Origin of the sequence: Pseudomarimonas salicorniae, from assembly GCF_023156535.1 — a bacterium.
In the GTDB taxonomy this organism is placed as follows: domain Bacteria; phylum Pseudomonadota; class Gammaproteobacteria; order Xanthomonadales; family Xanthomonadaceae; genus Pseudomarimonas; species Pseudomarimonas salicorniae.
In genome coordinates this window covers 403,701-459,953 of the sequence record NZ_JALNMH010000002.1, presented here as the reverse complement: position 1 = coordinate 459,953, position 56,253 = coordinate 403,701, and the positions used below count along the sequence as shown (strand labels likewise).

Annotated in this window: 53 protein-coding genes (2 of these 53 running past the window's edge); 27 read left to right on the top strand and 26 right to left on the bottom strand. The window is 69.0% G+C overall.

Going from position 1 to position 56,253, the window contains the following annotated elements:
- Positions 1-1,053 carry the 3' portion of a dihydrolipoyl dehydrogenase gene (gene lpdA / locus M0G41_RS04410; protein ID WP_248205552.1) on the top strand. 741 nt of this gene lie to the left of the window's left edge, so 1,053 of the gene's 1,794 nt are visible here — the last part of the coding sequence; its start codon lies off the left edge, out of view; the stop codon is at positions 1,051-1,053.
- 405 nt (positions 1,054-1,458) lie between these two features.
- Positions 1,459-2,082 carry a DUF4126 domain-containing protein gene (locus M0G41_RS04405; RefSeq protein ID WP_248205548.1) on the top strand — a complete coding sequence of 208 codons (624 nt, stop codon included), beginning with the start codon at positions 1,459-1,461 and terminating at the stop codon, positions 2,080-2,082.
- On the opposite strand, the gene M0G41_RS04400 is transcribed toward M0G41_RS04405, so the two are convergent.
- Together M0G41_RS04400 and M0G41_RS04395 are read right to left on the bottom strand one after the other, a co-directional pair.
- Positions 2,079-2,381, bottom strand: a complete 303-nt coding sequence (locus M0G41_RS04400; protein WP_282452646.1) for a VanZ family protein — start codon at positions 2,379-2,381, stop codon at positions 2,079-2,081. The genes M0G41_RS04405 and M0G41_RS04400 overlap by 4 nt on opposite strands.
- Before the next feature lie 218 nt (positions 2,382-2,599).
- Positions 2,600-2,833 carry a hypothetical protein gene (locus M0G41_RS04395; protein WP_248205541.1) on the bottom strand — a complete coding sequence of 78 codons (234 nt, stop codon included), beginning with the start codon at positions 2,831-2,833 and terminating at the stop codon, positions 2,600-2,602.
- 200 nt (positions 2,834-3,033) lie between these two features.
- Here M0G41_RS04395 and M0G41_RS04390 point away from each other — a divergent pair, with 200 nt between their 5' ends.
- Positions 3,034-3,267: a hypothetical protein gene (locus M0G41_RS04390; RefSeq protein ID WP_248205538.1), complete on the top strand. Its 234-nt coding sequence runs from the start codon at positions 3,034-3,036 to the stop codon at positions 3,265-3,267.
- Between the two features lie 91 nt (positions 3,268-3,358).
- Here the strand turns inward: M0G41_RS04390 and ggt are convergent, their stop codons facing one another.
- The 3 genes from ggt to M0G41_RS04375 form a co-directional block, all read right to left on the bottom strand.
- Entirely contained in the window at positions 3,359-5,086 is a 1,728-nt protein-coding gene (gene ggt, locus M0G41_RS04385; RefSeq protein WP_248205535.1) for a gamma-glutamyltransferase, read from the bottom strand.
- 115 nt (positions 5,087-5,201) lie between these two features.
- Positions 5,202-6,110, bottom strand: coding sequence for an AEC family transporter (locus M0G41_RS04380; protein ID WP_248205532.1), 909 nt, complete (start codon positions 6,108-6,110; stop codon positions 5,202-5,204).
- A 240-nt stretch (positions 6,111-6,350) separates the two neighbouring features.
- Positions 6,351-7,640, bottom strand: coding sequence for a DEAD/DEAH box helicase (locus tag M0G41_RS04375; RefSeq protein ID WP_248205529.1), 1,290 nt, complete (start codon positions 7,638-7,640; stop codon positions 6,351-6,353).
- Between the two features lie 314 nt (positions 7,641-7,954).
- Between M0G41_RS04375 and M0G41_RS04370 the strand changes: the two genes are divergently transcribed.
- Positions 7,955-8,494 (top strand): hypothetical protein, encoded by a 540-nt coding sequence (locus M0G41_RS04370; RefSeq protein ID WP_248205526.1) that lies wholly within the window; start codon positions 7,955-7,957, stop codon positions 8,492-8,494.
- Here M0G41_RS04370 and M0G41_RS04365 read toward each other — a convergent pair.
- The 3 genes from M0G41_RS04365 to M0G41_RS04355 all read right to left on the bottom strand — a co-directional run bounded on the left by M0G41_RS04365 (position 8,491) and on the right by M0G41_RS04355 (position 11,606).
- A complete protein-coding gene (locus M0G41_RS04365; RefSeq protein WP_248205522.1) occupies positions 8,491-9,174 on the bottom strand; it encodes a helix-turn-helix transcriptional regulator in 684 nt (227 codons plus the stop codon). The genes M0G41_RS04370 and M0G41_RS04365 overlap by 4 nt on opposite strands.
- Positions 9,171-9,941 (bottom strand): VOC family protein, encoded by a 771-nt coding sequence (locus tag M0G41_RS04360; protein WP_248205519.1) that lies wholly within the window; start codon positions 9,939-9,941, stop codon positions 9,171-9,173. The genes M0G41_RS04365 and M0G41_RS04360 overlap by 4 nt, the downstream gene beginning before the upstream one ends.
- 804 nt (positions 9,942-10,745) lie before the next feature.
- On the bottom strand, positions 10,746-11,606 hold the full coding sequence (locus tag M0G41_RS04355; protein WP_248205517.1) for a helix-turn-helix domain-containing protein: 861 nt from the start codon (positions 11,604-11,606) through the stop codon (positions 10,746-10,748).
- Positions 11,607-11,724: 118 nt separating this feature from the next.
- Here M0G41_RS04355 and M0G41_RS04350 point away from each other — a divergent pair, with 118 nt between their 5' ends.
- A complete protein-coding gene (locus M0G41_RS04350; protein WP_248205513.1) occupies positions 11,725-12,180 on the top strand; it encodes a DUF6265 family protein in 456 nt (151 codons plus the stop codon).
- Here the strand turns inward: M0G41_RS04350 and M0G41_RS04345 are convergent.
- Positions 12,177-13,070: a chorismate transformation FkbO/Hyg5 family protein gene (locus M0G41_RS04345; protein ID WP_248205510.1), complete on the bottom strand. Its 894-nt coding sequence runs from the start codon at positions 13,068-13,070 to the stop codon at positions 12,177-12,179. The two genes, M0G41_RS04350 and M0G41_RS04345, sit on opposite strands and share 4 nt — an antisense overlap.
- 197 nt (positions 13,071-13,267) lie before the next feature.
- On the opposite strand from M0G41_RS04345, the gene M0G41_RS04340 reads away from it, so the two are divergent.
- From M0G41_RS04340 to M0G41_RS04300, 9 genes are all read left to right on the top strand, one after another.
- Positions 13,268-13,897, top strand: coding sequence for a YdcF family protein (locus M0G41_RS04340; RefSeq protein WP_248205508.1), 630 nt, complete (start codon positions 13,268-13,270; stop codon positions 13,895-13,897).
- On the top strand, positions 13,894-14,823 hold the full coding sequence (gene hemF, locus M0G41_RS04335; RefSeq protein WP_248205505.1) for an oxygen-dependent coproporphyrinogen oxidase: 930 nt from the start codon (positions 13,894-13,896) through the stop codon (positions 14,821-14,823). Before M0G41_RS04340 ends, hemF begins: the two co-directional genes overlap by 4 nt.
- A 200-nt stretch (positions 14,824-15,023) precedes the next feature.
- Positions 15,024-16,214, top strand: a complete 1,191-nt coding sequence (locus M0G41_RS04330) for a hypothetical protein (protein ID WP_248205502.1) — start codon at positions 15,024-15,026, stop codon at positions 16,212-16,214.
- Positions 16,211-17,374: a hypothetical protein gene (locus M0G41_RS04325; RefSeq protein WP_248205499.1), complete on the top strand. Its 1,164-nt coding sequence runs from the start codon at positions 16,211-16,213 to the stop codon at positions 17,372-17,374. Before M0G41_RS04330 ends, M0G41_RS04325 begins: the two co-directional genes overlap by 4 nt.
- 79 nt (positions 17,375-17,453) lie before the next feature.
- Positions 17,454-18,446: a metal-dependent hydrolase gene (locus M0G41_RS04320; protein WP_248205496.1), complete on the top strand. Its 993-nt coding sequence runs from the start codon at positions 17,454-17,456 to the stop codon at positions 18,444-18,446.
- A gap of 76 nt (positions 18,447-18,522) precedes the next feature.
- Complete coding sequence (locus M0G41_RS04315) at positions 18,523-19,635, top strand: S-(hydroxymethyl)glutathione dehydrogenase/class III alcohol dehydrogenase (protein ID WP_248205491.1); 1,113 nt, start codon at positions 18,523-18,525, stop codon at positions 19,633-19,635.
- 10 nt (positions 19,636-19,645) lie between these two features.
- Complete coding sequence (gene fghA / locus M0G41_RS04310; protein ID WP_248205488.1) at positions 19,646-20,518, top strand: S-formylglutathione hydrolase; 873 nt, start codon at positions 19,646-19,648, stop codon at positions 20,516-20,518.
- A 180-nt stretch (positions 20,519-20,698) separates the two neighbouring features.
- A complete protein-coding gene (locus tag M0G41_RS04305; RefSeq protein WP_248205485.1) occupies positions 20,699-20,947 on the top strand; it encodes a transposase in 249 nt (82 codons plus the stop codon).
- A gap of 486 nt (positions 20,948-21,433) precedes the next feature.
- Positions 21,434-22,717, top strand: a complete 1,284-nt coding sequence (locus tag M0G41_RS04300; RefSeq protein WP_248205482.1) for a zinc metalloprotease — start codon at positions 21,434-21,436, stop codon at positions 22,715-22,717.
- A 423-nt stretch (positions 22,718-23,140) separates the two neighbouring features.
- Here M0G41_RS04300 and M0G41_RS04295 read toward each other — a convergent pair whose 3' ends face one another.
- The 8 genes from M0G41_RS04295 to M0G41_RS04260 form a co-directional block, all read right to left on the bottom strand.
- Positions 23,141-24,529 (bottom strand): hypothetical protein, encoded by a 1,389-nt coding sequence (locus M0G41_RS04295; protein ID WP_248205479.1) that lies wholly within the window; start codon positions 24,527-24,529, stop codon positions 23,141-23,143.
- Positions 24,530-24,591: 62 nt separating this feature from the next.
- Positions 24,592-25,434 carry an ion transporter gene (locus M0G41_RS04290; RefSeq protein ID WP_248205476.1) on the bottom strand — a complete coding sequence of 281 codons (843 nt, stop codon included), beginning with the start codon at positions 25,432-25,434 and terminating at the stop codon, positions 24,592-24,594.
- Positions 25,435-25,533: 99 nt separating this feature from the next.
- On the bottom strand, positions 25,534-27,345 hold the full coding sequence (locus M0G41_RS04285; RefSeq protein WP_248205475.1) for an HTTM domain-containing protein: 1,812 nt from the start codon (positions 27,343-27,345) through the stop codon (positions 25,534-25,536).
- Between the two features lie 64 nt (positions 27,346-27,409).
- Complete coding sequence (locus M0G41_RS04280) at positions 27,410-28,642, bottom strand: O-antigen ligase family protein (RefSeq protein ID WP_248205472.1); 1,233 nt, start codon at positions 28,640-28,642, stop codon at positions 27,410-27,412.
- Positions 28,635-29,771, bottom strand: coding sequence for a glycosyltransferase (locus M0G41_RS04275; protein WP_248205469.1), 1,137 nt, complete (start codon positions 29,769-29,771; stop codon positions 28,635-28,637). The genes M0G41_RS04280 and M0G41_RS04275 overlap by 8 nt, the downstream gene beginning before the upstream one ends.
- Before the next feature lie 7 nt (positions 29,772-29,778).
- A complete protein-coding gene (locus M0G41_RS04270) occupies positions 29,779-29,970 on the bottom strand; it encodes a zinc-finger domain-containing protein (protein ID WP_248205464.1) in 192 nt (63 codons plus the stop codon).
- 113 nt (positions 29,971-30,083) lie between these two features.
- The gene (locus M0G41_RS04265; RefSeq protein ID WP_248205459.1) at positions 30,084-30,659 is read right to left on the bottom strand and encodes a YceI family protein; all 576 of its coding nucleotides are present in this window, start codon (positions 30,657-30,659) and stop codon (positions 30,084-30,086) included.
- A gap of 76 nt (positions 30,660-30,735) precedes the next feature.
- Positions 30,736-31,341 carry a malonic semialdehyde reductase gene (locus M0G41_RS04260; protein WP_248205457.1) on the bottom strand — a complete coding sequence of 202 codons (606 nt, stop codon included), beginning with the start codon at positions 31,339-31,341 and terminating at the stop codon, positions 30,736-30,738.
- Between the two features lie 136 nt (positions 31,342-31,477).
- Here M0G41_RS04260 and M0G41_RS04255 point away from each other — a divergent pair, with 136 nt between their 5' ends.
- Complete coding sequence (locus M0G41_RS04255; protein ID WP_248205455.1) at positions 31,478-32,458, top strand: mitochondrial fission ELM1 family protein; 981 nt, start codon at positions 31,478-31,480, stop codon at positions 32,456-32,458.
- 545 nt (positions 32,459-33,003) lie between these two features.
- On the opposite strand, the gene M0G41_RS04250 is transcribed toward M0G41_RS04255, so the two are convergent.
- Complete coding sequence (locus tag M0G41_RS04250; RefSeq protein ID WP_248205453.1) at positions 33,004-34,218, bottom strand: methionine gamma-lyase; 1,215 nt, start codon at positions 34,216-34,218, stop codon at positions 33,004-33,006.
- Between the two features lie 128 nt (positions 34,219-34,346).
- Between M0G41_RS04250 and M0G41_RS04245 the strand changes: the two genes are divergently transcribed.
- Positions 34,347-34,820, top strand: coding sequence for an Lrp/AsnC family transcriptional regulator (locus M0G41_RS04245; protein WP_248205448.1), 474 nt, complete (start codon positions 34,347-34,349; stop codon positions 34,818-34,820).
- A gap of 26 nt (positions 34,821-34,846) precedes the next feature.
- Positions 34,847-36,511 carry an amidohydrolase gene (locus M0G41_RS04240; RefSeq protein ID WP_248205445.1) on the top strand — a complete coding sequence of 555 codons (1,665 nt, stop codon included), beginning with the start codon at positions 34,847-34,849 and terminating at the stop codon, positions 36,509-36,511.
- 128 nt (positions 36,512-36,639) lie between these two features.
- On the opposite strand, the gene M0G41_RS04235 is transcribed toward M0G41_RS04240, so the two are convergent.
- A complete protein-coding gene (locus M0G41_RS04235; RefSeq protein ID WP_248205443.1) occupies positions 36,640-37,161 on the bottom strand; it encodes a gamma-glutamylcyclotransferase in 522 nt (173 codons plus the stop codon).
- A gap of 87 nt (positions 37,162-37,248) precedes the next feature.
- Positions 37,249-38,418: a hypothetical protein gene (locus tag M0G41_RS04230; RefSeq protein WP_248205440.1), complete on the bottom strand. Its 1,170-nt coding sequence runs from the start codon at positions 38,416-38,418 to the stop codon at positions 37,249-37,251.
- A 606-nt stretch (positions 38,419-39,024) separates the two neighbouring features.
- On the opposite strand from M0G41_RS04230, the gene M0G41_RS04225 reads away from it, so the two are divergent.
- A complete protein-coding gene (locus M0G41_RS04225) occupies positions 39,025-39,237 on the top strand; it encodes a DUF2061 domain-containing protein (protein ID WP_248205439.1) in 213 nt (70 codons plus the stop codon).
- Between the two features lie 224 nt (positions 39,238-39,461).
- On the opposite strand, the gene M0G41_RS04220 is transcribed toward M0G41_RS04225, so the two are convergent.
- Both M0G41_RS04220 and M0G41_RS04215 read right to left on the bottom strand, forming a co-directional pair.
- Entirely contained in the window at positions 39,462-42,278 is a 2,817-nt protein-coding gene (locus M0G41_RS04220) for a TonB-dependent receptor plug domain-containing protein (RefSeq protein ID WP_248205612.1), read from the bottom strand.
- A gap of 215 nt (positions 42,279-42,493) precedes the next feature.
- Positions 42,494-43,342 (bottom strand): hypothetical protein, encoded by an 849-nt coding sequence (locus tag M0G41_RS04215; RefSeq protein WP_248205437.1) that lies wholly within the window; start codon positions 43,340-43,342, stop codon positions 42,494-42,496.
- Positions 43,343-43,509: 167 nt separating this feature from the next.
- On the opposite strand from M0G41_RS04215, the gene M0G41_RS04210 reads away from it, so the two are divergent.
- From M0G41_RS04210 to M0G41_RS04200, 3 genes are all read left to right on the top strand, one after another.
- Positions 43,510-45,960, top strand: coding sequence for a TonB-dependent receptor (locus M0G41_RS04210; protein ID WP_248205432.1), 2,451 nt, complete (start codon positions 43,510-43,512; stop codon positions 45,958-45,960).
- Positions 45,950-47,551: a tetratricopeptide repeat-containing sulfotransferase family protein gene (locus M0G41_RS04205; RefSeq protein ID WP_248205427.1), complete on the top strand. Its 1,602-nt coding sequence runs from the start codon at positions 45,950-45,952 to the stop codon at positions 47,549-47,551. The genes M0G41_RS04210 and M0G41_RS04205 overlap by 11 nt, the downstream gene beginning before the upstream one ends.
- A 75-nt stretch (positions 47,552-47,626) precedes the next feature.
- Complete coding sequence (locus tag M0G41_RS04200) at positions 47,627-48,127, top strand: peptidylprolyl isomerase (protein ID WP_248205423.1); 501 nt, start codon at positions 47,627-47,629, stop codon at positions 48,125-48,127.
- Positions 48,128-48,214: 87 nt separating this feature from the next.
- On the opposite strand, the gene M0G41_RS04195 is transcribed toward M0G41_RS04200, so the two are convergent.
- From M0G41_RS04195 to M0G41_RS04180, 4 genes are all read right to left on the bottom strand, one after another.
- On the bottom strand, positions 48,215-49,156 hold the full coding sequence (locus tag M0G41_RS04195) for an acyl-CoA thioester hydrolase/BAAT C-terminal domain-containing protein (RefSeq protein ID WP_248205420.1): 942 nt from the start codon (positions 49,154-49,156) through the stop codon (positions 48,215-48,217).
- Between the two features lie 81 nt (positions 49,157-49,237).
- A complete protein-coding gene (locus tag M0G41_RS04190; RefSeq protein WP_248205417.1) occupies positions 49,238-49,468 on the bottom strand; it encodes a helix-turn-helix transcriptional regulator in 231 nt (76 codons plus the stop codon).
- Entirely contained in the window at positions 49,465-50,076 is a 612-nt protein-coding gene (locus M0G41_RS04185) for a hypothetical protein (RefSeq protein ID WP_248205415.1), read from the bottom strand. Before M0G41_RS04185 ends, M0G41_RS04190 begins: the two co-directional genes overlap by 4 nt.
- 76 nt (positions 50,077-50,152) lie before the next feature.
- A complete protein-coding gene (locus M0G41_RS04180) occupies positions 50,153-50,596 on the bottom strand; it encodes a M48 family metalloprotease (protein WP_248205410.1) in 444 nt (147 codons plus the stop codon).
- Positions 50,597-50,754: 158 nt separating this feature from the next.
- On the opposite strand from M0G41_RS04180, the gene M0G41_RS04175 reads away from it, so the two are divergent.
- The 6 genes from M0G41_RS04175 to M0G41_RS04150 all read left to right on the top strand — a co-directional run.
- Entirely contained in the window at positions 50,755-51,957 is a 1,203-nt protein-coding gene (locus tag M0G41_RS04175; RefSeq protein ID WP_248205408.1) for an aminotransferase class I/II-fold pyridoxal phosphate-dependent enzyme, read from the top strand.
- 112 nt (positions 51,958-52,069) lie between these two features.
- Positions 52,070-53,053, top strand: a complete 984-nt coding sequence (locus tag M0G41_RS04170) for a malate dehydrogenase (protein WP_248205403.1) — start codon at positions 52,070-52,072, stop codon at positions 53,051-53,053.
- Between the two features lie 175 nt (positions 53,054-53,228).
- A complete protein-coding gene (gene prpB / locus M0G41_RS04165) occupies positions 53,229-54,122 on the top strand; it encodes a methylisocitrate lyase (RefSeq protein WP_248205398.1) in 894 nt (297 codons plus the stop codon).
- 31 nt (positions 54,123-54,153) lie between these two features.
- Positions 54,154-54,705: a GNAT family N-acetyltransferase gene (locus tag M0G41_RS04160; protein WP_248205395.1), complete on the top strand. Its 552-nt coding sequence runs from the start codon at positions 54,154-54,156 to the stop codon at positions 54,703-54,705.
- Positions 54,699-55,928, top strand: coding sequence for a nucleoside recognition domain-containing protein (locus tag M0G41_RS04155; RefSeq protein WP_248205392.1), 1,230 nt, complete (start codon positions 54,699-54,701; stop codon positions 55,926-55,928). The genes M0G41_RS04160 and M0G41_RS04155 overlap by 7 nt, the downstream gene beginning before the upstream one ends.
- A gap of 95 nt (positions 55,929-56,023) precedes the next feature.
- A protein-coding gene (locus M0G41_RS04150; RefSeq protein ID WP_248205389.1) for a hypothetical protein crosses the window boundary here: on the top strand, positions 56,024-56,253 show its start. It continues 277 nt past the right edge of the window; the window shows 230 of its 507 coding nt (coding positions 1-230); the start codon lies at positions 56,024-56,026; its stop codon lies off the right edge, out of view.

Genomic DNA, 56,253 nt, shown 5'->3' with positions numbered 1-56,253 from the left:
AACGAGGTCGAGGTGGAGGGCGAGTCGGGCAAGCAGGTGATCCGCTTCGAGCAGTGCATCATCGCCGCCGGCAGCCAGCCGGTGAAGCTGCCCGGCTTCCCCTGGGATGACCCTCGGGTGATGGACTCGACCGACGCGCTGATGCTCGCCGACATCCCGAAGAAGCTGCTGGTGGTCGGCGGCGGCATCATCGGCCTTGAGATGGCGACGGTCTATCGCGCGCTTGGCAGCGAGGTCACCGTGGTGGAACTGCTGGATCAGCTGATGCCGGGCGCCGACAAGGACCTGGTCAAGCCGCTGGCCGACCGCCTGAAGAAGCTCGACGTGTCAACGCATCTGAAGGTGAAGGCGGCTTCGGTCAAGGCCGAGAAGAAGGGCATCAAGGTCGAGTTCGAGGGCGACAACCTGCCCAAGGACAGCCTGTTCGACCGCGTCCTGGTCTCGGTCGGTCGCGCCCCCAACGGCGGCAGGCTGGATGCGGACAAGGCCGGCGTCAGCGTCACCGAGCGCGGCTTCATCCCGGTCGACCGGCAGATGCGCACCAATGTGTCGCACATCTTCGCCATCGGCGACCTGGTCGGCCAGCCGATGCTGGCGCACAAGGCCACCCATGAGGGCAAGCTGGCTGCCGAGGTCGCCGCCGGCGAGAAGAAGGAGTGGGTGGCGCGGGTGATTCCGTCCGTGGCCTACACCGACCCGGAAGTCGCCTGGGTCGGCGTCACCGAAACCGAGGCCAAGGAGAAGGGCCTCAAGGTCGGCGTTGGCAAGTTTCCCTGGGCGGCCTCGGGCCGCGCCATCGGCATCGGCCGCACCGAAGGCTTCACCAAGCTGATCTTCGACGAGGCGACGCATCGGATCATCGGCGCGGGCATGGTCGGCCCGCACGCCGGCGACCTGATCGCCGAGGCCGGCCTGGCCATCGAGATGGGCTGCGAGGCCGCGGACATCGGCCACACCATCCATCCGCACCCGACCCTCAGCGAATCGGTCGGCATGGCAGCCGAGGTCTATGAGGGAACGATCACCGACCTGTACATCCCGAAGAAAAAATAGCGCGCAGGGTCTGCAACCGCTTGGCCATCGGGTGCGGCTTGACCGCACCGATCACGACGCCCGAAGGACCGTTCCGGCGTAAAAAGGCGAACAAGGGGGCGCGAACCGGACATTCGCCACCGACCCCGATCGGGCGGGCTTTTCGTAGGACCGGACATGGCCGCGACCGCGGAGGTTTGCTCTGGCCGCGGTCTGTGGAGAACACGTCACGCCGCGGTCGCGCCCAGGTGCGCTCCACAGTCGGGCTTCGTTGGGCGTCGGCGAAGCCCCATAGGGTGTGCCTTGGCACAGCGATACGGGCGTTCGGACGGTACGCCCGGTGCGGCCAGCCGCACCCTATGAATGTCTGCCTTGCGCCGCAATCCGTCATTGGCCCTTCCGCCACCCACCCGCTAAGCTCGAAGCATGGACACCCTGACTGAATTGAGCGTCGCGGCGGCCCTTGCGTGGGGGAGCGGGCTGCGGCTGTACGCGGTGGTGTTCCTGGCCGGGGCGGTGCAGCGGATGGGCTGGGTGGCGCTGCCGGGGGATCTCGCCCTGCTGGCCGGGGATCCGTTCCTGATCGCCGCGGGAGTGCTCCTGCTCGGCGAGTTCATCGCTGACAAGGTGCCGGCCTTCGATTCGCTCTGGGACGGGCTGCAGACGTTCGCGCGGATCCCTGGCGGCATGGCGCTGGCCTGGGCGGCGCTCGGCGAGCATGGAGCCTCGGCCCAGCTGGCCGCCGCCCTGCTGGGCGGCAGCATCGCCGGCATGACCCATCTCGGAAAGAGCGGGGCGCGGGCGGCCATCAATCATTCACCGGAGCCGTTCTCCAACTGGACAGCCAGTTTCGCCGAGGATGGTCTTGTCATCTTCGGGCTGTGGCTGGCCTGGCAGCATCCCTGGATCTTCCTGATCCTCCTGGCCCTGTTCCTGCTCGTACTCGCCTGGTTGCTGCCCAAGCTCTGGCGACTGTTGCGGGCGACGATGCGCCGACTGAGGCAGTTTCTCGCCCGGCAGCAGGACGGCGCCGGGGCCCGTCTCGGCTAGTCACGGCGCTCCAGGCGAGCCAGGCGAGCCAGGCGGACTTCCAGCGCGGCCCAGGCCGCCGGCAGCGCGGTAAACGCCAGCAGGGTGCCAAGCGTGGTGCCCAGGGCATTGGCCAGCAGATCTCCAATTTCGGCGCTACGCCAGGGCAGCAACGCCTGCGTGGCCTCGACCAGGGCGCCGAAGCAGAGCAGCCAGAGAACGGCCAGCGCACGAGCGCGTGGGCGACGGAACACGGCGACTGCGAAGGCGGCAAGCCCCAGATGTGCGAGTACATGGCCCCACTTGTCCCAGTGCGGCATTGGAGCAGGGGCTTCGGGCAGGGGTAGCAGCGAAGCGCCAAGAACGCCCAGCTGTGCCGCTGCGAACAGCCATCGGCCAAGAGATGGAGGGCTAGGGCGTTCGTCGGCAGTCAATGCGGGTGAAGTCGCTGGGGCGGGGCGCCATCATGCCTGCCTCGCGTGGAATGCGAGGCGGTCAAGATTCACGCTGCAGCGAATGGCGGGATGCAGGCGTGCGCTCAGGCCGCCAGCCGGGTGACCTCAAGCGCCTGGAAATCCTTGGCCAGGGCCTTCAGTTCATCGGTCTGGCTGTCCTTCAGCGGAGCATCGCCGACGGCCATGACCCGGACCTCCCGGTCCCTGCGGTCACAGGCCATGACGGGCGTCTGGCGGGCGCTGATCTCGTCGACCTTGTGGACGAACTCCTCGGCCTGATATTCGCTGGCGAACTTGGCGAGTACACCGGAAGCCATCTTCGCACCTCTGCTTTTGCCACCCCGACTCTCGGCGGGACGGCCTGCTTGGATTCACCTTGATGCTAACGCCGGGCGGTGGCCGCAGCCTGAATCTCCGGCAAAGCCCGGCCCCGGGTGCTTGGCCCGGGTGCGTCCTGCGTCCGCGCCGGTGCTAGTCTTGAAGATCCTCCCGTAACGCTCTTTCGCTGGAGGTCGCCATGGCTCATCTCTACACGTATGAACTGCCCGACGGGCAGGCCGTGATCCGCTCGTTGGCCGAGCACGACTGGGGGGTCGCCTTCGAGGGCAATCCTTTCATCGGCCACTTCCCATCGCCTCAGGCCGCCCTCAACGCGGTGCGCAACGGCGAGGCGAAGTGGAGCGGCCCTCCGGGCACCTCCCCGGCTGATCGACTGCCCGCCCTGCTGGGGCAGTGGAGCGCCCCGCAGTAGCAGCCTCGCGGATCGCCTCAGGCCCGGCAGGCGGCCGTTGTCAGGCTGCCCGCAAGGCGCGCTGGGTGGCGGGACATGGATCGGCGCCTCGTCAGTAGCCGGCTGCCTGCCCATCCTTGCGGCTTTCCGAAGCTCCTGCGTAGACGCCGGATGCCGGATCGCGGGCGATGGCCTGATAGCCGCCGAACGGCCCGACCGCGACCTGCAGCCGGTGGCCGCGCTTGGCCAACTCGCGCTGGACGTCGTAGCCGAAGCCCGACTCCAGGTTGAGCACGCCGCCGTCGCTCATCTCGCTGAGCTGGCCGGCCGGATCGGTGCTGCCGTCGTGGTGGATACGCGGTGCGTCTCCGGCCTCCTGCAGGTTCATGCCGAAGTCGACCAGGTTCATGACGATCTGCGCGTGGCCCTGCGGCTGCATGGCGCCGCCCATGAGTCCGAAGCTGACCCAGGGTTTGCCGTCGCGGGTGATGAAGGCGGGGATGATGGTGTGGAAGGGGCGCTTGCCCGGCGCGAAGCTGTTCGGGTGGCCGGGCTTGAGCACGAACTGCTCGCCGCGGTCCTGGAAGATGAAGCCGAGGCCGGGCGGGGCCATGCCACTGCCCATGCCGCGGTAGTTGGACTGGATCAGGGAGACCATCATGCCGTCCTTGTCCGCCGTGGTCAGATAGATGGTGTCGCCCTGGTTCAGTACCTTGCCGGCATCGACGGCCCGGGCCGCGCGCTGCGGGTCGATCAACTCGCGCCGCTCGGCCGCGTAGTCCTTGGAGATCAGCTTTGCGACCAGCGCCTCGGCCGCCTTGCGGTCGGCGCCGGGGAAGAAGTCCGGGTCGGCGTACCAGCGCGCGCGATCGGCGAAGGCCAGCTTCTTGGCCTCGACAAACAGGTGGATGTGCTCGACGCTGCCGAAGGCGATCTTCGAGAAGTCGAAGCCCTCGAGGATATTGAGGATCTGCAGGGCGGCAATGCCCTGGCCATTCGGCGGCAGCTCCCAGACGTCGACGTCGCGATAGCGGGTGGACACCGGCTCGACCCACTCGCCTTCGTGGGCGGCGAGGTCCTCGTAGCGCAGGAAGCCGCCATGGGCCTTGAAATAGGCATCGATCCGGCGCGCGATCTCGCCCTTGTAGAAGGCATCGCGTCCGCCCTCGGCAATCGCCGACAGGGTGCCGGCGAGGTTGGGGTTCTTCCACAGCTCGCCCTTGCGCGGCGCGCGGCCGTCGATGGTGAACTGTTCGGCAAAGCCCGGCCATTTCGACAGCACCGGCACCGAGCGGTCCCAGTAGTAGGCGATCACCTCGTGCACCGGATGCCCTTCGCGGGCGTAGCGGATCGTCGGCGCGAGGACCTCGGCCATCGGCAGCCGGCCGAAGCGGCCGTGCAGGGCGAACCAGCCGTCCACTGCGCCGGGTACGGTCACCGGCAGCGGCCCGTGCGGCGGGATGTCGGCATAGCCATTTTCCTGGAACCACTGCAGCGACAGCCCCTTGGGCGAGCGGCCAGAGCCGTTGTAGCCATGAAGTTTGCCGGTCTTCGGATCCCAGACGATGGCGAACAGGTCGCCGCCGATGCCGTTGCCCGTGGGCTCCATCAGTCCGAGCGCGGCATTGGCGGCGATCGCCGCATCGACGGCGCTGCCGCCGGCTTTCATCACGTCGAGCGCGACCTGGGTGGCCAGCGGGTGCGAGGTGGCCGCCATGGCCTGGGTAGCAAACACCTCGGAGCGGGTGGCGAAGCTGCGATCTGAGATACGGTCCACGGCGGTGGCCTGCAAAGGCGAGAGGAACAGGGCCAGCAGCGAAGCGGCGGCAAACAGGCGCATCGTCGAACTCCTCGGGGTCAACGGGCCGATGATAGTGCCCACCGCCGTGTAGCGCGCCGTGAATACCGCCTCGGCAGCGGCCCGGACGAGTGCCGCGCGCGTCGCGACGAGCTGCTCAGCCGGCCAGCCACCAGCGCCAGCCGAGCAGGGTGAGCAGCGAGAGCGGGATACCGAAGCCCACCAGGGCGGCGGCCAGCCCCGGTGCGAGCCGATGCGAGATGGCCAGCGCACTGGCGGTGATCATCGGGGCCATCGCCGACTCCAGCACCACCGCCTGCCGCATCAGCGGTGCCATCGGAATCAGCGCGGTAAACAGCCAGGCCGCCAGCGGCAACACCAGCAGTTTCGCCGCGAGGCCAAAGGCGAGCGGACCGCGCTCGCGGGCAGGAATGCGGAAGCGCAGCTGCAGGCCGATGGCCAGGGTCACCACCGGGAGCAGGGCGTCGGAAAGCCGCGCGAGCAGCCGCTCAAGCGCCGCGGGAGGCTCGGAAGGCATGACCGTCAGCGCGATGATCAGGGCGATGAAGGGCGGAAACCGCAGCACCCGCCGGCCGATATCGGCCGCGGTGGGCGGCGCGTCGCCGCCGTAGCGCGCCAGCACCCACAGCCCCCAGCTGCTGAGGATCAGGAAACTGCCGAACTGATCGTAGGCCACGGCATAGGGCAGGGCATCGGTGCCGAGAAAGGCCTCGGTCAGTGGATAGCCCAGGAACGAGGTGTTGCCGAGTGGAATGCACAGCAGCAGCACCGCCTTCTCGTCCTCGCGCAGCGACATCAGCCGGCCAGCCAGCCAGACCAGGGCGATGCTCAGCCCCAGCAGGATCCAGGGCACCGCCATCAGGCCGAGCAGGGCACTGTCGAACTGCAGCTGCGGTGCAAAGCGCAGCACTGCCGCCGGCAGGCAGACGTTCAGCGCGAACTGGTTGAGTACCTCGGCACTGTTGTCCGGCAGCAGCCGAAGCCGCGCGCAGACCACGCCGGCCGCGATCATCAGGCCAATCAGAAGAAAGGAATCGAGCGCCATGCACAGACGATAGCGGACCGCGCAGCGCGGGTGCAGCCCGGCGGGGTGCGAGGCCGGTCAGGCCGCCAGGCGATCGGCCGATCGCTCGACTCGGGCGCGGACCGGACAGGCAGAAGGCGCGCCTCGGGCGCACCCTATGGGCATGCCTCAAAGCGCGCCGACCGATCTTCGCGCCGGCGCCATGCCGTGGCGAACGGTGTGTGGTGCGACACCCCGCGGCTCGCGCGGGGCGCTCGGCGGTCAGGCCTGGCCGCGTTGGCCGCCGGCTTCGCGGCGGCGCTGCTGGCCGCGGCCGGGCTGGCCGCCGGGACGCGGGTGATGACCGGGGCGACCATTACTCTGGGGGCGGCGCGGGGCATTGCTGCGATGGCTCCCCGGCGCGGTCAGCTTGAGCGGCTGCGTCGGCACGAACCCATCGATCTCCACGCGTGGAATCTCGTTGCCGAGCAGGCGATGGATGGCGCGCAGGCGGTCGGACTCGTCCTGGCAGACCAGCGAGATCGCCTGGCCGCTGCGGCCGTTGCGGCCGGTTCGGCCGATGCGGTGCACGTAGTCCTCGGCAACCATCGGCAGCTCGTAGTTGATCACCACCGGCAGGTCGTCGATGTCGATGCCGCGGGCGGCGATGTCGGTCGCGATCAGCAGGGTGACCGCGCCCTTCTTGAAACCATCGAGGGCACGGACGCGGGCGTTCTGGCTCTTGTTGCCGTGGATCGCCATCGCCTTGTGGCCGGCCCGCTCGAGGATCGTACACAGCTTGTCCGCGCCGTGCTTGGTGCGGGTGAAGATCAGCCGCTGCTGGCGGCTGTCGGTGGCCAGGAGGTGCAACAGCAGCTCCTTCTTGGCCGCCATGTCGACCGGATGCACGCGGTGCTCGACGCGCGGCGCGGTGGTGTTGGCCGGCGTGGCCTGCACTTCCGCGGGCTGCTGCATGAACTGCTGGGCCAGCTGCTTGATCTCGCTGGCGAAGGTCGCCGAGAAGAGCAGGGTCTGGCGCTGCTTGGGCAGCACGGCGAGGATTCGCCGCATGGCCGGCAGGAAGCCCATGTCGAGCATGCGGTCGGCTTCGTCGAGCACCAGCGCCTCGACCTTCGACAGGTCGATGGTGCGCTGTTGCATGTGGTCGATCAGCCGGCCCGGCGTGGCGACCACGATCTCGACGCCGCGACGCAGTGCCTCGACCTGCGGCTGCATGCCGACACCGCCGAAGATCGTGCAGCTGCGCATGCGCAGGTGCTGGCCGTACTCCTTGAGACTCTGCTGGACCTGCAGGGCGAGCTCGCGGGTTGGCGTCAGGATCAGGGCACGCGGCTGGCGCGGGCTGGCGGCGCCGCCCGGAGCGAGTCGCTGCAGCAGCGGCAGGGAAAAGGCCGCGGTCTTGCCGGTACCGGTCTGCGCGCCGGCGAGCAGGTCGTGGCCGGCGAGGACGGTGGGAATCGCGAGCTGCTGGATTTCCGTAGGCTGGTGATAGCCAAGACCATCGAGCGCGCGCAGCAGGGCCGGGTCGAGGCCCAGGGAAGCAAAGGACATGAAAGTACTCCAAGATAGATCCGGAGCGCTCCCACACCACGCAGCCGACATTGAGGGTCCGCCGCGAAGCGTACGGACGCAGGGACTCTGTCGAGGCCAAGGGACGAGGGGCGAGGGGCGGCCCTGCAGGGCTGCCGCGATCGGGCTCGGAAGGGGATGGCCGGAAATCGACGGACGTCTAAGCGCCGCGCACTATACGTGAGCGCCGGTGCCGCCGCCAGCGCGGAGGCCGCTCACCGTTCAGCTGCCCGGAAATGCCCTGCCGGGGGTGCAGGCAGGCACAATGGAGCCCTGTTGAAGAAGAAGGAGGATGCATGCCCACCGCGTCCGTAGACCCTTCGCCGCGTCGTCCGCTCCGGCAGTGGCTGCACTGGCCGCTGGCGGCCGCCGTGCTCGCTTTGCCTGCCCTGGCGATGCGCTTCACCGACGAGGTGGACTGGAGCCTCTCCGACTTCCTGGTGATGGGCGCGCTGCTGAGCGCGGTCTGTCTGGCCTGGGAGGCCGCGCTGCGCGGTCCGCGGCGGATCGCCTGGCGAGCCGCATCGGGCCTTGCGATCCTGACCGGCTTCCTCACCGTCTGGGCCACGCTGGCCGTCGGCCTGGTGGGGGGCGCGGTCGATATCGCCTTTCCCGTTCTGGTCGCCGCGGTCGCCTCGGTTGCGCTGGCGGTCGGTCGACATGCCGGGCGCCTGGCGGTGCTGATGGCGACGGCGGGCTGCGTCCACGCCCTGGTCCTCGGTCTGGCCTCGGCGGCGGGAATGCCGGCGCCCTGGCAGGCCGGAGCCTTCGTCATCGGCTGGCTGGCGGCTGCGGGGCTGTTTTCACGCTGCGTGAGCGCATCGAAGGCCGGCTAGCAGTCCCTGACCCGCTGCAGGTAGTCCTCCAGCCGGCGGCCCGGTGGCCATTCCGGCTGGCCCTCGCCGCTCTCGAGGGTGGCGATGCGGTCGACCCGGAAGTGGCGAAAGTCGCCGCGCAGATGGCACCAGGCGACCAGGGTCCAGCGGTCACCCCAGAAAAACAGGCCCAGCGGATCGACCCGCCTCGAGCTGCAGCGGCCCTCGGCGTCGGCGTAGTCCAGGCACAGGCCGCGACGCTCGCGCAGGGCACGGCGCAGGGGCCCCAGCCAGCGCCGGGTGGCGGGCTCGATATGGAAATCCGGCACGTGCAGGGCGAGGCCCCGGGCGCCGCGGGCCAGGGCCTGCGGCAGCGCCTCGAGGATCCGGTCGCGGGCGGCGCGCGCCGAGCGGGCCAGTTCGGCATCGCCCCAGGCGGCACTGATCGAGAGCCCCAGCATCAGGGCCTCGATCTCTTCGATGTCGAAGCGCAGCGCCGGCATCTTCCAGCCGGGGCTCAGCCGATAGCCCTCGCCGGGCGTGCCCTGCACCGGCACGCCCGAGGCGGACAGCGCCTCCAGGTCGCGATACACCGTGCGCACCGAGACCTCTTCCGCCGCCGCCAGGTCGCTGGCGGTGCGCCGACCATGGATTTGCAGCTGCCTGACCAGGCGGAAGAGGCGATCGGCGCGTCGGCTCATGCGGGTTCCAGGTCCTCCGTCTCCTCGCGGGCCGGCTGGCCGATCCGCCAGGGCTCGCGCAGGCCGCCGAGGAAACTCTCGGCCATCGGCCGCGGACTGTAGCAGTACAGCTCGAGACCGGCCGGGTCGATGCAGGAGAAGCCGCGGTCGCCCCAGGGGTGGTCTTCCAGCGGCATGGCCATCGGCACCTGGGCGGTCGCCAGCCGGGCGTGCAGCGCATCGACCTCGTCGCACTGCAGGTTGAGCAGGATGCCGCCGCCGGCGAACGGCCGGCTGCGGGGCTCGGGCTGCATCAGGTGCAGCTCGGGGGCCAGCGGGCCGCCGAGCTGCAGCACCAGGTAGCGCGGGTCGTCGAACAGCGCGCGGGCGTTGAAGTGGCGCTCGTAGAACTGCCGCACGGCGCGGAAGTCCGCAAGCAGCAGGGTCGGGCAGGCCTGCCGCACCGGAGGCTGGGTGCTCCACAGCGCCGCCGGCGGCGGCGCGGCGAAGTGGCGCATCCGCACCGACTCCATGTCGATCTGTCCGAAGAAGTGGGCGATGTCCGGATCGCGGCCGGCCAGCTCGGCAGCCTGCTGGGCGTGGGCCATCGACTGCCAGCGCACCACGTCGATCCACTCGCCCTGCTGGTCGCGGCCGAACTGGCGCGAGACAAATCCCGGCAACCGCTCCATCGCCGGCTGTGCGGCCCAGGCCGCCTCGGCCATCCGCGACTCGGCCTGTGCGCTGCGCGCGCGGAAACTCACCTGCTCGATCACATCGTGCTGCATGTCGGCTCTCCTCTCGGGGTGGAGGAGACAGCCTGCGCCGGGGCTACTGACAGCGCTGTGTCAGCAGTCGGTTGGGTGGCGGGAAGCGAGGTGCCGGCTTGGCTGCACATTCCGCTCGCCGTGGTCGCGCGAACCGGAGTCGTCGTCGCCTGCAACGGTGGTCGTGGACACTGGCTCCTCGCAGGCACTGCATGGCGCGAAGGACAGGAGACGACCGGAGGTGAGCGTCCGGCAATGCGTGCTGTGGGCGCGAAGTTCGCATTCGCCCCGGTCCCGCTGTAGGAGCCAGCTTGCTGGCGATAGGCGCCACGGATGGGACGATCGCCAGCAAGCTGGCTCCTACACGCAACGTCGCTGCCAGGTCCGGTTTGCGCCGCAAAGCAGGCCTTGCCGCGGTCAGATTGTGGGAGTGCCCTTGGGCGCGACCGCAGCTCTACGGATTCACCACAGACCGCGGCCGGAGCGGATCTCCGCGGTCGCGCCCAAGGGCACTCCCACATTCGGGTCTCGTTGGGCATCGGCGAAGCCCCATAGGGTGCGCCTTGGCGCACCGATACGGGCGTTCGGACGGTATGCCCGGTGCGGCAAGCCGCACCCTATGAATGTCTGCTTTGCGCCCGAACTTAACGTCGCGAAGCGCTCATTCCTGGCCGGAGCAGGTGCTTGCAAGGCGCCGGTTCTCCGTGTCTGACGGCGCTACCGATGGGCCAAGGATGACCAGGGCAGGCCGAACAGGGGCCCGGTAGCTGAGCACGACGAAGCGCAGCAGTTGTCCACGTTCCATCGTGAGGCGCTGCTAGGCCGCTATTCCGCGGTGCCGGCCTGGCTTGACCCTTCTCCGCGGATAAAGGCCGCGGCCATGGCGACGGTGCCGTCGCGGTCGCGGTCCTCGCGCAGGGCCTGCAGCAGGCGGGCGGGCGTCAGGCCGGTCAGACGACGCAGCTCGCGGGTGGCATGGGCCTGGTCGCTGAAGCCACTGGCCAGGGCCAGCTCGGCCAGTGCCTGATCGCCGGCGTCGAGTGCGCGCAGCGTCGCCTGCAGTCTCAGGACGCGGGCGAATTCCTTGGCCGACAGGCCGACCCAGCGCGGGAACTGCGCCTGCAGGGTGCGCAGGGGCAGGCCGCAGGCGAGCGCCAGGGCGTCGATGCGCTGGCTGCCGTCGGACCCGACCAGGCGTTCCACCGCCTGGCGGAGCCTGCGCGGGACATCTGCTTGCCCAAGCAGGGCGTCGAGGCGCTGCCAGCGCGGGTCCGAGGCCTCTGCCTCGAGCAGTTCGGCCATCAGGGCAGCGAACTCTGCGCCGCCGTCCGGCCGCAGCCGGTTGAGATCGACGACCTGGTCGACCAGGCCGGGCAGGGCATCACCGGCCAGCCGGGCACCCGCCCAGGGCTGCAGGCGCAGGCCCATGCAGTCGAGCGGGCCGCACGCGCGCAGGCGGATGGCGCTGCGCTGCTGGGCCGCGAACAACCGTTGGGCCTGATCCTGCCACTGGCCTGCCTGCCAGCGCTGCATGGGTCGACCGAGGTGAACGATGAGCTCGCAGCAGCCGTCCGGATAGACCACCTGTGGCGCGCCGTCGGGCCGCGCGTCACGCAGCCGCCAGGCGCAGCGCAGGCGATCCTGCAGTGCGGCGGGTGGCTGCCACTCCCGGTAGTCGACGCCCATGCTCGGCCTGCACATTCCTTCAAGGCGGCGCGGCCTCTGGGCGATAGTCTGGCTCGCAGCTACGGCCCGGCCGCATCGCAGCGGGTATCGGAGCGATCATGGACCCTTGGGGGGCAAGATGAGAAGCATTACTGCAGGCGTGTTGTGCTGGACCTTGGCATTCCCGGCCTTGGCTGCCGAGCCGGTGTCGCTGGACTGGCTGTCGGGCCACTGGTGCGGAGAGCAGGGCCAGACGCGCATCGAGGAGCAATGGACGCAGCCGGCCGGCGGCGCCCTGCTCGGCTTGTCGCGGACGCTCAAGGACGACCGGATGACCGGCTTCGAGTTCATGCGCATCGAGCGCCAGCAGGGTGTCCAGCACCTGCTCGCCCAGCCGGGAGGTTCGCCGCCGACCGCGTTCAGGCTGATCGAGAGCGGTCAGCAGTCGGCCCGTTTCAGCAATCCGCAGCACGATTTTCCGCAGACCATCCGCTACTGGCGGGAGGGTGAGTCGCTGCGTGCCGAGATCAGCGGGCCGGATGGCCGCGGCGGCGAGACCCGTATCGGCTTCGAGTACGCCCGCTGTCCGGGCTAGCCCTGCTGTGCGGGGAACACGCCCTCGAGTTCGACGTCCAACTCACGGCGGCAGATGTCACCGTGCAGCAGTCGCACCGGGGCGTTGATGCCGAAGGTCCGCCGCAGGATCGGCAGCAGACGCGGCGCATCGCCGGCATGCCGCAGGTAGACGCGAAGCGCGGCGCAGCCGCCCATCCGGAAGCGTGAGCCGCTGCGCCGCTCGCCCTCCTCGAGCAGGGCCTCGAGGTTGCGCAGGCTCTCTTCCAGCTGGGTTTCGACATCGCCCGGGTGGCGGGAGATGTGACCGATGATGCTGGCGGTGCCCGAAGCCAGCAGCACCGACCCCTCGCCGCTTCCCAGCACGGCGCCGCGGGAAAAGCCCGGCGACACCGGTCCATACTCGCGGGGGTAGCGCCAGGCGGGCGTCTGCCGCGGATTCTCGAGCGCGATTCCGGTGTTGGCGCCGCACAGGGCGACGACCTGCAGCAGGCTGGGGCGTCCGGTCGGCAGGCCGATCGCGGTGGCCGCCGGCGGCGGGGCGTGGAAGCTGGCATCCACCGCGGCGGCACGGCCCACGCAGAAGGCCCGGTAGCGCTCGGCGTCCCCTTCGCCCTCGTTGATGCCGTCGAGGAAGTTCCAGATCCGCAGCAGGTAGGGCTGCGCGCTGCCGCGCACACGCTGCAGCAGGAGGGTGTAGGCCCGGTGCGCAGCGCTCTCGATGTCTTCGCTGTCACCGACGCTGACCGATTCGATCCGGAATGCACCGGCCGGGGTCGCATGCCAGCACTCCGGGTCGGCAGGGCCGGCCAGGCGGGGCAGCGGGCAGGCCTCCGGCCGCCCCGGGTCAGCAAAGGAGAAGGCCGCGAGAAGGCTGTGCGCCGGCTCGGTGCTGGCGCGAACATCGATCAAGCTTGCGCCGGGGGCGGGAGGGATCATCGACACCGTCATCCGCCGAGCGCGCCGCTTCGGCCGGCGCGCATCGGGGATGCGTCGGCAGGGGGTGCGTTGGCAGCGGATCGCGACAAGTTCCAGCGCTTCTGGACGGCGGGACGGGGCGGCGAGTATAGGTAGCCCCCCTCCCCCCGGCAACGCAGGACCCCGCATCGGTGACAGGAAAACGGCTGCGTCTGCTGGCCCGCGGCCTGGCGCTTTGCCTGGTCAGCGGCGGCTGGTTCTACCTTCGCGCCTGGCGTACGGCCTATGCGGTGGCGCGTCGCGCGCCCTGCTTTGCCGAGGGCGAGGTGCTGCTGGTGCCGGGCTATCGCTTGCATGGTGACGAGGTGCCGAAAACCTACGTGCGCCGCCTGAGGCGCGCCCGGCGACTGTGGAGCCCCGATAGGCGGATCGTGCTTTCGGGCTTTGCCGCGCGAGCGGGGGAGCAGAGCGAGGCCCATGCCGGCTACGCATTCCTGCGTGACCTCGGCCTGCCCGGCTCGGCGCAGGTGGATCTCGACATCCAGGCGCGCGACACCGAGGAGAACCTGCGCGAGGCGGCGCGGCGGACCGCCGCGGGTGAAACGCTGGTCATCATCAGCAACCGCTGGCATCTTGCGCGCTGCATCCTGATCGCCCGCAGGCTGGGCGTGGCCGCCAAGCCCTGCGCTGCCGAGCGACGCTGGCAGGGAGGTGTCTTCGCCTGGCTGGCGCTCGGCCGGGAGGCGCTGGCCCTGCTCGCCCACGGCGGCCGGGATGCGCTGCACGCCTCCCCGAACTCGCTCCTGGAACCGCCACGATGACCGACTCCGCTGCCCACGCCGGCCCCGTCCGCGACTTCCTCACCGGACTGCAGGACCGCATCTGCAGCGCGCTCGAGCAGGCCGATGGCGCCGGCCGCTTCGAGGAGGACGCCTGGCAGCGCGCCGAGGGCGGCGGCGGCCGATCGCGCGTGCTGAAGGCAGGCCGGGTCTTCGAACAGGCCGGGGTCGGGTTCTCCGACGTGTCGGGCTCGCGGCTTCCGCCGAGCGCCTCGGCGCATCGTCCGGAGCTCGCCGGCGCCGGCTGGCGGGCGATGGGCGTGTCGCTGGTCCTGCATCCGCACAATCCCTACCTGCCGACCACGCACATGAACGTGCGCTTCTTCCAGGCCCAGCGCGATGGCGAGGAAGTGGCCTGGTGGTTCGGCGGCGGCTTCGACCTGACCCCGTTCTACCCGTTCGACGAGGACGTGCGCCACTGGCACGAGGTTGCCCGCGATCTCAGCCAGCCCTTCGGCGAGGAGGTCTACCCGCGCTACAAGCAGCACTGCGACGAGTACTTCCATCTCAAGCACCGCGGCGAGACCCGCGGCGTGGGGGGTCTGTTCTTCGACGACCTCCACGAGTGGGGCTTCGATCGCTGCTTTGCCTACCAGCAGGCGGTCGGCAACGGCTTCCTCGATGCCTACCTGCCGCTGATCGAGCGCCGCCACGGCACGCCCTTCGGCGAGCGCGAGCGGGAGTTCCAGCTGTATCGACGCGGTCGCTACGTCGAGTTCAACCTGGTCTGGGACCGCGGCACCCTGTTCGGCCTGCAGAGCGGCGGACGCACGGAGTCGATCCTGATGAGCCTGCCGCCGCGGGTCCGTTTCGAATACGCCTACCAGCCCGAGGCGGACAGCCCCGAGGCCCGGCTCGACGACTACCTGCGCCCGCGCGACTGGCTCTCCGAGCTGCCTGCGCCCTGATCGACGAAGCGTTTCGTCAAAACAGGGAACTTCCCCGACGAGGCCCGTGTCATTAACATTGCGTGCCTACGCGCAGCCTGGTCGAGCAGCAAGGGACAGCGCCCAGGGAAGGGCGCCGGACAGGAGGCAACGGGGACGGCATGTCCTGAACACATGCCTTGGATTCCGGGGACACACCCGGGACGTTTCGGAGTGCAACCATGAAACCCTGGCTCTTCCTGCCGCTGGCGCTATGCGCTGCCGGCGCACAGGCCGCTTTGCCCGAAGGCATCGCCGGCCCCTGGTACAACCCGGCACAGAGCGGCCACGGCCTGACCCTGAGCCTTGCCGACCGCGGCAGCCGCGGCGTCGTGCTCTGGCACGTCTACGACCCTGACGGCGCGCCGCTTACGCTCTACGTCGACGCCGTGGTCGAAGGTCGCGACCTGGTCGGCCCGGCCTATGCCCCGCGAGGCATGCGCTTTGGCGAGTTCGACCCGGACGATATCGAACTGCCCGAGTGGGGCACGGTGCGGATCCGCTTCGATGACTGCGACCACGCCACGCTCAGCTGGGACGCCATCGATCCTGACTATGCCGACGGCGAGATGCCGATCGACCGGCTGGCCCGCATCGATACCCTCGACTGCGTGCTGCCACCGCCGAACACGATTCCTTCCGGGCTCTACCTCGGCAGCATCGATCCCGGCCATAGCGGCGTGCCGACCGCGGCACTCGGCATCGTTGATCTGGAAGGGCGGCTATGGGGATACAGCGGCGAGCTGGAGGGTCAGGGCATCCGGCTGTCCGATGTGCCAGGGCCGACCTTCGTCTCCGCGGTGCAGCCCAAGGCCTACATCTCGAATCCAGTCGCGCCGGCGGCCGGCGGCTCGATTTCGGTAAGGTTGCAGCTGCTGGAGCCGAACTGGTCATCCTTCCGCGGCGGCCGCAGTGAAACGATTGGAAGCTGGGCGGTCACCGCGAGCGGCAGCCAGGCACGATTCCCCGCGCCCGCGCTGACGCCACTGGGTGAGCTCGTTTGGAGGACGGCGCCCGAATCAGTCGCCAAGCTTGTGCAGCCCGTGAATGCAACCCTGCTTGCCGGCACCTATGCCTACCGTCTGCGTGGACAGCTGGTCGAGTTCGCTCGCACCCTGCGGATCGACCCGGATGGTGCGGCCTGTCTGGGCAGCGGGTCCGATTGCGAGTATCGAGGACACGTTTCGGCGCTGGAGGGTGATGCGGGCCTGCTCGACTTCCGCCTCCAGCAGGTTGGCGATCCGCGCTTGCCGACCTATGCCGGGCGGGGCTGGATCGATGACTCGAACTCCGGCCGACGGCTGGTCCTGGTTGGTGAGAACGGGAGCAACGGACTTGCCCTCGTCGCTACCCGGATGGAGGGCGCGCGATGAATCACTCGTATCGCATCTTTAGTGCGCTGAGCGCGCTGATGCTGACGCCCGCGGCATCAGCGGCGCTGCCCGACGGCATCAGCGGTCCCTGGTTCGATCCTTCCCAGAGCGGTCACGGCCTCAGTATTTCCCTGGTCGATGGCGGCACCCGCGCCGCAGTGATCTGGCACGCCTACGACAATGAGGGCGAGCCGCTGACTCTGTACCTCGACGGCGTGGTCGAGGGGCGCGAGATCGTCGGCAGCGTATTTGCTCCCAGCGGCATGCGCTTTGGCGAGTTCGACCCGGCCCGCCTCGTCACGCCGGCCTGGGGCGAGGCCTCGCTGCGCTTCGACAGATGCACGGCCGGTAGCCTGACCTGGACGACCACCGTTGAGGGATTCAGCGACGGCAGCCTGCCGATCGTTCCGATTGCGCCGATCGAGGGGCTGTCCTGCTCGCTGCCACCGCCCAATGACCTGCCACCCGGCCTCTACCGCGGCGCCTATCTCGATGAAACCGCGGGTTTTGACGAGGCCTGGGGCATGGTCGACGGGGAAGGGCGCCTGTGGGGCGGGACGCTGTTTCGTGGCGCCCAGGTCTGGCAGGTGCCCTCGTTCCAGCTGCGGGCCAAGGTCAGTCTTGGTGAGCTGGCTTCGAGCGAAGGATGGCGGTTCGAGGCGCGCTTGTTGGCTGCCCATGCCGGGTTGGACCGGCTTTCCCCGGTGCCGGGCACGGGCGAGATCGCACCGGCGCCGCGGATCCACTTCCCCTCCGACGAAGACCGACGCTTCGCCCAGCGCTGGGAGCTCGGCGCCCCGGCCAATGTGTCGTTGGTTGCGCCGGTCGACCTGAATCGGCTGGCCGGCGAGTACGCCGTGCCCTACCTCGCCCCGCCGCTGTCCTTCATCGTCGAAGGCACGATGACGGTCAAGGCAAACGGCGAGGTCTGCATCCGCTACCGCCTGGAGGACGGCCCTGACTGCAACCTGGCCGGCAGGCTGCGTACCCATGAGGGCCAACTTGGTCTGGTCGATTTCGCGCTCGGCGTGCCCGACTCCTCGGCCGCGCCGGAGCGCGGCCGGGGCTGGCTGGCCCGGGTCGACGGGGTGGAGACGCTCAGCCTGATCGGCAGCGATGGCGACGTCGGCTACTACCTGCTGGCCCGGCGTCGCCCCTGAGCCCTGCCGCGGGGGCGCCTTCATGGCGCCTCCGCATCGCGGCCGCTAGTCTGCAGCGATCTTCCCGGGAACGCAGACGATGGATTCGGTCTCGCAAATCGTGCTGGGCGCCGCCGTGGCCGCTGCCGTGGCGCCGCGCATTCCCAGACGCGCCGTGGTCTATGGCGCGATCTTCGGGACCCTGCCCGACCTCGACACGTTCTTGCTCAGCGGTCTGGATCCGCTGCGCCAGTTCACCGAGCACCGGGCCTGGAGCCACTCGCTGATCGTGCTGAGCGTGCTGGCTCCGGTGCTCGCCCTGCTCAGCTGGCAGATCGACCGCGGGCTGCAGGCGGTCGGCCGGCTGCGCTGGTGCCTGGCGGTGTCCCTGGTGCTGCTGACCCACCCGCTGCTCGACGCCCTCACCGTCTATGGCACCCAGCTGCTCTGGCCGCTGCCCTTCTACCCGCCGACCATGTGGGGCAGCCTGTTCATCATCGATCCCCTCTATACGCTGCCGCTGCTGATCGCCGTGCTGCTGGTCTGGCGTCGGGGCGAAGACATGCGGCGGGTGCGCAGCGCGGCGATGATCGGCCTCGTTCTCTCCACCGCCTACGTCGGCTGGAGCGTCTGGGCCAAACAGCTGGCGACCGAGCGCGCCGAAGTGGCTCTGGCCGAGGCCGGCCACGGGGCCACCCAGCTGATGGTTTCACCGGCGCCGTTCACCACGCTGATGTGGCGGGCGGTGGCGGTGGGGCCGCAGGGTGACGGCGAAGCCTTCGTCTCGCTGCGACCCGGGGCGCCCGAGGTGCGCTGGCGCTGGACGCATACCGAGCCCGCCGCGCGCAGCGCGGCGATGATCCTTCCGGGGGGGCAGAAGATGCACTGGTTCACCCATGGCTTCATGCGCGTGGCCATGGCCGAGCACCGGCTGCGCATCGCCGACCTGCGGATGGGCGCTGACGGCGATTACTTCTTCGTCTTTGATGTCGGCGAGCGCCAGGATGGGCGCTGGCAGGCGATCACGCCCGAGCGCGCAGAGCGGCCGCGTGCCCGGGCTGACCGGCTGAGGGATACTTTCGCCCACTTCTGAACCGGCAGCTCCGCCCCCGGGTTGCTTATCCGCTCCAAGGGGCGACAATGCCGGACGTTGCCGCGAGGGAGCCCCCATGAAGACCCGTGCCGCCGTCGCCTGGGAAGCAGGCAAACCGCTGCAGATCGAGGACATCGACATCGAGGGTCCGCGGGCCGGCGAGGTGCTGGTGCGAATCATCGCCACCGGTGTCTGCCACACCGATGCCTTCACCCTGTCAGGCGACGATCCCGAGGGGCTATTCCCCGCGGTGCTCGGCCATGAAGGCGGCGGCATCGTCGAGGAGGTCGGTGCCGGCGTCACTTCGGTGAAGCCGGGTGATCACGTGATTCCCCTGTATACCGCCGAGTGCCGGACCTGCAGGTTCTGCACGAGTGGCAAGACCAACCTCTGCCAGGCGGTGCGCGCCACCCAGGGCAAGGGCCTGATGCCCGACTCAACCAGCCGTTTCAGCAAGAGCGGCAGGATGATCCACCACTACATGGGTACCAGCACCTTCTCCGAGTACACCGTGGTGCCCGAGATCTCGCTGGCGGTGATCAACAAGGCCGCGCCGCTGGACAAGGTCTGCCTGCTCGGCTGTGGTGTCACCACCGGCATTGGCGCGGTGCTGAACACGGCGAAGGTCACGCCCGGTTCGACGGTGGCCGTGTTCGGCCTTGGCGGCATCGGCCTGGCGGTGATCCAGGGCGCGGTGATGGCCAAGGCCGCGCGGATCATCGCCATCGACATCAATCCGGGCAAGTTCGAGCTGGCGCGGCAGATGGGCGCCACCGACTGCGTCAATCCGAGGGACCACGCCGACACCCCGATCCAGCAGCTGATCGTCGACATGACCGATGGCGGCGTCGACTACAGTTTCGAGTGCATCGGCAACGTCGAGGTGATGCGCGCGGCGCTGGAGTGCTGCCACAAGGGCTGGGGCGAGAGCGTCATCATCGGCGTCGCCGGCGCCGGCCAGGAGATCCGCACCCGGCCTTTCCAGCTGGTGACCGGGCGGGTCTGGCGGGGCAGTGCCTTCGGTGGCGTGAAGGGCCGCACCCAGCTGCCGGGCATGGTCGAGCAGGCGATGCGCGGCGAGATCGACCTCGATCCCTACATCACCCACCGCATGCCGCTCGAGCGCATCAACGAGGCCTTCGAGCTGATGCACGAAGGCAAGAGCATCCGCACCGTCATCGGCTTCTAGGAGCCCGCGCATGGATACGATCACGCCGCCGGATGGCGTCAGCCGCATCGAGCATCACGCCTGTTTCGGCGGCTGGCAGGATGTCTGGCAGCACCGCTCGCCCCTGCTCGGTTGCGACATGCGGTTCGGACTTTACCTGCCACCGCAGCTCGAGAAGGGGCCCTGTCCAATCGTCTACTGGCTGTCTGGCCTGACCTGCAGCGAGCAGAACTTCATCACCAAGGCCGGGGCGCAGCGCGTGGCGGCCGAGCTGGGCCTGGTGGTGGTCGTGCCCGACACCAGCCCGCGCGGCGAGGGCGTCGCCGATGACGAGAACTACGACCTCGGCCAGGGCGCCGGCTTCTACGTCAACGCGACCGAGGCGCCCTGGGACACCCACTACCGGATGTACGACTACGTGGTTGCCGAGCTGCCGGCCCTGGTTGAGAAGGCGCTGCCCTTCGATGGGCGGCGCAGCGTGATGGGCCATTCGATGGGCGGCCACGGCGCCCTGGTCGTCGCCCTGCGCAATCCCGACCGCTACGCCTGCGCCTCGGCCTTCGCCCCGATCGTGGCGCCCAGCGAGGTGCCCTGGGGACGCAAGGCGCTGACTGCCTACCTCGGCAGCAACGAGGCCCACTGGGCCGCCTATGACGCCTGCAAGCTGGTCGCCGCCCGCGCCCGCGAAGGTCGCCCGCCGCTGGCCGAGATCCTGATCGACCAGGGCGAGGACGACGATTTCCTCGGCGTGTCCCTGACCCCCGAACGCTTCGAGGCCGAATGCGCCGCCGCCGGCCAGCCCCTCACCCTCCGCCGCCAGCCCGGCTACGACCACAGCTACTACTTCATCGCCAGCTTCCTGCCTGAGCATCTGGCCTGGCATGCGGAGCGGTTGGGCAGCTGAGGGCTCAGGGCGCAGGGCGGAGGGGCTAGGGATCAGCCGCTACGCGGCAATGGCGGCTGCGCCGCCTGCGCCTCCGCTTCGCTCGGCTTGTTCAGAGTCTCCCTAAGGCTGCTCCTGCGCACTGACAACGACCCCGAGTTCCCGAGTGAGGCCTTCGCCTCCTGGCCAAAGCAGCAGTGCATGGCGATCCAGTGCATCCAGCCCGGCAAGCCGATCCAGAACGACCGAATCGAGCGCTTCAATCGGCTCAACCAGGACGAGGTACTGGACCAGTACCTCGTGGCCGAACTGGACGACGTCCGCGAAGCAGACAGGGAGTTCCTGAACGACTACGACTTACACCGCCCCCTCCAAGCACTTGATGGCATGACGCCAGTCGAGGAGCGAGATCGCCACGCCAGGAGTTCCACGTTTGAAGCGTCCGGTTGATGGGGAAGCTGCGAAGGCTTTTGCACACAAGTCGGGACACTACCGAACACTTCCTGATTGATTGGGCATCGCGGCCGGAGTGCCAACGGGAAGCAGCAGGATTTGGCAACCGGTGTGTCCCGCCGCACCGACGGCTCCCCGCCAGGTTGCGATGATCCGTTCAAGGTAGCCAACTACTCCACACCATCTGGCGCAGTCCCGTCCTGCGCCCGCGGGGCTGAGCCCTCGCCGCCCTACATACCCATGTATCGGCCCCGCCGCATCGTCGCCTCCGGGCGCTTGCGATGCAGCGAAGGCGGTCAAGCGATCTGCGACCCAAGACCGGGGTGCAATCCGCAGATCGGTGACTGGCCGCTCAAGAGGCAGACCTCGTCAAATGCCTCCCAAACCAGACGCAAGAACGGGCCGCCTTCTGTGTTCCGGCCCCGGCATGGCGGCCGCTGAACGCGAATCCACCCACTGACAATCCGTCCTCGGAACTTCATCATGTACACGGACCAGCCGCACTGCCAGACCATCGATTCGTTGCGTGCCTCGCTCGCGTGCGCCATCGCTCTGGTCATGCTCACGAATCCGGCCCAATCGGCGGTTGAACCCGAGCTTCCTGCTTTCACGGCGCGTCAGTCTGGGCTGCGAGCGCTGGGTGACCGCACTCAGACGGTTAAGGTACGTCTTTCGAAGATCATGGATGCCGGGTTTGAGGCCCTTCGGGCCTGTGAGGTGGACAGCGATGGTGACGGGCTCTCCGACTGCATCGAGACAGATGACGGTCAGTTCATCAGCGCCACCTCGACAGGCACCGACCCGCTGAACCCAGACACTGACGGCGATGGACTTTCTGATGGCGAGGAAGTCCTGGGTACCGAGACCGGACTCGATCTGCGTGCGCTGGGCGTGCATCCCCTGCGTCGTGATCTGCTGGTCGAGATCGACTGGTTCGTGAGTGAGTATGACTGCGGTCTGCACAGTCAGCGGCCGACTGCTGCCTCGGTCCAGCGCCTGGTATCGATGTTCGCTGCTGCCTCCACGCTTAACGCCGACGGGAGCACTGGCATCAACGTGATCATCGACTCCGGTCAAGGTGGATTACTCACCGGAGGCAACCGCATCACCGGCTACGACGCCATCCTTCCGGGCTCCATGGACAAGGTTTTCCATGAGATAAAGCAAGCAAATTTCGCCCCCAGCAGGCTGGGCTACTTTCGCTACGTGATGATGCCGCACCGCTATGACGGTGGCAGTGCAAGCAGCGGGGCTGCTGAGATCGTTGGCGACGACGCGATCGTCTCGCTCTACTGCCTGAACACCGAAAGCAATGTGACCCGCACCCTTGCGCATGAGATCGGGCACATGCTGGGTCTGCTCCACGGAGGTTTCGAGCATTGCAATCGGAAACCGAACTACAACTCGCTCATGAACTACCGATTTCAGTTCACGGGCACGGACGCCAATTGCGATGCACTTGGGGATATCACTTCGGACGATATGTCGCGCGGTACCCGGCTGATGCTTGACGAGTTGGCGCTGAACGAGCTGGAAGGCGTGTGCGGCACCCTGCCGGTCGATTGGAATCGAGACGATCGGTTCGACCTCGGCTTGATCATGGATCTGAATCCAGGTGAGGAGGATCGGTGCGGTGGTGCGCTGGTCAGGCTGCACGATTTCGACGACTGGTCGAATCTGACCTTTATCGGTTTGGCGGACCGCACAGGAACCCTGAAGTCCATTCAGACGCAAGCATTCTGTCCCCGCGTGCAGGGTGAGATGTAGCAGGGCGTTCCCCGAAAGGATGGATCTACTGTCACGTATCTGTCAGCCGTTCAACCGGGCGCCGCGGAGAAGAGCTCTTTCGACGCTCACGGAATCGGGGTCGCCATTGCACTGCCCATGTCAAAGCGATTTCGCGGACCCGGCCCGCGTGATCGGTTGTTGGAGTTGAACTCCAGGCCAGAAGGGTAGTGAGCCGCGCAAGGATCCGTGGTCACCCATGCAGTCGATGAACTGATCTCTGGGCTCCTCAAGGCAAACACGAACGCTCACCCCGGGCCGCTATCCGCAGGTGAGGCGGCCGCTCACGATGGCCAGCTTCGCTTGCGAGGATGGTCAGCTCGCATGGCGAAGGGGAGGCGACGCCTCGGGGGTTTGCACTTCCTCGCGCCGGGCGTCTTCTAATCGCCCGCCATGACGCCGGGCTCAGCGCCAGAAGTCGATGACGTGCGGGGCGGGGCCGTCGTCGGTCTCGGCGACCTCCGTGCCTTCTTCCCCCTTCTCCGCGCCCCCCTCCATCGCGGTGGAATTGTCTTCGCGGCTGCGCAGGTCGATGGATTCGAGGCGCAGCGTGTGGTGGCCATGGGTCAGATCGCGAATGTCGATCAGGGTCGTGATGCCGTCGGGCAGGTCGTCGGTGCGCTGCAGGCGCAGGAAGCTCAGGCCATGCAGCGGTTTGCCATCCAGACGGATGTCGAACTGGTGGGCGAAACAGTCGACGCGCGCCTGGTGTTGCTGCATGCGGGATTCGCGGCGGGCGCGAGCGCCGGCCTCGTCAAGGTTCGTGGCAGCCTCTGGCTCGGGGCAGTGCTTGTCCAGCCACTCGTCGTGACGATTGGCGAAATAGGGGATGGTCAGCCGCAGATAGGGGCCTTCGGCGATCTCGGAGTCAACGAAGGGTGCGCTGTTGAAGGCGTAGATGCCGACGCGCTGGTCGGCGTAGTGGGCGGGATAGATGCCGAACTCGCGGCTGGTCTTGCCCAGCGCATCGCCGCGCAGGCGCTGTTCGCGGTCGATGCGGGCGAAGGTGTCCAGTGCGGCAAGGCCGATCACTGCATAGAGCACGCCGACCAGCAGCCAGGCGCCATGACGACCACCGATGTTGGTCGTGATGAGCGCGGTCAGTGGTTGCTGCGCGCGGCCAAATGTCAGCGCCAGCGAGAGCTTCATGGCTGACTCGCACACGCGTGAGATCCAGTGGCCCTCGCGCAGGCGCGGAAGCAGCCATTTGTCGACCAGCATCGGCAGGATCAGCACGGCGACCACGCTCCCCATGAGCCACAGTTCGGCCGCCTCGGGTGCGCCGAGCGCGCGGAGCACGGCCACCACCCCGAACATCGCCAGCGACACCGCCAGGATCACCAGACCAAGCTGGGCGGCGAGGATGCCGTAGCCGAAGATCATGCTTGCCCGGTTATCGGCCTGCTCGATCGCGTCCTCCACCCGTGGGGTACGTTCGCGCGTGAGCTTGCGAACCAGCGGGCCGCCGCTGAGATTGTCCCAACGCGGACCCTGCGGATAGATCGAGTGCACGCCGACCAGGGCCACCCAGCGCGCCCGCGCGGCGAGGTGCAGGACGAAGGTGATCATGAGCGCGAACAGCACCACCTTCCCGTAAAGGTAGGTGTACCAGACCAGGGGCTGCACGGCTTCGGTGACCACCGGCAGCGTTTCGCGGAAGAACACCTCAAGCGGCTCGCGCAGCGAGAACAGCGAGAACACCAGGGCGCCCGAGATCAGCAGTTCGATCTCCCAGGTCGGCGTGGTGAGCCTGGGCAGCTGCAGTCGTGGCGGGCTTTCGGGGGTCTCGCTCATGCCTGGCTCCTTCGCGGATCAGCGGCGATCATACAGACGGTGCCGGCCGGGTCCGCCGGCTGTCAGTCGCCGCGTGCCGCAGTCGAGAGTGCCGAGCGCAACGACAGCACCTCCTCGCGCAGCGCCCGGACCTCGGCCACCAGGGGTTCCTCGCCGCGCTCGACCGCGGCCTCGACCGCGGCTTCGCGGTCGGCCTGGATCTCCGACTGCATGGCGTTGACCACCACGCCGATGAAGAGATTGAGCGCGGTGAAACTGGTGGCCAGGATGAAGGGCACGAAGTACAGCCAGGCCAGGGGGTAGACCTCCATTACCGGGCGTACGATGCCCATCGACCACGACTCCAGGGTCATGATCTGGAACAGGGTGTAGAGCGAGGCGCCGATCGAGCCGAACCACTCCGGGAACGCGCCGCCGAACAGCTTGGTCGCCATCACCGCGCCGACGTAGAAGATCAGCCCCAGCAGCAGGACGATCGACCCCATCCCGGGCAGGGCCCCCAGCAGCGCGCCCACCACGCGTTTCAGCGAGGGCAGGATGGTGATCAGGCGCAGCACGCGCAGCACGCGCAGCGCGCGAAGCACGGTCAGCGGGCCGGTGCTGGGCACCAGCGCGATGCCCACCACGAAGAAGTCGAACAGGTTCCAGGCATCGCGGAAGAAGCGCAGCCGCTGCACCCACATCTTGGCCAGCAGCTCGAGCACGAACACGGCGAGGATCAGCTTGTCGACCAGGTGCAGCAGGTCGCCATGCCGGGCCATGACCGAGGCATCGGTCTCCAGGCCCAGGGTCACGGCGTTGAGGAGGATCAGGACGAGGATGAAGCGCTCGGTGCGCGGGTGGGCGATCAGTCGGGCAAGAAAGGCGGTCATGGCGGGCCGGGGCAGGGGGGCAAACCGGCGCATTCTACCGGTGCCCGACCGTCGGGCAGGCGAAGCGGGCCTGGCTGCCGGCGGCGCCTTCCCTGCCAGCGAGGCGGTATCCGGCGCGGAGTCGCCGGCGGCTCAGCGCAGCTCGTCGAGCAGGACGTCGAGCTCGTCGCGGCCGGGGTCGTGGCAGAGGTATTCGAACTGCCTCAGCCTGCGGATCTCTCCGGGAGCCTTGCCCGGCGGCGCGGTGCGCTGGCGGTAGACGCTGTAGCGGATGCCGAGCACGGGCAGGTCGGGATGCGCGGCGTTCCAGCTGCGGCAATGCAGGGCGCCAAGGCGCGGGCCCTGCTCATTCCAGTCGATGCGTGAGAACAGCTTGCGCCAGCGGAAGGTCCGGTACAGGGCGTAGCCATCGGCGGGGCGATCATGGGACGGGGCTTCACGGCTCAGCTGGAGCACGTCGACCGGCGCGCCGCCGGCGACCCAGCCCTCGGCGACCACCCAGCGGCTGCTGCGGGTGGCGTTGGGCGCGTACATGTTCCAGCGCTGGCCCAGCGCCAGCAGGTCGAGCGGGGCGCGGGCCCAGGCCGGCATGCGCGGCAGGCTGTCCTTCAGTGGGTACTGAAGGCAGGACCAGGCGCTGAGCGGGATCAGCACGGCGAGCATCAGCGAGGCAGTCCTGCCCGGCGCAAACGCGGGTGGCGTCTGCCAGGCCAGCGCGGTGGCGCTCAGCCGGGCCAGCGCCGGGCGCAGTGCCGCGATCAGCCGATACAGCCCGTTGCCGAACTGGCGCAGCCCGGGCAGGGCGAACAGCCAGCCGAGCGGCGCCAGCAGCGGCGAGCGCCGCCAGACATAGGCCACCGCGTCCCAGCGCAGGCGCTGCACGCCATCATGGCCTCGCACCACCCAGCTGTTCTCGCGCTCGAGCACGGCGCCCACTGCAGGCGTGTCCTGGGCGACCTCGATGCGGGTGTCCGGATGCATGCCAAAGGCGCGGAAGATGCGGCAGGTCTTCTCGCAGAATCCGCAGCCGCGATCGAAGTACATGACGATGCCGCGACGCGCCGGCCGATCCAGCCAGGGGCGCAGCAGCCGGTCCCAGAGCAGGGGCGGCAGGAAAAGACAGAGCCCGGAGAGGCTGACCCAGGGGAAGATGCCGATGCTGAGGAAGAGCACGAAGGCCAGGTGCAGGGACATCAGCAGGGGCACGCCGACAAGCCTCGCCCACTGGGTGAGGAAGGGCAGGAACAGCAGCAGGGGCGCTCCCAGTTCGACCGCGTAGACGAACTCGGTCAATGCGCCGGCGAGGCCCGGGTAGGCGGCCAGCCAGGCAGCCAGGGGCGAGGTGGATTCGACCGAGGTCACCGCGTAGTAGACCGCCAGCGAATCCTGCTGCCAGCTGCTGCCGGTCTTCTCGAGGGCGCCGACGAAGTACAGGTACATGACGTTGAGCAGCACCGCGAGGCTGGCCACCGAGGCCACGTCGCGGCGCCGCTCCTCAGGCCGGCACAGCGCGGCGTCGATCGAGAAGCGCGCTGCGAGGGGCAGGAACATGCCCCAGAACAGAAGGATGGGCAGCTGTGTATCGGCGAGGCTGACGAACTGCGCTGCGCGATATTTCAGGGCCAGCGCGCAGAGCCAGCAGAGCACCGTCGCCGCCCGCGTGCGCCAGCCCAGCAGCAGGGCAAGGCCGGCCAGGGCATTGAGGGCGAAGAAGGCATGCAGGAAGGCCGGGTGCCCAGCCATCAGCAGCGGGCTCCAGCGGAAGTCGCGCTGCACCTCCATCGCCATGCTGCGCGGGTAGAGGCCGCCCTCGTCGGCGAACAGGGCCACGGCGTCGGGCCAGTACAGGCCGACATTGAGCAGCACGGCGAAGGCGATCACCACCCGGAACAGGGCGAGCGAGCGCAGGTCGATCGCAATCAGCGGACGCAGCAGGGCCAGCACCGGTGTTCCTCCCCAGGGTGTCCCCGAATGCTAGCCAATGCGGGCCGCGCGCGGCGGCCGCCAGTCAGCCTCCTGCGCCGGACGACGGCAAATCGCCCGCTTTCGGGCGCAGGGCAGCGGCGTAGAGCGCTGCCAGCAGGAGCAGCAGCCCGCCCCAGACGCTGGAGTAGACCGCGTAGTGGGTATTCAGCGGAAACAGCATCGCGAGCAGGGCGACGCCTGGCGCCAGGGCCAGAGCGCGGCGTTCCGGGCTGGCCCAGATCCAGCCACGCCACGCGGCGAAGGCCGCGATGCCCCAGGCCAGCAGGCCGACGAGGCCGGTCTCGCTCAGCAGCTCGAGCACGATGTTGTGGGCATGCGCCGCGCCGTGCTCGCCGTCGAAGCCGATCCAGCGGTCGTCTTCGTCGGCGTATTCCTCATAGGCAACCCGGAAGCCGCGCACGCCAACGCCGTTGAAGGGATGGGCGACGGTCATTCCGAGGGCGGTCTCCCAGATCGGCAGGCGGAAGGCCAGCGCATGGTCGATGCCGGCGCGGTCGCCGCTGAGCACCGCCACGCTGCGATCGATGCGCGCGGCGAAACTGTCCGAGCTGCGATAGCCGAGCGCGCCCAGCGCGCCGCCCAGCAGGACCGCGACGAGCAGGCCGAGCAGGGCGCGCCGCGCGCCGAATCGGGCAAGGCCGAGGCCGAGCAGCACCACGGCGAGCATGATCCAGGCTGCCCGGGTGCCGGCCAGCAGGACCACGCCCAGCACGGCCAGCGCCGCCAGCCCGGCCAGCAGCGGATGCCAGCGCAGCGATAGGTTCAGCAGGAAGACGCCAAGCACCGCGACCATCGCGCCGAGCTTGAGATGGTCGGCGCCAAAGATGCCACTCAGCCGGTCCTGGCTGCCGGCACCGCCCAGCGACCAGCCGCTGGCCGCCTGCACCAGCGCATCGAGCACCCAGAGGCCCACGATGACCGCCAGCGCGCCCTGCACCCGGCGCTGCGCACCGTCGCCGCACAAACGGTCGGCGAAGTACCAGAGCATCGGCAGGTAGCGCAGGTCGACCGCCACCTCGCCCCAGCTGCGGCGGAGATCGACGGCGTCAAGGGCGGATACCAGCTCGGGAATCCAGTAGGCGGCGAACACCAGGCTGGCGAAGTTCAGCTGCCAGCGCTCCCAGGGGCGCGGCGCGTGACGCAGCAGGCCGAGCCCGAGCAGGGCGGCGATCGCCATCGGCAGCTCGACCAGGCGGCCGAAGGGCAGCAGGGCGAAGCAGGCGATGAACAGGCCGACCGCCAGGCGCTCAGCCATGGCCGGCTCCCACCAGGGCGTGGCCCGCCACCTCCCGGTACAGGGCCAGCGTGCTGGCCTGCATGGCCGCCTTGGTCGGCCCCTTGATCGGCGCCAGCCGCGGCGGGAAGCGCAGCAGCTCGATCGCGCGCACCGCGAGGCGGGTGGCATCGCCCAGCGGCACCGCGCCCTGCGGGAACCATTCGCGCAGCTGCTCGCCGACGCCGCCGTGATCGAAGCCAAGCACGGGGCGGCCCAGGCTCAGCGCCTCCAGCACGGTACGCCCGAAGGCCTCGGGCTTGGTCGACAGCTGCAGGACCAGGGCGGAATGCGCCAGCACCTCGCGCACGTCGCTGCGCGGCGGACTGATCGCCATGACGTCGGCAACGCCCTGGCGGCGGGCCTCGTCCCACAGCTCGTCGAGATAGTGGCCGCGCTCCTCGTCGCCGGCTCCGAGCAGGAGCAGGCGGGCGTCGATCCCGGCCGCGTGCAGGCGGGCCAGCAGGGTGATTGCCTCGGCATGACCCTTCAGCCGCGTGCCGCGGCCGGGCAGGGTCAGCAGCCGGCCGCCGGCCAGCTGGGGGAAGTCCTGCGCGAAGCGGTCTCGCCATTCGGCATCGGGCACGTAGCCGTGCGAGAAATGGTCCGGGTCGACGCCGCGAGGGATGGTCTGCAGCTTGCGCGCGGAGACTTCCGGGTAGTGCTGCAGCACGTAGTCACGGACGGTTTCCGAGACGCATATGACCCGCTCTCCACGGGTCATGATGCTGCTGTAGTGGCCTGGCGAGTTCAGCCCGTGCACCGTCGTCACGAAGTGCGGGCGCCGCCCGCGCATGCCGGCCAGCGCCCACCAGCAGACCCAGGCCGGAAGGCGTGAGCGTGCGTGGACGATATCCGGCTCCAGCTGCTCGAACAGGCGGCGCAGGCTGACGATATGCCGCAGGGTCCAGGGCGACTTGCGCCCGAGGTCGAGGTCGACGTGGGTGCTGCCGGTGGCCAGCAGGGGCTCGACCAGTCGGCCGCCGGCGGAGGCGACCACGCTGTGGTGCCCGGCCTCGACCAGGGCCTCGGCGATTTCGAGGGTGGATCGCTCGACGCCACCGGACTCCAGTGCCGGCAGCAGCTGCACCACGCGGAGCGGCTGGCTCACCCGTGGATCAGTCTTTCAGGACGTAGCGCGCGCCGCAGTAGGGGCAGAGGGCCTCACCGCTGGCTTCGATCGGCAGGTAGACCTTGGGGTGCGAGTTCCACAGCGCCATGTCGGGCATCGGGCAGGACAGGGGCAGCTCGCTGCGCGAGACCTCGTAGCGCTGTTCGGCGTTTGCCGGTCGGGGGCTTGCGGTGGCCATGGGAAACCGGTGCTGAAGAAAGTCAGCCATTGTACCGCGGCCCCCTATCGGAGAGGGCGCCGTGACCATCCCGCGGCCGCAGGCCGACCGCGCGATGGTCGCAGCAGGCCAGGTCAGGCCTTCGGCACGCTGGCCTCGACCGTGATCTCGATGCTGACCTCGTCGCTTACGTTCGGCGCGTACTTGCCGACCCCGAGCTCCGTGCGCTTGAGCTCGGTGCTGGCGTTGAAGCCGATCGAGGCACGCTGGGTCATCGGGTGGTCCTTCATCGCGTTCAGGCTGACGTCGAGCACGACCTCGCGGCTGATGTCGCGGACCTTCAGTTCGCCGGTGACCTTGAGCTTGCCCTCGCCGGCCACCTCGACCTTGCTGCTGGTGAAGCTGGCGGTCGGGAAGGTCGCCACGTCGAAGAAGTCGGCGGTGCGCAGGTGCTCGTCCATCTTGGCCACCCCGGTGTGCACGTCGGCGATCGGGATCGTCGCCTTGACCGAGCTGGCCTCGGGCTTGGTCGGGTCGTAGACGATCTCGCCGGTGACCCCGGCGAAGATGCCGACGATGTCGGACAGGCCGAAATGGCTGTAGCCGAAGCGGACCTGGGTGTGGCCGGGATCGATCACATAGGTCTCGGCCAGCGCCGGCGAGGCGGCGCCGAGGGCGATCAGGGTGCAGAGCAGGGACTTGCGGATCATGGGGGCTCCTGTGGGGCGGCGTCGGACGTCTGGGGCGTCCGGGGTGGGGCAGGCCTCGTCGCGACCGCGCGAGGGATCAGACGATGCGGCAGGCCTCGTCGAAGGACAGTCTCGGGGCACGCGGGTGCAGGGTGTCGCGGTTGCCGTAGCCGAGATTGATGATGAAGTTCGACTTCCACTCGCTGCCGGCGAAGAACAGCTCATCGACCTTGGCGTTGTCGAAACCCGACATCGGGCCGCAGTCCAGGCCCAGGGCCCGCGCGGCGAGAATCAGGTAGGCGCCCTGCAGGCTGCCGTTGCGGAACGCGGTCTCACGGATCTTGGCCTCGTTGCCGGCGAACCAGCTGCGCGCGTCGGCGTGCGGGAACAGGTAGGGCAGCTTGTCGTAGAAGCTCAGGTCGTGGGCCAGGATGGCGGTCACCGGGGCCGCCATTGCGGAGGCCACGTTGCCCTCGTCCAGCGCGCCGCGCAGCTTCTCCTTGGCGTCCTTGCCCTGGACGAAGAGCACGCGGCCCGGCGAGCAGTTGGCGCTGGTCGGCGGCAGGGCGGTCAGCTGCCAGAGCTTGCGCAGGGTCTCTTCGGGAATCGGCTTGTCCTGCCAGGCCTTGGCCGAGCCGCGGAAGGTGCGGCCCTGGAAAAACAGCAGGTCCAGTGCGCTCTGGTCGATCATGGCGTGCCCCATCAGTTCGGAAAGCCTGACAGCTTAGCCGCCCCGGCGTGGGCGTGGCGTCTGCTGTGGAATACTCGGCGCCAGTGTCCGCTCCAAGGCCGTCGATGCCGATCCCCGCCACCGCAACACAGTGTTGCGCTGCCTTGCCATGCTGATCCTCGCGGTCAGCGACGGACGCGCCGGCAACCGGCGCCAGGCCACCGCCCTGGCCGGCGCGGTGGCGGCGCTGTTGGGCGCGCGCTGCGAGCACCACGCGCTGTCGCCGCGCCCCCCCTGGCGCACTCTGGCGCCGCGGTGGCTGCCGTACGCCGCACTCGGCTTCGACCGCGACTGGCTGGCGCGTCTGGACGACCAGCGCCCGGCTCTGGTCATCGGTTGCGGCCGGCAGGCGGCGCTGGCCACCCGCATCGCCCGCCACCGCCTTGGCGTCGCCACCCGCTGCGTGCAGATCCTCGATCCGCGTCTGGGTCGCAATGCCTGGGACCTGCTGGTGCTGCCCGAGCATGACGACTTCCGCGACGAGTTCACCGTGACCTGCCGCGGCAGCCTGCACGGGATCGACGCCGACTGGCTGGCGGCGGCGAGGGCGCGGCATCCGGGCATCGGCGCGCTGCCGGGGCCGCGGCATGTGCTGTTGCTGGGTGGACCGACCGAGGACTGCCCGTGGACGGTGGAGGACGCCCTGGGCTGGGTCCGGACCCTACGTGACTGGCGCCAGCGACGCGGCGGCTCGGCCCTGCTGATCGCCGCGCCGCGCACGCCGGCGGAGCGCGTGAGCGCCCTGCGCGCGGCCTGCAGCGACCTCGATCTCAGCTGGTTCGACCCGACCGACGGCGAGAATCCCTATGCCGGCGCATTGGCCTTTGCCGATGCGCTGCTGGTCAGCCCGGACTCCGCCAACCTGCTGAGCGAGGCCTGCGCCACCGAGGCGCCGGTCCGCCTGCCGCCTGCACCTGCCCAGCAGGGCAGGCTGCGCCGCCTGCACGAAGCGTTGATCGCCGCCCGCCGCGTCGCTTGGCTCGACGACGCCCTGCCGGAGGGCCCGCAGGTGCCGCTGCGCGAGACGTCCCGCGTGGCCCGCGAGGTGATCCGCGCGCTCGGCCTGCGTCAGGCCTCCGTCGAGGCCTGAACCGGGCGCAGTCACCGCGCGGGCAGTCGCCTGTTCTGGCCGCCCTGGTTCGCCCACGCCGGCGTGCAGCTCGACCCACTGCCTGGACGACCTCTGTGCCCGCATCCCGCGACCCGGCCTGGTAGTTGAGCAGCATGGCGGGCCCGACCTGCTGCTCCTGCAGGTAGGGCCCCATCGCTTTATCGGTCGGGTCGGATAGTCAACCGGCCCGAAGCCCGGGCGATCGGATTGGGCGCGAATCGGACATTCGCCACCGACCCCGATCGGGCGGGCTCTTCGTAGGAGCGGACATGGCCGCGACCGCGGAGATTCGCTCTGGCCTCGGTCTGTGGTGAATACACCGCGCCGCGGTCGCGCCCATGTGCGCTCCTACAGTCGGGCTTCGGTGCGCGTTGGCGAAGACGCATAGGGTGCGCCCTGGACGCACCGATACGGGCGTTCGGACGCTATGTCCGGTGCGGCGAGCCGCACCCTATGAATGACTGCTTTGCGCCCTCTGCTGCCCGTCCCTCCACGCCGCTACGGCGCGCGGGTTCGGCCTTTCCTCAGGCCGCCACGCTGAGCGGTGCCACGGCGGCGAAGTCGAGTGCCCGGGCGAGGTCGGCGAGGATGTCGTCGATATGCTCAAGGCCGGCCGAAAGCCGGATCAGGCCCTCGCTGATGCCGTGCGCGGCGCGCTGCTCTGGGCTGTAGGTCGAATGGGTCATCGAGGCCGGGTGCTGGGCGAGGGTCTCGGCATCGCCGAGGCTCACCGCGCGGGTGATCAGCTCCAGGGCGTCCATGAACCGCTGGCCGGCCAGCAGGCCGCCGTGCAGCTCGAAGGCCAGCATGCCGCCGAAGCGGTCCATCTGACGTGCGGCCAGGGCGTGCTGCGGGTGACTGGCCAGGCCCGGGAAGGCGACGCTGGCGACAGCCGGGTGGGCTTCCAGCCATTCTGCGATCGCCTGGGCGTTGTCGCAGTGGCGCTCCATGCGCAGGTGCAGGGTCTTCAGGCCGCGCAGGATGCCGTGGGCATCGTGCGGGCTGAGCGCGGCGCCGGTGAGGTCCTTCAGGCCTTCCATGCGGATCCGCGTCGCCAGTTCGGCCGAGGTCGCGACAAGGCCGGCGGTGAGGTCGCCGTGGCCGCCGAGGTACTTGGTCGCCGAGTGCACGACGATGTCGGCGCCGAGAGTCAGCGGCCGCTGCAGGAAGGGGCTGCAGTAGGTGTTGTCGACCACCACCAGGGCGCCGCGCGCCTTGGCCTGTTCGGCCACCGCGGCGATATCGACGATACGCATGTTGGGATTGGCCGGCGTCTCGAAGTAGACGATGCGGGTGGCCGGCGAGAAGGCCTCGGCCAGGGCCTCCGGGCGGGTCAGGTCGACATGCCGCACGCGCACGCCAAAGCGCGCCAGGCCGTGGTGCAGGAAGGAGAAGGTGCAGCCGTACAGGGTGGTGTCGACCAGGATCTCGTCGCCCGGAGAAAGCAGGGTCCACAGTGTCGCGGTGATCGCCCCCATGCCTGATGCGAAGGCCACCGCGGCCTCGGCCTGCTCCAGCGCGGCGATGCGCTGCTCGAGCAGGTCCAGGGTCGGATTGGCGATGCGGGTGTAGATGTAGCCCGGACGCTCGCCGGCGAAGCAGGCCGCGGCGCTGGCCGAGTCAGGAAATCCGAAGGTCGCGGAGACGTGGATCGGCGGCACCAGCGCGCCCTGGTTCTCCTCGGCGCGGTAGCCGTGGTGGATGGCGCGGGTGGCGAAATCGGCGGGTCGCGGGGACATGGGACCTCCTCGGGCTGAACGTGGGGGCATTCTTGCGCCGATGGCCGGGCATGTGCTGCCCAAATCCACCGCCGACCGAGCCGAAGAGTGGAATATCCTTCCCAAACACGAAGCAAGGGAGGCAGCGCATGCCCGAGACCCTCGACCGCACCGACCGCCGCCTGCTGCTGGCCCTGCAGGGGGATGCCCGGCTGACCACCGCGCAGCTGGCCGAGCGGGTCGCACTCAGCCCCTCGCCCTGCTGGCGTCGGATCAAGGCGCTGGAGTCGGACGGGGTGATCCGTGGGTATCACGCCAGGCTGGATGCCACACAGCTGGGCTGGGGCGTGACCGCCTTCGTCCACATCATGCTGGAGAACCACAGCCGCGACCTCGGCGAACGCTTCGAGGAGGCGGTGCGCGGCATCGACCGGGTGATCGCCTGCCACAACGTCTCCGGCGAGTACGACTACCTGCTGCAGGTGGTTGCCCGGGACCTGCAGGATTTCGGCGAGTTCGCCCGCGATCGCCTGCGCAGCCTGCCCGGCGTCAAGGAGATCAACTCCAGCCTCTCGCTGCGCGAGGTAAAGTCCGGGCCTGACCTGCCCGTCCCCGACCGCTGAGCGGACCAACACCAGGAGTTTCGCCGATGCATCTGCGCCCGATCGCTGCCCTGCTTTGCCTTGCCCTGACCCTGCCGGCGGCCGCCGTGACCCGTGTCGAGAACGCGCGGATCATCACCATGGACCCCGCCCGGCCCTACGCCGAGGCGATGGTGTTCGATGATGGCGGCACGCTGCTGGCGGTGGGCGACGGCGCCACGCTGCGCGCGTCGCATGCCGAAGCCAGGCGGGTCGATGCCGGCAATGCGGTGATCGTGCCCGGGCTGATCGACGCCCACGGCCATGTGCTTGGGCATGGGCTGTCCCTGCTGCGGGCCAACCTGGTCGGCGCACGCAGCAAGGACGAGATCATCGAGCGCCTGCGCGCCTTCGCCAGGGACCTGCCCGAGGGCGAATGGCTGCTCGGCCGCGGCTGGGACCAGAATCTCTGGCCCGAGCGCGAATTCCCCAGTGCCGCCGACCTCGACGCCGCCTTCCCCGATCGACCGGTCTGGCTGGAGCGCGTCGACGGCCACGCCAGCTGGGGCAACAGCGCGGCCCTGGCCAAGCTCGACCGATCGCTGGACGGCGACTGGCAGGTCGAGGGTGGCGAGATCCTGCGCCGTGACGGCAAGGCCACCGGCGTCTTCATCGATACCGCGGCCAACCTGATCGAAGCCCTGGTGCCGCCGCCCGATGCCGCCCAGCTGCGCCGCGCGCTGGATCGGAGTGTTCAAGCCCTGGTCGCTGCCGGACTGACCGGCGTGCACGACGCAGGCGTCTCGGAAGCGACGCTGGACCTGCTGCGCGGCATGGCCGACGACGGCGCCCTGCCCCTGCGCATCCAGGCCTGGGCCGACGGTGACGGTACGGCGCTGGCCGCGCGCTGCCGCGACGGTGGACCGTATGCCCATCCGGGCGGTCGCCTGGCCATGCGCACGGTCAAGCTCTACTCGGACGGCGCACTCGGCTCGCGCGGCGCCCTGCTCAAGTCGGACTACAGCGACGCCCCCGGCCAGCGTGGTCTGCCGGTGACCTCGGCCGAGGGCCTGCGCGCGGCGATGCGGAAGGCCAAAGGCTGCGGCCTGCAGGTTGCCACCCACGCCATCGGCGATGCCGGCAACCGGCTGGTGCTGGACCTCTACGCCGAGGTCCTGGGCGAAGACGCCGCCGCCGACCATCGCTGGCGCATCGAGCATGCGCAGATCGTCTCGCTGTCCGATATCCCGCGCTTTGCCCGGCTTGGCGTCATCGCCTCGATGCAGCCCACCCATGCCACCTCGGACATGGGATGGGCCGAGCAGCGCGTCGGCCCGCTGCGCATCGTCGGCGGCTATGCCTGGCGCAGCTTCCGCGACGCCGGCGTGCGCCTGGCGCTGGGCTCGGACTTCCCGGTCGAACATATCGATCCACTCGCCGGCCTGTATGCCGCGATCACCCGCCAGGATGCGAAAGGCCAGCCCGCCGGCGGCTGGCTACCCCAGGAGAAGCTCACCGCCCACGAGGCCCTGCGCGGCTTCACCCTGGATGCCGCCTTCGCCGCTTTCGACGAGGCGCGGCTCGGCTCACTCAGCCCCGGCAAGCGCGCGGACTTCGTGATCCTCGACCACTCGCCAATTCGCGACCCTGCCAGCGACCTGCTGCAGACCGCGGTGATCGCTACCTGGGTCGACGGCCAGCCGGTCTATCAGCGCCCCGAACTGCGCGACTGAGTCTGGCGTCGGTCCAGCCCCATCCGTTCGCGGTGAGGTATCGAGCCGCGAAGGCCGCAGCCCGCGCCGCCGGGCCAGTTTCCGTGACCGCACAAGCCCAACCGCGGCAGACGCGTGCTGGGGTCGCCTCAGGCCTCGCCTCGCAGCAGTCGCTGGTAGGCCTCGCGCCGGGCCAGATCGGCGTCGTCGATGTGCGCCACCGCTTCGATTCCGGCGATGTAGTCGGGCGGCAGGCCGTGTTCCCGGGCGCCGGCCAGCACCAACTGCTTGTACCAGCACAGCGGGCGAAGTGAGGGATCCTTGTGCGTGGCGACATAGGTCGTGCATCCCAGCTCGACCCCTCCCGATTCGACCTGCAGCGTGGCCCGCTCGTAGCCCTGGCCCAGCCCCTCGGCGCGGTCGAGCGCCCGGCCGTCCAGTTCATCGATCAGATAGAGGACGCCGTGGACGACGTCCTGCGCGTCTCCCGTCCACTCCGCATCGCACTTGCCCGTGCCGTCGTCGCTGCCAACCTTGTCGAAGCTCAGGCGATGGCCGCGCAGGCTGGCGCGACGCGCCTGGCGCGCGGTGGGGGCCCGGCTGGCCGCGCGCAGTCGCGGGCTGAACATGTTGGAGCCGTAGGCGAAGTAGAGAAAGCTGGACTGCGCCATACCGGGCCTCCGTTCTACGCGGGCGCCCGGCCAGTAGAGCACGCGCGCCACGCGCCGCCCTAACTGCCGGGCAGCGGATGGAGGGCGCTAGCGCGGGGCGCCGTAGGTGAACCAGGCTACGAAGGGGACATCGCCTTCCAGCACCTCAAGCAACAATCCCTCACCGCTGCGGGTGTCGCCGCCGAACCAGGCGCCGACGATCCAGTCCTTGCCGCTGACATTGGCGAAGCCCTGCGATTCGCAGCGCCGCTGCGCCGCCGAGGGCAGGCGCGACAGCGGGTAGCCTCCGCTTCCGAAGCGCGGATCGGTCGCCGCGTACTCCAGCACCGCGCCGCTGCAGGAGGTGAAACGGATCTGCAGACTGCCCCAGTCGGCGTAGCGCACGCGGGCTGCATCGAATCCGGCGCCGAACTCGGTGCCGAACGTGCTGGCGGCCTCGTCGACGATCAGCGTCGGCCCCTCGAACCGGCCGACGCCGCTGATCCAGTATTGGTCGTTGGATGCGGCGTCCGTCACGGTCGGCCGCAGGTCAAGATTCAGCCCCTCGAAGTAGGCACTGCGCGCCGGCATGACGCGGGCGACGTTGTCGCGGAGGGTGGTATCAATGCGCTCGGGACGGTGGCGCGCCGCGAACCACGGCAGGAAGGATTCGGCGAGGTCCTCGCGGCCGGGAAAGTCGCGGCCATAGGTGGAGATGAAGTCGCCATCCGCCTGCTGCGCGGCGAGCCAGCCGGGGGCGGCGGCATGCGCCGGGTCGAGCGAGGTGTGTACGGCCTCGTGCAGCAGAACCTCCTCGAGGATGCCGTCGGCCAGATACTGCGCGGCGATGCTGCCGGTGTGGATCAGCAGGTTGTCATTGCCGCCGCCAAAGGCCTCGTCACCCTTGTGGATCCACACGGTGCGCAGACGCTCGCGGAGCGCGCGCGGCAGCTGGCCGATCGCATGGGCGTAGAAGCCTGCCACGGTCTGCGCGTCGCTGGCGCTGCCGAACTCCGGATTGACCTGGACCTCCACCGAGGCGCCATCGGAGTAGGCCGCCTGGAACAGATAGGCATCGAAGCTGGCGAAGACGTTTACCCGGCGATCGAACATCTGGCGCTGCCCGCGGCCTGCTGGCGTGAGTCCGGCGAAAGCGCTGGGATCACTGGCAAGGATGATGTCGGGATCGAGAAATACCGTGCCGGAATACGGCGGCGCCGCCACGGCGCCGACCGCGAACAGGGCGCCCAGGGAGAAAGCGATGAATCGACAGCGCATGGACCGACTCGTAGAGCAGATGGCCGCGGAGCATAGCCCACCCGCGGCAGCCCAGCGCGGATGACGCGCCCATCGGGCCCGCCGCCCGCTCCGGGCGTCGTGCCCGAGCGCCTCGAGCATCGTGGCAATGCGGATATCGGGCGCGAAGCACACATCACATAGGGTGCGGCTGGCCGCACCGGACGTACCGTCCGAACTTCAGAATCGGTGCGCCCAAGGCGCACCCTATGAGGCTTCGCTGAAGCCCAACGAAGCCCGACTGTAGGAGCGCACATGGGCGCGACCGCGGCGTGGCGTGTTCTCCACAGACCGGGGCAAGGGCGAACCTCCGCGGTCGCGGCCATGTCCGCTCCTACGAAGAGCCCGCCCGATCGGGGTCGGTGGCGAACGTCCGATTTGCACCCGTTCCGGACCTCAGGCCGCCCGCCGCGTCGAGGTCTGGCTGGGCGCCGAGCCCCGCCGTGGCTCGCTGGCCTGCATCGAGGGACAAAGCGGATCCGCGGGCGGGTCGCGATAGGGGTTGGCTATCGTTGAGGTTTGGACAATCCATTGGCTGGATTGAGAACGGATCGCGATACTGCTGACAGTCCACCGGGAGCCACCGACATGGCCAAAACCCTCACCTTCGCCGGCATCCACATGGGCGTTGCCTTCGGGGTCGGCTACGCCTTCACCGGCGACGTGATCGTCGGTGGTGCCCTGGCTCTGGTCGAGCCGGCCTGCAATACGGTGGCCTATTTCTTCCACGAGAAGATGTGGAAGCGCATCGAGGTGCGCCGGGCGAATGGCCGATCCCTGACGTCGATGGTTGGGGCCTAGCGGCAGGCCGGTTTGGGCGCGAAGAAGACCTTCCACAACACCCGAATGTAGTAGCCAGCTTGCTGGCGATCGTCCCATCCGGGGCGTCTATCGCCAGCAAGCTGGCTCCTACAGGGGACCGAGGCGAATGCGAACTTCGCGCCCAAACGCGCCTGTCGGCTCGTCCAAAAAAATGCCCCGGCCGAAGCCGGGGCACGCAGGGCCACTGGGTGGCTCTTGTCGCTTTAGAACTTGACCTCGGCGCGGGCGTAGATGAAGCGGCCGGCGGGCAGGTCGTAGGTCGAGGCGTCGTAACCGTTCAGCGAGCACGACAGGCAGATCGGCGGATCCTTGGCGAAGGCGTTGTTGACGCCAAGGGTCAGCTGGGTGCCCTCGAACCAGGGCGCCTTCCAGCCCACGCGCAGGTCGTGGTACGTGGTCGAGCCGAGGTTGTTCACCCCATTGGCCTGGTCGGAGCAGACCGCAAACGAGGCGGCATCGCCGCAGTCCTCGGTCAGGTCGCTGATGTGACGCAGGCGCCAGGAGGCGACGAAGTCGCCATAGGTCCAGTCGACGTCGATGTTCGAGGTCCACTCGGGGATGGCCGAGTCGTTGACCTCGACGCCCACGCCCTGCGGCTGCAGGGTGCCGAGGCCATCCACCGCCTCGTAGTCGTCGACGATGGTGGTGCTCCAGCTGACCTTGAACTGGCCGATGTCGGTCTCCGGAAGGGTCCAGAAGACGTCGAAGTCGTAGCCGTCGGTTTCGATCTTGCCGAAGTTGACCAGCTGGTTGGCGAAGCCGTTGATGTCGCCGGTGGTGGCACGGGTGATGCCGTTGCAGAACTGCTGTTCCAGCGTCGCCGCGCAGAGGTCGAGCTGGGTCTGCGCGTCGATGGCCTGGATGGCGCCCTCGACCTCGTGGCGGTAGTAGGTGAACTCGAAGTCCAGGCGCTCGGACCAGGCGGTGTTGCTGGCGAAGGCCGGGCTCCACACAAAGCCGGTGGTGAAGCTGTCCGAGAGCTCGGGGTCGAGGTTCGGGTTACCGCCGGTGGTCACCGAGATCTGCGAGTTGATCTGCTGCGATCCGACCGGCACGCCCAGCGCGCGGCAGTTGGCGGCCGGCGCAGTGGGCGGCGAGCCGTCGAGGCCGATCTGGCAGGGATCATCGAGGGTGGCATCGAAGCGTGCGGCGGCGCCGAACAGCTCGCCGATCGACGGGGCGCGGAAGCCCTCGGCGAAGGTGCCACGGAACAGGAACTCCTCGGACAGCTGCCAGCGCAGGCCGAGCTTGCCGGTGGTTTCGCCGCCGAAGGTCGAGTAATCGGAGTAGCGACCGGCGGCGCTGAGGTCGAGCCGCGAGGAGCCCGCCTCGTACACCGGGATGCTGAACTCCAGGTAGTACTCGTCGACGTCGTAGCCGCCGCGGGTGGGCTGCGAGGGCACGCCGTTGTATTCACCGGCGACGGTCAGCGCGTCCGGACGGTACTGGCCCTTCTGGTTGCGCTGCTCGACGCCCGCGGCGAAGGCCAGCGGGCCGGCCGGCATGTCGAACAGATCGCCCGAGACGTTGAACGAGAGCAGGCGCAGCTCGTTCTCGCTGAAGTCGCGGACCACCGGCTGGATGTAGTTCAGCATCGCCGGGGTGATCGAGCCGGGGCCGCTGAAGATGTTGAGCGGGACGCACTGCGGATCGGCGTTGCAGGCCGCCACCGGGCCGAGGGCCAGGTTGATCCGGCGGATGTTGTACGAGCCGAAGTTGGTCTGGTTCGCCTCGTTCTTGCTGCGGACGAAGTTCAGGTCCCAGAACAGCGCGCGGTCACCCAGCTCGAACATGCCCTCGAGGCCGGTGGCGATGTACCAGGTGTCGACGTCCTGGAAGAAGCGGCGCGGGCCGCCTTCGATCGGACGCCGGCCGACCAGCACCAGGTTGGCGCCGGGGCCGCTGGAGATCAGGTCGAAGCCGAACGGATTGAACGGATTGCTGGCCGAAATCAGGATGTTGTCGGCATACGGGTTTCCGGTGCCGGCGCCCGGGCCGAGGAAGATCGGCTCAGGGGCGGCCTGGTTCAGCGACTCGCGGGTGTTGTAGAGCACCCGGGTGTACCAGTTCACGCCGTTGTCGAAGCTGAAGGTGGTCTGCCCGAACACGCCCTTGCGCTCGTTCGGGGTCAGCATCAGGTTGAACTGGGAGAAGTTGAAGCGCGTCGCGGTGGTGAACGGGATGAAGTCCTGCGGGTAGCGCGGACCGTTCGGGAAGAACTGGCCGTTCGGCGTGGTGATGTTGCGGGTTACGCCGGTGTTCGGGTCGGTGAAGATGAAGCGGCCGTTCGGGGTGGCCGAACTGCCGAAGGTCAGCCCGGTGCCGGGAACCGGTACCGAGGACGGGCCGTAGACCGTCGAGCTGATGCCGTCCTGCTCATTGTGGCTGGCGGCCATGAAGAAGCTGAAGTTGTCGCCGGTGCCGCCAAAGGCGATCTCGCCGGCCTTGGTGTCGCCGCCTTCCTCGTACTCGCCGTAGTAGACCGAGGCCGAGGCGCCGTCGAAGCTCTTGCGGGTGATGATGTTCACCACGCCGGCGATGGCGTCGGAACCGTAGATCGAGGAAGCGCCGTCCTCAAGCACCTCGATGCGCTCGATGATCGCAACCGGGATGGTGTTGAGGTCGGTGGAGCTGGACACGCCCGAGGCCGAGGCCTCATTCACCCAGCGGATGCCGTCGACCAGGATCAGCACGCGCTTGGTGCCGAGGTGGCGCAGGTCCACGGTGGCCGAGCCGGCGCCGACGCCGGAGCCGTCGGGCGGGAAGCCGAAGTTTCCGCTCGAGTTGAACTTGGTGTTCAGGGACGAGCCGGAGCCGGTCAGCTGCTGGACGATATCGGCCACCGAGGTGAGGCCGGTGCGGGCGATGTCCTCGCGGCTGATCGTGGTGATCGGCGTCTGGCCTTCGATTTCGGCCTTCTTGATCCGCGACCCGGTCACTTCGACGCGATCGAGGGTGGCGGCGTCCTGGGCGACCGCCAGCGCGGGCAGGACCGCGGGTGCAGCGACGGCCAGGCTCATCCAGAGTGCGCGACGGATGCCCGTCGACAACGGCGTACGATTCGACTTCATGCAGTGCTCCGCGTGGTTTTCGTGTGGGACGCGCCGTGCGCGCCGTGAACTGCGTCGGGAACCAGCCCCCCTGGGTTCCCCTCCCGACGTCACGGGTTTTTAACGTTTCCGGCACAACTTGTATAGGGAAAGACCCGTACCCAAGGCCTGGGTTTGGGTGCCGTTCAGCTTTCCAGCTCGACCCGGTCGGCGCCCAGAAGCTGCTCCAGCGCGTCCAGCGCCTGCTGAAACAAGGGGTTGAGGGCCGGAGCGATCAGACTTTCCCGATCGATCCCCTCGGTCCAGCCGAAGATCGACTGTCGGAGCTGTTCCTCGCTGCGCACCCGGTGAAGCAGGTCGTCGAGCAGGCGCGACAGCTCGCGCGGTGTCGGCGAGGCGTCAATCGCCGTGAATACCTCGGCCAGCGCGGCTAGCAGCGGCTGCGCCTCGGTCGGCAGGCCGAAGTCTTCCGCGCGATAGGCGAGGTAGGCGCGCTCGGCATTGGTCCAGACCCGGTAGCTGCGTCGGGCCAGCGAGTGGTAGATCGGCTCTTCGCTGATCAGGGCGAGCAGGAAATTGCGCGGGTTGGCGTGGACACTGGCGTTGCCCGCCGACCACTCACCATCCTCGACAAAGCCGACCAGGCGCAGGTGGTCGGCGAACGGGGCGGCCTGCAGCTGGTCGAGGATCAGCAGGGTGCGTGCTGCCTCCGAATAGGCGCATGCCTCGGTCACCACCCGCTCGAAGGCACCGAGCGCGGGTTCCGGCGGGCCACCGGCCGCCTCCTCGACCAGGCTCAACGAGCGCGCGGGCGGCGGCGGCTCCGGGCGGCTGAAGTCGTGGTACAGGACATGATCGTAGGCCAGGGCGTGGCCCAGCGCGTGCGCAAAGGCGGTCTTGCGCCGCCCCGCACTGCCGTCGACATGCAGCACCCGGAGGTGCCCCAGCTCGGCCTCGAACAGGCAGCGCAGGGCGAAGTCGTAGTCATCATTGGACTCGAAGCCGTACTCGGCCAGTCGTTTGCGCAAGCTCACGGTGATCGGCTGCCGGGGGAATGCACGCGAGTGTAGCCAGCCTGCGCCAGCCGGGGGCAATTTCCTGGTTGCGGGCCGGGCGGGGGACGGAGAGACTGCTCCGGCCGCGGGACGCGGGAGGGCCTTCCCCGGCGACGATCAACCAGTCCAGACATCCCGGGGGTAGCATGAACAGGTCCACCATCCGGCGTGGGGTGCCACGCCGTTCGCAGCTCGCCGCAGCGATCTCGGCGCTGCTGCTCGGCGCCGGCCTGTCCGCGCCGGCGCTTGCCGAGGAGCCCGCCGGGCCCGGCGCCGAGGAGCGCAAGGCCAAGGAGCTGGAGGCGCTGGTGGTCACCGCCACCCGCCGCGCCAAGAGCGCGCAGGAAGTGCCGCTGAACATTTCCGCCATCGACGGCGAGAACCTGCGCCAGCAGGGCGTTGGCAGCCTCGCCGAGCTGGGCCGCGTGGTGCCGGGCCTGTTCGTGCTAGACCAGGGCGCACGCGCGTCGAACCAGATCATCGTCCGCGGCCTGAATGCCGACCCGGTCGCCGCCTCCGAGGCGCTGGGCAATGGCAGCGGCGGCACGGTGGCCACCTACATCGGCGAGATTCCGCTGTACGTCGACCTGCGCATGGAGGACCTGGAGCGGGTCGAGGTGCTGCTCGGCCCGCAGGGCACGCTGTACGGTGCCGGCACGCTGGGCGGCGCGATCCGCTACATCCCCAAGCGCCCGGAAATGAACGCCAGCACCGTCGAGGTTCGCGGCTCGGGCTACGGCCTGTCCAAGAGCGGCGGCATCGGCGTCAAGGGTGGCAGCACCCTGAACATCCCGCTCGGCGAGACCTTCGCCCTGCGCGCCAACGTCAACTATCTCGATGATCCGGGCTTCATCGACTACAACTTCCTTGTGCGCCAGCCGGGCGTGTCGGACCCCGAGCCGGCCCCGGGCCGCGAAAGCGACAACCTGCGCCAGCGCAAGGACGCCGACGACCAGCAGACCCTGACCACGCGATTGGGCTTCCGCTGGCTGCCGGTGGACTCGGTGGACGTGAACCTCACCCACTACTACCAGAGCCAGGAAGTCGGCGCCCGGACCATCAACCACGAGGTGGCCTTCAACACCGGCCGCTACGAGTCCGCGCACCGCTTCCTCGAGCCCAACGACCGCGAGAACGCGCTCACCGCGCTCGAGATTACCGCCGACCTCGGTTTTGCCGAGCTCACCTCGGCGACCGGCTACAGCACCTATGACGAGCGCGGCCAGCGCGACCAGACCGACCTGCTGATCACCCTCGAGTACAGCTACGAGGCCTTCCCGGCCTTCGCCGCCTTCACCCGCGAGGATCAGGACGAGCGCACCCTTAACCAGGAGCTGCGCCTGGTCTCCACCGACGAGGGCCCGCTGAGCTGGATCCTCGGCGGCTTCTACAACGAGCTGAAGGTGGACGCCCAGTCGCGCGAGTTCACCCCGGGCTACAGCCAGTACCTCGGCGGCGGCCGCCCGGACAACCTCGAGTATTTCTCGGTCAACCGCACCGACCTCAAGGAGAAGGCGATCTTCGGCGAGCTGGGCTACGAGTTCACCGATCGCTGGCAGGTCACGGTCGGCGCGCGTTTCTACGACTACGACCTCGATACCCAGGACGCGGTGGACTTCCCGCTGTTCAACTCGGTGTTCGGCGGCGCCGGCCCCGATGAGATCAACCTCGATTTCGAACAGGGCGGACAGTCGGATAGCGGCAACCTGTTCAAGTTCAACACCTCCTACCAGTTCAGCGAGGCAGTGCTGGGCTACTTCACGGTCAGCGAGGGCTACCGGATCGGCAACTCGAACGGCATCGCACCCTGCCCGGATCCGCTGCCGCCGAACCAGATCGCCTGCGCGCTGCCGGACGAGCTCCAGTTCTTCCCGGACAAGACCACCAATTACGAGATGGGCCTGCGCACGCAGCTGTTCGATCGCCGGCTGACCCTCAACGGATCGATCTACCACATCGACTGGGAGGATCCGCAGCTGGCCGGCACGACGGAGAACGCGGCCCTGCCGATCACCCGCAACGGCGAGGGCGCCGAGTCGCAGGGCATCGAGGTCAACTTCAACGCCCTGCTGACCGACTTCCTCAGCCTGCGCGGCAGCTTCGCCTATACCCGGGCCGAGCTGACCGAGGACGCGCCAGGTCTGCTCAATACCATCGCGCCGCCCGGCTTCAGCCCGCGCATCGACGTCGACGGCCGCGCCGGCGACCGCCTGCCAGGCTCGCCCGAGAAGCAGGCCAACCTGTTCGCCAGCTACCTGATGGAGCTGGAAGGAGATCGCTACCTGACCTTCAACTACGGCGTCTCGGCCATCGGCAACATCCTCACCCGCACCGGCGGGCGCGCGGATGGCGAGAAGCTCCCGGGCTTTGCCGTGCACAACGCATCGCTGGTGCTCGATGGCTACAACTGGTCGGTGACCCTGTATGCCGAGAACGTGCTCGACAGGTTCGCCCGCACCGGCGCGCGCAGCAGTCGGCCCTACGTGCAGACGGTGAGCGACGAGAACGGCGACCCTGTCACCGTGCGTCGCTACTACCACGACGTGCTGCGGCCGCGGGAGGTGGGGCTTAGTTTCGTCTACTACTTTGACCTCTAGCGAAACCCGTCGCGCCGCGCTCGACGCGGCGCGCGCGGCGCTGGCGGCGCGCGAGTTCCAGCGCTGCCACGCCACCTGCATCTCGCTGCTGCAGCAGGACCCGCGCTGCGCCGAGGCCCTGTTCCTGCTCGGCGTGATCGCGGCCGAGCACGACAACTTCGCCAAGGCCGTAGAGGTGTTCGACCGGGTGCTCGCAACCGGCCCGCCCCAGGCCGAGGTCCACGCACAGCGCGCACGCTGCCTGCTGCCGCTGCAGCGGCATCGGGAGGCACTGGAGGCGGCCCGCGCCGGTCTGGCCTGCGGGCCGCGCGACGCGCTGACCTTCGATACGCTGGGCGTGGCGCTGACCCGCGCCGGCGCCCAGGACGAGGCGGTCGAACCCTTCCGCGAAGCCTGCCGGCGGGCGCCGGAAGTGTCCGGCTATCGCTACAACCTGGGTTCGGCGCTGCAGTTCGTGGGTGATTTCTCCGGTGCCGAGTCCGCGTACCGCCAGGCCCTGGACCTCGACCCCGCCGACCATCGCGCCTGGTCCGCGCTTTCCCAGGTCGCCGCCGGCGGGCTCGGCGCGGTCGATCAGGCCCGCCTCCACCAGCAGATGCGTCGAGATGGGCTTGACGCGGATGCCGCCCTGCATCTTCACCACGCCCTGGCTGCCCAGCGTGAGCGCGAGGGCCGCCCGGCCGAGGCCTTGGCCCTGCTGGAGCAGGGCAAGGCAGCCAAGCGCGAGGCGCTGGGCTACCGCTTCGAGGCCGACGCTGCCATGTTCGAGGCCGCCCTGCGCATCGATCCGGCGCGGCCGGCGGCGGATGCCTGCCCGAGTGAGGAGCCGATCTTCATCGTCGGGCTGCCGCGCACCGGTACCACCCTGGTCGAACGCATCCTGTCCTCGCACCCGGAGGTGTTCGCTGCCGGCGAACTGACCCACTTCGCGGTGGCGGTGAAACGCTGCGTGGCCACGCCCGGCCGCCATGTGCTGGATGCCGATACGTTGCGCTCGGCCGCGCTGCATCCGCTGTCCGGGGTCGGGCAGGCCTTTCTCGACAGCACCCGCCCGCGCACCGGCCGGACGCCGCGCTTCATCGACAAGATGCCGCTGAACGTCTTCTATGCCGGGCTCATCCACCGCGCGCTGCCGCGGGCGCGGATCATCTGCCTGCGCCGGCATCCGCTGGACAGCTGCCTGTCGAACTACCGCCAGCTGTTCGCCACCGGCTTCAGCTACTACAACTATGCCTACGATCTGGCCGACTGCGGACGCTACTGGCTCGGCTTCGACGCGCTGTGCCGCCATTGGCGGGCCACGCTGGGAACGGCCTGGCTCGAAGTGCACTACGAGGACGTGGTCGACGAACTGGAGGCTCAGGCGCGGCGCCTGCTGGAACACTGCGGGCTCGACTGGCATCCCGCCTGCCTCGACTTCCATCGCAATGCGGCGCCGGTCGCCACGGCCAGTTCGGTTCAGGTGCGCCAGCCGCTCTACCGCAGCTCGGTCGGGCGCTGGAAGCGGTACGGAGCGTTGCTCGATCCGCTGCGCCGGACGCTGGGCAGGCGGCTTGAGGACTGGGAGGCCGAGCGCGGCTGCGGCGGATGATGCTGGCCGCGGCCTGCCGCAGGCCGGATAATACGGGGCTCCCCCGCGCCCCGAAGGCGCCCTGCAGAGAAGCCCATGTCCGAGCTGACCGCTGAATTCGACACCGACCGCGGCACCATCCGCGTTGCCCTGCACGCCGACAAGGCGCCGCTGACCGTGGCCAACTTCGTCAACCTCGCCAAGCGCGGGTTCTACGATGGCCTCAATTTCCACCGCGTGATCAACGATTTCATGATCCAGGGCGGCTGCCCGCAGGGTAGCGGCACCGGCGGCCCAGGCTACCGCTTCGAGGACGAGGTCAAGACCGGCCTCTCGCACAACCGCGGCGTGCTGTCGATGGCCAACGCGGGCCCCGGCACCAATGGCAGCCAGTTCTTCATCACCCACGTCGCCTGCCCCTGGCTCGACGGCAAGCACACCGTGTTCGGCACCGTCACCGAAGGCCAGGATGTGGTCGACGCCGTGCGCCAGGGTGACAAGATCAAGTCGCTGACCATTCACGGCGACGCCGAGGCCGCGATCGCCGCCAAGGCCGACCGCGTGGCCGAGTGGAACAAGGTGCTCGACAAGGCCTGATCGGGGCCCTCGCCTGATGCAGCCCGGCGCCCGTGCGACCGGGCCGCGTCTTTCCCGCCTCCCGCCTCCCGGCGCATGGCAAAGCACTCAGTGCTGTATCGCGGAAGGCTGAGGGCGAGGCGCGCAGTCCGGAAGCGTGGCGACGTGTTCGCGCAGGAACGCCTCGACCCGGTCGAAGTGCCGGATCGATTCGGCGTGACCGCCGGGCACCTCGATCAGCCTGTGGGCGTGGTCGAAACCTGCCGCGTCGAGGCGTTCGACGATGCGCTGCGACATTCCAAGCGCCGGCCACATCTCGTCCTCGCTGGCTGCGACCAGCAGCAGCGGGCCCTTGATGCGTTCGACCGGGATGCGTGCCGCTGGCGCCGCCTCGCCATCGAGGATGCGCTGCATCACGGCGCCGATATCCCCACGCAGGAAATCCCAGGTCGCCGACCACGGCATCGGTGCGAAGGGCAGGGGCTGGCCGTCCTTGCTCCATGAGGATGTGGTCATCGCATCGGTATGCGCGGGAAACACGGTGTCTGCCGGTGACAGGGCGACCACGGCGTCGATGTCGGGATAGTGGGCGCCCATCGCAAGGGCCAGTTCAGCGCCTTTCGATCCGCCAACAAGAATCACGCATTGCTTGCTGACCGCTGCGGACTGCTGCGCTCTCTGGATCGCGGCGTGCACGCCGTCCAGCGCGATGCGGTCCAGCCGTTCGGGCGTGCCGGGCATGCCGAAATAGCCCAGGGAGAGGAAGGCATAGCCCTGCGCCTGGAAGCGATCACGCTGCGCCATCCAGCGATCGCTTGCCCAGCTGTTGCCGCCCTCGGCACCGCCGAGGCCGACGATCAGCGGTCGCGGCGGGCCTTCCGGTGCATACAGCTGCGCATCGACCTCGCCGTGCAGTGACGGCAAGGTCTCGGTGTCGAAGCTGTAGACCACGTACAGGCTGTAGCCGACCAGCAGGGCGAACAGGGCCAGGAGGCCGAGCAGGCCGCGCAGTGCCCAGGTGGTCAGGCGGGAACGTCGGGTGGCGGGCATGGTTGTTGGCCTTATGGTGGCGGGTAGGGCAGGGCTTCGGCGACGTCCGGATGACGCCGCAAAGGGGAGCTGAGTGACGGGTCAGGCGGTCTGGTCGGGCGACTCGTTCCAGAAGAACACCTCGTCGACACCGAGTCCGAACTCGCGGGCCAGGCGCATCGCCAGCTCCAGCGAGGGCGCGTAGCGGCCGCCTTCGATCGCGATGATGGTCTGGCGGGTCACGCCGACCCGGCGGGCCAGCGCCTCCTGCGACAGCTCGCCGTGCTCGAAGCGCAGGCGGCGCAGGTGGTTGCCGACCGCCGAGCCGCTCATCGCTCAGCGCGTTCCGCGGTGGCATCCAGCGCGTAGCAGCGCAGCCGGACCAGGGCATCGGCGACGACCGAGAGCATCAGCACCAGGATCAGACCATGGGCGATGGCGGCATGACTGAGCTGGCCGATCCACCCCCCTCGGACGAAGCCAAGCGCGAGAATCATGGCGATGAGCAGGGCGACCAGCGTGTAATAGCCGGCCTGCATGCCGAGCTGGGCGAAGTGGCTGTCGCGCTCGTCGCTGCGCGGCTCGGGATCGCGGGCGATCAGGTAGGCCAGCACCGCGCCGGCGACCAGGGTCCAGCTGTCGATGCCCATGGCATGGGCGGCCGGCGTGTGCAGCGCAAGCTCGGGGCCGATGCGCCAGAGCGTGGTCAGCAGATGACCACAGACCACCGCGTGCCCGGCCAGCGAGACCCACAGCTGGCGCTCCGGGGTCCCGGGGGCGGCTTCCTCGAGCAGGCCCCAGCGTCGGCGTACGGCCAGCGCGACCAGGAGCATGGCTGCCAACCCCAGCAGGCCGCCCGGAACCGGCAGGCGCCCGCCGATCGAGGCCAATGCCACGCCGAAGCCGAGGGCGCTGGCGAACACGAGGAGGAGCTGCGTCATATGTAAGCTATACAAGACATGGTGTCCGGTGAACATTACATATCGTCCGCTTCCACCACAAGCGGCCAGCGCTCGCTCAGGGGGGCAGCGAGTCGATTCGCTGCCGGTACTCGTTCAGCGCATCGGTGGCGCGGGGCGGGGCCGGGCTCAGGCTCAGGCTCTCGAACTCGTCACGCAGGCGCTGCAGCAGATCGACCCCGGCACGCGCGTCGAAGCCGGTTTCGCCAAGGCGCGCCGCGGCCCAGGCGTCGGCCTCCAGCTCCAGCGGCAGACGTTCGCCTGCATTGCGCGGTGGCCGGTGTCCGAGTCGCAGGTGGGCCAATTCGTGGGCCAGCAGGAAGGCACGCTCGTTCTCGCCCACGGTGCGCGCCAGCATGCCGCGACTGAGCCAGATCTCGAAGCCGTAGCGGATCTCGGCCAGCGGCAGCTCGGTGTCGTAGAGGCGAAACTTCAGCCAGCGGCAGTCCGCATCGAGGCGGCACAGAAGCTGCTGCAGCGAAGCCTCGACTTCCGGGTCCACCCATGCCGGCGGCCGATTGCGGTAGGCCTCGGTACAGCCCCCGAGCAGGCACAGGAAGATCAGCGCAAGGACTTTCAGAGGGGGGCTACCGGAGCGGGGCGGGCAGGGGCCCTATGCTAAACTCCCGCGCCTGTTTTTCCCCCGCTGATGGAGCCGAAATGCCCGCGCTAGCCCGCCGTATGAGCCGTGCCAAGCCCAGTGCCATCATGGCCGTTGCCGAGAAGGCCAAGGCGCTGAAGGCTGCTGGCCGCGACATCATCAGCTTCTCCATCGGCGTGCCCAATTTCCTGCCCGGCGACCACGTCTACGCCGCCGCGCGCCAGGCGCTGGAGAAGGACTCCGGTCAGTACGGCAGCAACCGCGGCGCCGACGCCCTGCTCGACGCCTTCCTCGGACACATCGAGGCGCTGGGCCTGACCGGTTACACCCGGGCCAACTGCTCGACCGGCATCGGCGCCAAGCACATTCTCTACAACCTGGCCGAGGCCCTGCTCGACGAGGGCGATGTGATCGCCTTCCCGACGCCGTACTGGACCACCTACGTCGACATCGCCGACATCTGCAATGCCAGGGCGGTGACCTTGCCGTGCCCCGCCGAGCAGAACTACAAGCTGCTGCCGGCCCAGCTCGACGCTGCGCTGGCCGAGCACAAGCCCAAGGTCTTCCTGTTCAACAACCCGTCGAACCCGACCGGGATGGTCTACACCCGCGAGGAGATCGCCGCGCTGGCCAAGGTGCTGGTCAAGCACCCCGAGACCTGGATCATCACCGACGACATCTACAACACGATGATCTTCGACGACATCGGTTACCACAATTTCGTCCATGTCGAGCCCTCGCTGCGCGACCGGGTGATCTTCGTCGACTCGCTGTCCAAGACCTATGGCATGCCCGGCTGGCGCGTCGGCTTCATGGCCGGTCCCGAGATCGTCGCCAAGGCGCATACGACGCTGAACTCCAACCACATCACCAACATCCCGGAAGTGACCACGGCCGCTGCCGTGGCCGCGCTGTCAGGCCCGCAGGACGTGCCGCGCGAGCGGACGCTCGAGTTCCAGCAGAAGCGCGACCAGGTGCTGGCGGTGCTGGGCAGCGTGCCCGGCCTGAAGTGCCCGCGGCCGCAGGGTGCCTTCTACGTGTTTCCGGACATCTCCTTCGCTTTCGGCAAGTCGCACAACGGGACCCGGATCAACAACGACGTCGACCTCTGCAATGCGCTGCTCGAGGCCAAGGGCGTTGCCTGCGTGCCCGGCTCGGCCTTCGGCGAGCCCAATGCGCTGCGCATTTCCTACACCTGCCCCACCGCCCAGCTGGCCGACGGCATCGAGCGCATCCGCGCCTTTCTGACCGAGCTGGCGTAATTGCCGTGATTCGTGATTGGTGATGGGTGATTCGCAAGAGCAGGAAGCCCTCGCGGATCGCAACGCCAACGCACGAATCACGAATCACGATTCACCAATCACGGAGCCATCCATGAAGACCCCCGTTCGCGTTGCAGTCACCGGCGCCGCCGGTCAGATCGGCTACTCGCTGCTGTTCCGTATCGCCTCCGGCGAGATGCTGGGCCGTGACCAGCCGGTCATCCTGCAGATGCTCGAGCTGCCGATGGAGAAGGCCCAGGCCGCCCTGCGTGGCGTGATGATGGAGCTTGAAGACTGCGCCTTCCCGCTGCTGGCCGGGATGGTTGGGACGGATGATCCGGAAGTCGCCTTCAAGGACGCCGATGTCGCCCTGCTGGTCGGCGCGATGCCGCGCGGCCCGGGCATGGAGCGCAAGGACCTGCTGCTGAAGAACGCCGAGATCTTCACCGTGCAGGGCAAGGCGCTGAACAAGGTCGCCTCGCGTGGCGTCAAGGTGCTGGTGGTCGGCAACCCGGCCAACACCAACGCCTACATCGCCATGAAGTCGGCGCCGGACCTCGACCCGAAGAACTTTACCGCCATGCTGCGCCTCGACCACAACCGCGCCCTGTCGCAGCTGGCGACCAAGGCTGGCGTGCCGGTGGCCGACATCGAGAAGCTGGTGGTCTGGGGCAACCACAGCCCGACCATGTACCCCGACTACCGCTTCTGCACCGTCGGCGGCGCCTCGCTGAAGGACAAGATCGGCGACGAGGCCTGGAACCGTGAGACCTTCATTCCCAAGGTCGGCAAGCGTGGCGCGGCGATCATCGAAGCCCGCGGCCTGTCCTCGGCCGCCTCGGCCGCCAACGCCGCCATCGACCACATCCACGACTGGGTGCTGGGCACCAACGGCAAGTGGGTGACCATGGGCATTCCGTCGGACGGCAGCTATGGCATCCCGAAGGACGTCATGTACGGCTACCCGGTCACCTGCAAGGACGGCAAGTACACCATCGTCCAGGACCTGCCGATCGACGACTACTCGCGCGAGATGATGAACAAGACCCTCGCCGAGCTGGAGGAAGAGCGCGCCGGCGTGGCGCACCTGCTCTGATCCCGCGCGCCGCGCCCCGGCCGCATGGCGGGGCGCGGGCTGGTCGCGCCGTCGCGACCGCCTTGACTGACAGACCTGCATCCCCGTTCGTGCTGAGGTATCGAAGCACGTGCGGGTCGCGCCGCCGCCGCTCGCCCTTCGATACCTCAGGGCGAACGGTTCTGGAGCCACCCGAATGAGCACGAGCCCTTCCCCCGGCGCCCGCTTCCGCGCCGCCCTCAAGGCCGAATCGCCGCTGCAGGTGATCGGCGCCATCAACGCCAACCACGCCCTGCTGGCCCAGCGCGCCGGCTACCGCGCGATCTACCTGTCCGGCGGCGGCGTGGCGGCGGGCTCGCTGGGCCTGCCGGATCTCGGCATCAGCGGGCTGGAAGACGTGCTGATCGACGTGCGCCGGATCACCGACGTCTGCGACCTGCCGCTGCTGGTGGATATCGACACCGGCTTCGGTCCCAGCGCCTTCAATATCGAGCGCACTGTGAAGTCGCTGATCAAGGCCGGCGCCGCCGCCTGCCATATCGAGGACCAGGTCGGCGCCAAGCGCTGCGGTCATCGCCCGGGCAAGGAAGTGGTCAGCACCGAGGAAATGATCGACCGGGTCAAGGCCGCGGCCGATGCGAGGACCGATCCCGACTTCTTCCTGATCGCGCGCACCGATGCCATCCAGGTGCACGGCGTGGACGCTGCCATCGAGCGCGCCATCGCCTGCGTCGAGGCCGGCGCCGACGGCATCTTTGCCGAGGCCTCCTACGACCTCGATACCTACAAGCGCTTCGTCGAGGCGGTGAAAGTACCTGTTCTGGCCAACATCACCGAGTTCGGCAAGACTCCGCTGTTCACCCGCGACGAGCTGGCTTCGGTGGGCGTTGGCATCCAGCTCTATCCGCTGTCCGCCTTTCGGGCGATGAACAAGGCCGCCGAGGCTGTGTACACCGCGATCCGTCGCGACGGCCACCAGAAGTCGGTGATCGATGCGATGCAGACCCGCGAGGAACTGTACGAGCGGATCGGTTACCACGCCTTCGAGCAGAAGCTCGACGCGCTGTTCGCCAAGGGCAAGGGCGGCTAGGGGGCAGGCCGGTCTGGCCGGCTGCCGACCGGTGGCGCTGCAGACGCCTCGCCTGCTGCTGCGCCGCTGGCGCGCCGCCGACGCGGCGCCCTTCGCTGCGATCAACGCCGATCCGGAGGTCGCCCGCCACCTGCCCGGAGTCATGCCCCGCGCGCTCAGCGATACGCTGATGGCGCGCATCGAGGACCATTTCGACGCTCATGGCTTCGGCCGCTGGGCGGTCGAACGGCGTGAGGACGGCGCCCTGCTCGGCTTCGTTGGCGGGCAGCAGGTGCACTTCGAAGCGGCATTCACGCCGGCTGTCGAGATCGGCTGGCGATTGGCATCCTCCGCCTGGCGCCAGGGCTATGCGCGCGAGGCGGCCGAGGTCTGTCTGCGCGACCTGCGCCAGCGGGTCGGCCTGATCGAGGTCGTCAGCTTCACCGTGCCGGCGAACCGGCCCTCCTGGGGCCTGATGGAGCGGCTGGGTTTCCGCCGTGATGCCGCCGGTGACTTCGCCCACCCCCAGCTGCCGGCCGACCATCCGCTGTCCCTGCACTGGCTGTACCGGGCGCGGCTGGATGACGAAGGGCGGCCATGCTGAACTGGCTGTGGCTCGGCTTCTTCCTGGTGGCGATGCTCAGCGGCCTTGCCCGCTGGCTGCTCGGCGGCGAGGCCGAGGTCTTTGCCGCCATGGTCGCCGCGCTGTTCGACATGGCCCGGCTCTCGGTGGAGCTGATGGTGTTGCTGTTCGGCACCCTCACACTCTGGCTGGGGCTGCTGGCGATTGGCGAGCGCGCCGGCCTGATCGAGGCGTTGGCGCGGTGGCTCGGCCCGCTGTTCGAGCGGCTGATGCCAGGCGTGCCGCGTGGCCATCCAGCCGTTGGCCTGGTGACCCTGAACTTCGCCGCGAACGGCCTCGGCCTCGACAACGCGGCGACGCCGATCGGGCTCAAGGCTATGCGGGCCCTGCACGAGCTGAATCCGGTCAAAGACACGGCCAGCAATGCGCAGATCCTGTTCCTGGTGCTGAACAGCTCGGGGCTGACCGTGCTGCCGGTGAGCATCTTTGTCTACCGCCTGCAGCAGGGCGCGGCGGAGCCGGCGCTGGTGTTTCTGCCGATCCTGCTGGCGACCTGCGCTTCGACCGTGGCCGGCCTCCTGGCGGTCGCCCTGGTCCAGCGCCTGAAGCTGCGCGACCCGGTGGTGCTGGCCTGGCTGCTTGGCGCCGGGCTGCTGCTCGGCGGCTTCATCGCCGTGCTGGCCGGGCTCAGCGCCGCGGCCCTGTCCTCGCTGTCCTCACTGCTCGGCAACCTCACCCTGCTCGGCGTGGTGATGGCTTTCCTCATCGCAGGGGCGCTGCGTCGCGTGCCGGTCTACGAGGCCTTCGTCGACGGGGCCAAGCAGGGATTCGAGGTCGCCCGCGACCTGCTGCCCTACCTGGTCGCCATGCTCTGCGCAATCGGCATGTTAAGGGCTTCGGGTGCGCTGGACGTGGCGCTGGAGGGTGTGCGCTGGCTGGTCGCGGTCGGCGGCTTCGACGACCGCTTCGTCGACGCCCTGCCGACCGCCTTCGCCAAGCCCTTCTCGGGCAGCGCCGCGCGGGCCCTGCTGATCGAGACCATGCAGCATCACGGGGTCGACAGTTTCCCGGCCTTGCTTGCCGCGACCATGCAGGGCAGTACCGAGACCACTTTCTACGTCATTGCGGTGTACTTCGGCGCGGTCGGCATCCGCCGGGTGCGCCACGCGGTGGGCTGCGCTCTGGTCGCCGACGCCGCCGGGCTGATCGCGGCGATCGGCGTCTGCTACGCGTTCTTCGGCTGAGCGTCGGGCTGAGCCGGACGCGCGGTATCCGGAGCGGACCCGGTCGGCGAATGCGGGTAGCGTAGGGGCCACCTCGCGCGATACCGGAGATCGCCATGACCCTGTTTGCCGCCCCGTTGGTTCTGCTCGCCCTGGCCGCCGAGCCTGCGTCCGTGCCGCCGCCCGCGTCCGACTGCACCGCTGCCGAGCACCGCGCATTCGACTTCTGGCTCGGCGAGTGGAAGGTGCAGGCGAACGGCCAGCTGGCCGGTCAGAACCGGATCAGCGAGGAGCAGGCAGGCTGCGTGTTGCGTGAGGAGTGGCGCGGGGCCAAGGGTCTGAATGG

Coding starts and splice junctions, on each gene's coding strand:
- M0G41_RS04295 (WP_248205479.1), bottom strand. CDS start 24,529: ATGAGCGAGACCCCCGAAAGCCCGCCACGACTGCAGCTGCCCAGGCTC.
- M0G41_RS04270 (WP_248205464.1), bottom strand. CDS start 29,970: ATGGCCACCGCAAGCCCCCGACCGGCAAACGCCGAACAGCGCTACGAG.
- M0G41_RS04260 (WP_248205457.1), bottom strand. CDS start 31,341: ATGGGGCACGCCATGATCGACCAGAGCGCACTGGACCTGCTGTTTTTC.
- M0G41_RS04355 (WP_248205517.1), bottom strand. CDS start 11,606: ATGGGCGTCGACTACCGGGAGTGGCAGCCACCCGCCGCACTGCAGGAT.
- M0G41_RS04365 (WP_248205522.1), bottom strand. CDS start 9,174: ATGAGCCGACGCGCCGATCGCCTCTTCCGCCTGGTCAGGCAGCTGCAA.
- fghA (WP_248205488.1), top strand. CDS start 19,646: ATGGATACGATCACGCCGCCGGATGGCGTCAGCCGCATCGAGCATCAC.
- M0G41_RS04255 (WP_248205455.1), top strand. CDS start 31,478: ATGCTGATCCTCGCGGTCAGCGACGGACGCGCCGGCAACCGGCGCCAG.
- M0G41_RS04320 (WP_248205496.1), top strand. CDS start 17,454: ATGGATTCGGTCTCGCAAATCGTGCTGGGCGCCGCCGTGGCCGCTGCC.
- prpB (WP_248205398.1), top strand. CDS start 53,229: ATGAGCACGAGCCCTTCCCCCGGCGCCCGCTTCCGCGCCGCCCTCAAG.
- M0G41_RS04360 (WP_248205519.1), bottom strand. CDS start 9,941: ATGCAGCACGATGTGATCGAGCAGGTGAGTTTCCGCGCGCGCAGCGCA.
- M0G41_RS04395 (WP_248205541.1), bottom strand. CDS start 2,833: ATGGCTTCCGGTGTACTCGCCAAGTTCGCCAGCGAATATCAGGCCGAG.
- M0G41_RS04325 (WP_248205499.1), top strand. CDS start 16,211: ATGAATCACTCGTATCGCATCTTTAGTGCGCTGAGCGCGCTGATGCTG.
- M0G41_RS04315 (WP_248205491.1), top strand. CDS start 18,523: ATGAAGACCCGTGCCGCCGTCGCCTGGGAAGCAGGCAAACCGCTGCAG.
- M0G41_RS04375 (WP_248205529.1), bottom strand. CDS start 7,640: ATGTCCTTTGCTTCCCTGGGCCTCGACCCGGCCCTGCTGCGCGCGCTC.
- M0G41_RS04175 (WP_248205408.1), top strand. CDS start 50,755: ATGCCCGCGCTAGCCCGCCGTATGAGCCGTGCCAAGCCCAGTGCCATC.
- M0G41_RS04225 (WP_248205439.1), top strand. CDS start 39,025: ATGGCCAAAACCCTCACCTTCGCCGGCATCCACATGGGCGTTGCCTTC.
- ggt (WP_248205535.1), bottom strand. CDS start 5,086: ATGCGCCTGTTTGCCGCCGCTTCGCTGCTGGCCCTGTTCCTCTCGCCT.
- M0G41_RS04350 (WP_248205513.1), top strand. CDS start 11,725: ATGAGAAGCATTACTGCAGGCGTGTTGTGCTGGACCTTGGCATTCCCG.
- M0G41_RS04390 (WP_248205538.1), top strand. CDS start 3,034: ATGGCTCATCTCTACACGTATGAACTGCCCGACGGGCAGGCCGTGATC.
- M0G41_RS04155 (WP_248205392.1), top strand. CDS start 54,699: ATGCTGAACTGGCTGTGGCTCGGCTTCTTCCTGGTGGCGATGCTCAGC.
- M0G41_RS04220 (WP_248205612.1), bottom strand. CDS start 42,278: ATGAGCCTGGCCGTCGCTGCACCCGCGGTCCTGCCCGCGCTGGCGGTC.
- M0G41_RS04400 (WP_282452646.1), bottom strand. CDS start 2,381: ATGCCGCACTGGGACAAGTGGGGCCATGTACTCGCACATCTGGGGCTT.
- M0G41_RS04370 (WP_248205526.1), top strand. CDS start 7,955: ATGCCCACCGCGTCCGTAGACCCTTCGCCGCGTCGTCCGCTCCGGCAG.
- M0G41_RS04290 (WP_248205476.1), bottom strand. CDS start 25,434: ATGCGCCGGTTTGCCCCCCTGCCCCGGCCCGCCATGACCGCCTTTCTT.
- M0G41_RS04240 (WP_248205445.1), top strand. CDS start 34,847: ATGCATCTGCGCCCGATCGCTGCCCTGCTTTGCCTTGCCCTGACCCTG.
- M0G41_RS04300 (WP_248205482.1), top strand. CDS start 21,434: ATGTACACGGACCAGCCGCACTGCCAGACCATCGATTCGTTGCGTGCC.
- M0G41_RS04185 (WP_248205415.1), bottom strand. CDS start 50,076: ATGACGCAGCTCCTCCTCGTGTTCGCCAGCGCCCTCGGCTTCGGCGTG.
- M0G41_RS04210 (WP_248205432.1), top strand. CDS start 43,510: ATGAACAGGTCCACCATCCGGCGTGGGGTGCCACGCCGTTCGCAGCTC.
- M0G41_RS04250 (WP_248205453.1), bottom strand. CDS start 34,218: ATGTCCCCGCGACCCGCCGATTTCGCCACCCGCGCCATCCACCACGGC.
- M0G41_RS04190 (WP_248205417.1), bottom strand. CDS start 49,468: ATGAGCGGCTCGGCGGTCGGCAACCACCTGCGCCGCCTGCGCTTCGAG.
- M0G41_RS04305 (WP_248205485.1), top strand. CDS start 20,699: ATGGCGATCCAGTGCATCCAGCCCGGCAAGCCGATCCAGAACGACCGA.
- M0G41_RS04235 (WP_248205443.1), bottom strand. CDS start 37,161: ATGGCGCAGTCCAGCTTTCTCTACTTCGCCTACGGCTCCAACATGTTC.
- M0G41_RS04245 (WP_248205448.1), top strand. CDS start 34,347: ATGCCCGAGACCCTCGACCGCACCGACCGCCGCCTGCTGCTGGCCCTG.
- M0G41_RS04200 (WP_248205423.1), top strand. CDS start 47,627: ATGTCCGAGCTGACCGCTGAATTCGACACCGACCGCGGCACCATCCGC.
- M0G41_RS04230 (WP_248205440.1), bottom strand. CDS start 38,418: ATGCGCTGTCGATTCATCGCTTTCTCCCTGGGCGCCCTGTTCGCGGTC.
- M0G41_RS04170 (WP_248205403.1), top strand. CDS start 52,070: ATGAAGACCCCCGTTCGCGTTGCAGTCACCGGCGCCGCCGGTCAGATC.
- hemF (WP_248205505.1), top strand. CDS start 13,894: ATGACCGACTCCGCTGCCCACGCCGGCCCCGTCCGCGACTTCCTCACC.
- M0G41_RS04330 (WP_248205502.1), top strand. CDS start 15,024: ATGAAACCCTGGCTCTTCCTGCCGCTGGCGCTATGCGCTGCCGGCGCA.
- M0G41_RS04265 (WP_248205459.1), bottom strand. CDS start 30,659: ATGATCCGCAAGTCCCTGCTCTGCACCCTGATCGCCCTCGGCGCCGCC.
- M0G41_RS04405 (WP_248205548.1), top strand. CDS start 1,459: ATGGACACCCTGACTGAATTGAGCGTCGCGGCGGCCCTTGCGTGGGGG.
- M0G41_RS04195 (WP_248205420.1), bottom strand. CDS start 49,156: ATGCCCGCCACCCGACGTTCCCGCCTGACCACCTGGGCACTGCGCGGC.
- M0G41_RS04280 (WP_248205472.1), bottom strand. CDS start 28,642: ATGGCTGAGCGCCTGGCGGTCGGCCTGTTCATCGCCTGCTTCGCCCTG.
- M0G41_RS04380 (WP_248205532.1), bottom strand. CDS start 6,110: ATGGCGCTCGATTCCTTTCTTCTGATTGGCCTGATGATCGCGGCCGGC.